Consider the following 46419-nt stretch of genomic DNA (forward strand, 5'->3'; position numbering starts at 1 on the left):
CGCTCAGAGATGTGTATAAGAGACAGCCCGAGGAGTGGGGCACTCGGGGAATCAGGCTCGTCGACGAGCCCGTTCGCTCGATCGTCTCGAGGAAGTGGTTACCGACCTCCTGCTCTAAGACGTTCCAGACCAGTTGCAGGGAGTCGAACTCCTCCTCGATGGCGAGGTCGCCTTCGGCGAGCCAGCCGATCGACGGCCCGAGCGCGAGCCCGCGGGCGCGGATCAGCCCCTCCTCTTCGAGTTCGTCGAGGAGTTCGAGGACGTCGGGCGTGATCTCGTCGACGTTGGCGTTGTGAAGCTGGAGGACGTCGATCTGGTCGACGTCGAGGCGCTCGAGACTCTTCTCGACGGCCTCGCGGAGGTAGTCGGGGTCCATCTCCTTTGGCAGTTCGCCGTGGCCGGCCTGCGGATTGTTGTAGAAGTCGTAGCCGACTTTCGTCGCGAGCGTGACCTCGTCGCGGACGTCGTCGATGGCCTCGCCGATCAGCTCCTCGCTGCGGCCGTGGCCGTAGACGTCGCCGGTGTCGATGTACGTCACTCCCTGGTCGATGGCGTAGCGGACCATCTCGAGGGCGTCGTCTTCGGAGCGGTCGCCCCACCAGTCGGTGCCGACGACCCACGCGCCGAAGCCGACTTCGCTGACCTCGACGCCGGAGTCGCCGAGCGGTTGGTACTGCATACGCGTCCGTTCGTATCGAGGGGACTTATGGGATGCGGAACATCGCTTCGCACAACCCGAAGTATGATGGGGTTCGCCGGAACGTCCGCGTCCCGATCCGGAATCGCCGACGCCCGTTTCCGATCCATCGCGGGCCACGCCGAATCCGGAACGAACCGGAGTCGAACGATTCATGCGAGTCGACTGACAACCCCGCGTATGGCAGACCAGGACGGACGGCGCCTCGAGTACGCCGTCCTCTTGTTAACGGCGCTGGTTATCCTGGCCGCGGCGCTGATCGTCCTCGAGGTGACCACGATCGAAGCGTTCGACGTCGGGTCCGTCCCTCGCTGGACGGCAGTCGCGGGGGCGGTGCTCGCGGCGCTGGCGATCGGCCTCCCTGCGTACCTGCTCTCGAAGTGGCAGGGTGCACAGAACGAAGCGCGAGACGAAACCGAGACGCGCCGACGCCGGCGACGGAAACCCTAACTGCTGTTCTCGTCGTCCGTCTCGTCGGGTTCGTCGTCCGCGCTCGCTTCCTCGTCGCCGTCTTCGTTTTCGGCGTCGTCTCCCGCACTCTCGCTGTCTTCGCCCGGCTCGACTTTCATCTCCGAGGCGTCTTCCTCGGGCGTCGCTTCGGGTTCGGTCGCGTCCGTCTGGGTCGGCTCGGCCTGTTCCGGATCCGGTCCGGTCGCCTCCGCGGTCTCCTCGGCCATCGCCGTATCGGAGACGTCGACCTCGACGGTTTCGTCGCCGTCCTCGGTGTCGCGTCGCGGATCTTCTTCCTCACTCTCGTGTTCGGGTTTGGTCCGGGTCGCGTCCTGTTCAGACTCGTCGTCGACGAACTCGACCTCGGACCCCGTCTCGCCTTCCTCGCCTAGCTGTGCGGACTCCTCGACGTCGCCGCTGGCGTCGATCTCCGCCTCGTGTCCGGCGTCCTCGCGCACGGCGGCTTCGTGTGCTTCGTCGGAGACGTCCTTTTCGTCGGTCTCACCCTCGACGTGGCTCAGTTCGGGCTCGAACGTCTCCGCTTCCGACTCGGAGCCGCTCGAGCCCCGCCGTCGGAGGCCGTACCCGAGCAGTCCGGCGGCGGCCGCGCCCTTCGGCACCGCTCGGAGCTGTCCCTTTCGGAGGGACTTGAGCGCCGATAGTAATAGCACGCCGCCGCCCACTATCGATGCCAGCGACCGCGTCTCGCTCGACGCGACGGCCGTCGCCGCGTCGGCGGGATCCTGCGGTGTGAGCGTTTCGACGCGATCCATCGTCTCCGCCGTCAGATCGTGATCGGATTCCTCGGACATGGGACGTTCAGCGAACGTACACGCTCCGGACGGTTGAACCTTCGACCGGCAGGTGAATAGTCGAGGCGGGCGGATTTGATCGCTCCGTGACCGTCTGCACCGCTTGCCCGCCTCGGAGCGCGGTCAGCAGCGCCAGTCGAAACGGTCGGGTTCGCGGGCCGCGAGCGCCGTTCTGACCGCGGCGACGTTTTCGGGGACGTCGTGAACCCGGACAATGTCGGCGCCGCGTTCGGCGGCGACCGCGCTCGCCGCGACCGTCGCCGCGGCGCGCTCGCCGGCCGCCCGGCCGACGCGGGCGAACATCGACTTGTGGGAGTGTCCAATCAGGACGGGACAGCCAAGCGCGTGAAACTCGTCGGTGCGGCCGAGCATCTCGAAGCTCTCGCGGGCGGACTTCCCGAAGCCGATCCCCGGATCGACGACGATATCCTCGCGGTCGATTCCGGCCTTCTCGGCCAGCAGGATGCGCTCTGCGAGCTGGTCAATCACGTCCTCGACGACGTCGTCGTACTCGACCTCGCGCCCGGGAACGACCGGCGCGTCGATGCTGTGCATCACGACGAGGACGGCGTCGTGCTCCGCGACGACGAAGCGCATCTCGGGATCCTCGAGTCCCGAGACGTCGTTGATGATGTCCGCGCCGGCCTCGAGGGCGGCCTCGGCGACGGCGGCTTTGCGCGTGTCGATCGAGATGTGAACGTCGAGGTCCGCGATTCGCTCGACGACGGGTACGACGCGATCGATCTCCGCCTCGACGGGGACGGGATCGGCACCCGGTCGGGTCGACTCGCCGCCGACGTCGATCACGTCGACGCCGGCGTCGATCATCGCTTCCGCCTGGGCGACGGCGTCCTCGAGGGCGTCGTACTGGCCGCCGTCGTGGAAGCTGTCGGGCGTGACGTTCAGGATCCCCATGACGGCGGTACGGTCGTCCCAGGGGTAGCCGTCGCCGGGATCGTCGTCGGCGCTGGTAGCTCCATCGTCGTCGTCACCGCCGTTCGCTTCGGCGCCGCCGACGCCTTCGTTCGACTCGAGCGTTCGTCGAAGATCGCGGGCGACGTCGCCGAGGCCGCCGGTATCGACGGCTCCGTCTTCGCTATCCGCTCCCTCGAGTCGCTCGAGCAGTCGTTCGAACTGCGTGACGGTGCCCATCAGGACGGCGTCGACGGTCTCGTCGTCGCGCCGGAGTCCGGAGAGGGCGCACTCGCCGCCCACGCGGAGCAGTTCTCGCTCGAGGGCGATCGCCCGCTCGTAGCCGAGCGAGTACCTGACGACTCGGTGGACCGCATCGCCCTGGAGGGCCGCGTCGTCCGCGGACGGAACGTTCGCCCGTTCGAGGGCGTCGCGGGCGTCAGATCGGTCGCTGATCCGCTTTGGCACCCCCGCGCCGGTCCAGTGTGCGCGCGCTTCGGCGACGGCGAACAGCGACCCCGTCACGAGCACGCAGTCGTCCTCGCCGGCGTCTGCGAGCGCCGTCTCGAGCGCGTCCTGGACGGTTCCGACGGTCCGGACGTCGTCGACGCCGGCGTCAGCAAAGACGCGGGCGAGGACGTCGGCGTCCTCGGCGCGCTCGAGGCTCGGTTCGGTCGCGAGCACCGAGTCGGGCGTCGGTAGCGTCGCGGCCATCTCCCGGTGATCTTTCTCGTGCATCGCGCCGAAGACGAGGTGGAGACGGTCGTAGTCGTACGTCGAAAGCGTGTCGGCGAGTTGCTCGCAGGCGCCGGGGTTGTGCGCCCCGTCGAGGACGGTCAGCGGCTCGGTGTCGATCACCTCGAACCGACCGGGCCAGTGGGCGCTTCGCAGTCCCCGTCCGAGGTCGTCGTCCGAGACGTCCGCGACCTGGCGGGCCAGAACCGCGGCGATCCCCGCGTTCTCGGCCTGGTGCGTGCCGAGCAGCGGAATCCGGGTCTCGAGGCGCCAGTCGCGGTCGTCGCGTTCGATAGCGATCGACGCCTCGGTGTGGTTCGCCCGGCCGCGGTGTTCGACATGGACGTCCGGGTCGTCGTCGCGGTCCGTTTGCGCCGCTCCGATGGTCACCACGTCCGAGGTGACCTCCTGGACGCCGGCGAGCGCCTCGCCCGTCGCACCGGTGACGAGGGGCGCGTCGTCGGGCGCGACGTGGGCCTTGTCGCGGGCGATTTCCCCGACGGTGTCGCCGAGGATACCCGTGTGCTCGAGGGTGACGCTCGTCACCGCGCTCGCGACCGGATCGACGACGCTCGTCGCGTCGTACTTGCCGCCGATGCCGACCTCGAGGACGGCGACGTCGACGTCCTCGCGGCCGAAGTGCCAGACGGCCAGTGCGGTCATCGCCTCGAAGAACGTCGGCGAGTCGCCGTCGGCCCCGCGTTCCGTGATATACTCGCGGGCCTCGGCGACGAACTCACAGACCGCCGCTCGCGGGATCTTTCGCCCGTCGACGCGGACGCGCTCGCGGACGTCCTCGAGGTGGGGCGAGGTGTAGAGCCCGACGGAGAGGCCGGCTTCCCGGAGGCTTCGCTCGAGCATGCGCGCCGTGCTTCCCTTGCCGTTGGAGCCGGCGATCTGGACGAAGTCGACGCCGTCGTGGGGATCCTCGAGGTGGGCGAGCAGCCGCGCCGTCGATTCCGTCCCGGGCTTCGGGCGGAATCGCCGCAGATCGAATAAGAAGTCCGCCGCCTCGTGATACTCCATATCCGAACCAACGGGTCCCCGCGCTTAGGGGTGTCGGAGTCGTCGTCCGCCGGCCGCGCGGGGGCATCGAACGGGGTCGATCGGTCGGCCGCGCGAGTCAGCCGAACTGTCGGACCGGCGGCCGCCCGAATCCGACGTTTCGTCCTCCGTTCGCCAGGGGGACGACGAACGCGAGCTAGCGCGCGTCGAAAAATCCGAGCAGGCCGTTTCCGGTACCGTAGCGGAGTGCTGTTCGGTCCACGCGGCGGTCGGGAACTCGCCGGGACCCGGACCAACTCGAGGGTGGCCGGACGATCGCTACTCCGCCGGCGGTTCCGCCGACTGTCCCGCATCCCCGCCGTGTTTCTGGGTCACCTCGAGGAACGCGTCCTCGAGACTTCGCGACTCGCCCGTCTCGGCGCGAGATTTCAGCGTCTCGGGCTCGCCCTGGGCGACCAGCTTGCCGTCGTGAAGGACGCCGATCTCGTCGGCCAGTTCGTCGACGACGGGGAGGATGTGCGTCGAGAGGAAGATGGTCATCTCCTGGTCGGCGAGATCGGCGATCGTGTTGCGCATCGTCCGGGCGGCCCGCGGATCGAGACCGCTGGTGGGCTCGTCGAGGAAGGCGACGTCGGGCTCGTGGAGGACGGCCTGGATAACGCCGACCTTCTGGCGCATCCCCTTCGAGTAGCCCTCGATGCGTCGGTCGGCGTCGGCGCGGAGGTCGAAGCGCTCGAGCAGCGACTCGATGCGCTCGGTCGACTCCGCTTCGGGCAGATCGCGCAGCCCGGCGGCGTACTCGAGTTGCTCGCGCCCGGTGAGTTCGTCGTAGATCGGCGGCTCCTCGGGCAGGTAGCCGATGTGGGGCGTGACGGACTCGCGGTCGGTGATCGGCTGGCCGGCGACGCGGGCCGTCCCCGACGTCGGCTTCGTCAGCGTCGTCAGCATCCGCATCGTCGTCGTCTTCCCCGCGCCGTTCGGGCCGAGAAAGCCGTAGATCGTCCCCCGATCGACGGTCACCGTCAGTCCGGCGACGGCGGTCGTCTCGCCGTAGCGCTTGGTCAGCCCGTCGGTCTCGATCGCGGGTGCGTCGGGAGGGCTCATCGTCCGCCGATTTCGGCTCCGTCATCATAAATGTGTAACACGTTCGACGGCGGCCGACGAATGACAGAATCCGAACTATTTACTGACTGCGCGCCTCGCTCTCGAGTATGGTCCCCTGTACGTTCCACGGACGACGGGTCGACGCCGGTGATCGCCGGTGACCCGGATTCCGCTGCTGGTCGCTCGAACGGAGTTCCGCCGCACGATTCGGTCGGTCTCCGACGAGCGGACGAAGCTGCTCATGATGGCGCTGCTGGCGCTGTTTATGGGGGGTTCGATCATGCTGGCCGGCGGTTATCTGCTGCCGACGCTTGGCTCGGAGGTAGCAGCGGGCGTGACGCCGGACGAGGCGACGCTGGCGACGGAGTTCGTCACCGGCGGCGTTGCCCTCGGCTGGGTCTTTCTGACCTTCATGGCCGCGATCCGGACGTTCTCCGCGGCGGCCGACCCCGATAAACCGGCGTTCCTGCTCACCTCGACGAAACTCCGAAACGTCGTCGTCGGCGTCGTCGCCGCCGAAATAGCGATGTTTGCGGTCTGGGTCCTCCCGCCGGCGATCGTCCTCGCGGGCGCGTTCGCCTACGGTGCCGGAACGGCCGTCCCGCTGGCCGTGGCGCCGCTGGTCGTCGGCCTCGTTCTCGTGACGGCCGTTCCCGTCGGGTTCGTACTCGGCACCTGGGTTCGCCACCTCGTGACCGTCTACGAACCGATCGCTCGCTACCGCTACGTCATCTTCGCGGGCTTCTGGCTCGCCTACTTCGGGGCGATCGGGACGGGTCACTTCAACCTGCTTACCAGCGGCCTCTTCACGACGCTGCAGGACAGTCCGCTGGGGTGGCTGGGACACCTCGTGCTCGCCGGCGTGCCGAACGTCGCCGCGTCGACGCTCCCGCTCGTCGGCGCGTTCGTCGGCGCCGCAGTCCTCACCACCGCCGCCTTCGCCGCCGGCGTCGTCTCCGCGCGAGTCCACTGGTTCGCCGATCCGGCGCGGTTCGACGAGTCCGAGTCGAGTCAGACGGATCGATCGAACCGTCTCGGAACCGCCCTCTCGTACGGTCTTTCGCGACCGATTCAGACGGTGACGCTGACCGCGATCCGACGAACGAAGCGGGCGCCGATCCGACTCGTCTACGTCGCGTACCCGCTGCTCGGGTCGATCTTCTTCCTCCAGGAGATCGTCCAGACGGGGACCGTCCCGTCGTACGTCGCCGTTGCGCTCTCGCTGTACGTCGTCTGGGGCGCCGGCGCGCTGTTTACGCTCAATCCGCTCGGCGACCTCGGTCGAGCGCTCCCCGCCGTCGTCGCCTCGCCGCTGACCGGCCGACAGGCCATCGCGGGGCTCGTGATCGCCGGCAGCGTCGTCGCCGCGCCGATCGCGCTCGTCGCCTCGCTCGCGTTGGGACTCGCCAGCCCGCTGTCGGTAGAACAGACCGCCGCGCTGGTCGCGGCGACCACCGTCGGCGCCGTAGTCACGCCCGCGCTGGCGACCGGAGTCGGAACCGCAGCGCCCCGCTTCGGAAGCGTCAGCATCTCGAGCAACCGCGAGGCGATCATGCCGAGCAAGACCGCTTTCATCGTCTACTCGATCGGGATCATCTTCCCGGCGATCGCCGCGCTGGTCCTCTACACCGACTCGCCCGACCTGCTCGCCGACCTGTTCGCGGCGGTCGCGGCGTGGCTCCCCGGCCCCGAGACGGCACCGTCGGCCCGCGAGATCACGATCGCGGCGTGGACCGTCCTCGTCGTCGGCCTGATCGCCCCCGTCGTGTCGTACCTGTACGCGGTCGAACGGTTCGACTGGTACACACGCGACTGAGCCGCTAGACGAACGCTCTCACGTCGGGCGCCGAAAATCGCGTCCAGCCTCCGTCCCGCTACGGCCCCGCCTCGAGGAGTTCCGCTTCGCCGTGAGTTCCGTCGACGGACGTGACGCGGACCGTCGCCTCGATCGCCGCGATATCGGCCTCGAGAAAGAGGACGAAGCCGCCCTCGGTTTTGCAGACGAGCGTGCCGTCGGCTTTCTCGTCGACGATATCGACGGTCACTTCGTCTCCCGGGTCGGGTCTGCCACCGAGCGGTTCCCCGCATCGCCAGCAGTCGGAATCGTACTCCGGAGTGCCCTCGGGGGCGTTGCTCGCTCCGCATCGAGGCGTCTCACAGGCGATGAACGTGTCGTGTCGGCCCGGCTGGTAGCGTCCCACGATGCTACCGACACGACTGCGCCGGAAAAGCGTGCCGCCCGCCGACCCGACGCGTCTATCGGCTCGAGGACGAAGACGAAAAAGAACACGAAGCCGGCGAAAACGGGCGCCAGACCGATCAGCCGTCGGTTCGGGATCGACTCAACTCGTTCGAGCGGCGATCAGTCCGAACGGCCCCACTCCGCGGTCTGCTTCGGACGGTCGCTGACGGCCTGGACGTCGATCGGTTCGTCTTTGGCCTCGAGGGCCTCGAGCGCGGCCTTCGCGCTCGCGGGCGTCGAGAAGTAGGTGATCTCCTCCTCGACGGCGACCTCGAGGAGGTCGCGGTCGCGGGAGACGATGAGGTCGACCTTCCCCTCGCGGACGGCCTGCGCGAGGTCGACCTCCTCACAGAGGTCGAAGTACTCGGTGAAGCCGTCGACCAGCGCGTCGCCGTCCTCGGTATCCGGGTCGGGGAACTTGTCGGCCGAGAGGTCGATGATCGCCGTCCCGGAGTCGGGGATCGGCTTGCCCGTCGCGTCCTGGGCCTTGTCGTAGGCCTTGCCGAAGGAGTCGGCGCTGCCCATGACCTCGCCCGTCGATTTCATCTCCGGACCGAGACGCGGGTCCGAGCCCGGCAGGCGGTCGAACGGCAGGACGACCTCCTTGATCGAGGTCTGCTCGGGAATCTGCTCCTCGATTTCGAGCTCCTCGAGCGTGTTGCCGGCCATGACCTTCGCGGCGATCTTGGCGATCGGGACGTCCGTGGCCTTCGAGATGAACGGAACGGTACGGGACGAACGCGGGTTCGCCTCGAGGACGTACACTTCTCCGTCGCGCACCGCGAGCTGGACGTTCAGCAGGCCGACCGTCTCGAGGGCCTCCGCGATGTCTTCGGTGACCTCGCGGACGCGAGCCAGCGTCTCGTCGTCGAGCGAGCGCGGCGGGATCATACAGGCGGAGTCGCCGGAGTGAACCCCGGCCGTCTCGACGTGTTCCATCACGCCGCCGATGAGGACGTCCTCGCCGTCGGAAACGGCGTCAACGTCGAGTTCGATGGCGTCGGCGAGGAAGTCGTCGACGAGGATCGGCTTGTCCGGGCTGACGCGGACGGCCTCCTCGATGTAGCGCTCGAGTTCCTCGTCGTCGTAGACGACCTCCATCGCGCGGCCGCCGAGCACGTAGGAGGGGCGGACGAGCACGGGGTAGCCGATCTCGTGGGCCAACTGCATGGCTTCCTCCTTGCTGTGGGCGGCGCCGCCTTCGGGCTGGGCGATGCCGAGGTCGTCCATCAGGGCGTTGAAGCGGTCGCGGTCCTCCGCTAGGTCCATCGCTTCGACGGACGTGCCCATGACCTCACACTTGAGGCCGCGGCGGTCGATCTCGTCCTGGAGCGGTTCGCCGATGTTCACGGAGGTCTGGCCGCCGAACTGGACCATCACGCCGTCGGCGCCGGTCGCCTCGGCGACGTCGGCGACCTCTTCCGCAGTAATGGGCTCGAAGAACAGTCCGTCGGACGTGTCGTAGTCCGTCGAGACCGTCTCGGGGTTGTTGTTGACGACGTGGGCGTCGATACCCATGTCGCGAAGCGCCTGGACCGCGTGGACCGAACAGTAGTCGAACTCGACACCCTGGCCGATACGGATCGGGCCACCGCCGACGACGATTACGCTCTCGAGATCGCGATCGACCTCGAGTTCGCCCGAGGCGGCGTCGCCGACGAGCGGGCCGGACTCGAACTCGTTTTTCCGCGAGGAGTAGTAGTACGGCGTCTCGGCCTCGAACTCGCCGGCGCAGGTGTCGACCTGCTTGTAGGTGCGACCGGGCACTTCCTGCTCGACGGCGTCGACGTCGGCTCCCGCGGTGGCGGCGATCGTGGCGTTGGTGTGGCCGGCGATCGCGGCCTCGGTGAAGTCGCCTTCCTGTGCGGCCCGCGTCGACTCCGCGATGCGCTTGAAGCGCTCGGTGTACCACTCGAAGATGCCCGTCAGTTCGACGACTTCGTCGACGGTGTAGCCGCGCTCGAACGCCTCGAAGAGGGCGTAGGGACGGTCCGGCGAGGGGCGCTCGAGGTAAGTCTCCTCGAGTTCGTCGTCGCTGACGTCGGCCCAGTCGACGCTGGGTTCGTACTCCGACGATCGGAGGGCCTTGAGCATGGATTCCTCGAAGGTGCGGCCGATGGCCATCGCCTCGCCGGTCGACTTCATCGCCGTCGTGAGTTCGAAGTCGACGTCCTCGAACTTGTCTTTGGGCCAGCGCGGCACTTTGGTAACCACGTAGTCGATCGCCGGCTCGAAGGCGGCCGTGGTCTCGCCCGTAATTTCGTTCTCGATCTCGTGGAGGCGCTTGCCGAGTGCGACCTTCGCGGTCACGCGGGCGATCGGGTAACCGGTCGCCTTGGAAGCCAGCGCGGAAGAACGGGAGACGCGGGGGTTGACCTCGACGACGCGGTACTCGCCGCCGGGGGTGCCGTCGTCGCGCCAGGCGAACTGGATGTTACAGCCGCCCTGAATCCCGAGTTCGCGGATGACGTCGAGCGCTGCGGTGCGCATCTCCTGGTGGCCCTCGTCGGGGACGATCTGGGAAGGCGTGACGACCGTCGACTCCCCGGTGTGGATGCCCATCGGGTCGATGTTCTCCATGTTGCAGATGATGATACAGGAGTCGTCGGCGTCGCGCATCACTTCGTACTCGTACTCGACCCAGCCCGAGATGGACTCGGTGATGAGGACCTCGCTGTTACGCGAGAGGCGCAGACCCTTGCGGACCCGGGCGAGCAACTCGTCGAACTCGTGGACGACGCCCGAACCGGAGCCGCCCAGCGTGTAGGTCGTGCGGGCGATTACGGGGAGCCCACCGACCTCGTCGACGGCCGCCTGGACGCGCTCCTCGAGGTCGTCTTCGGTCAGTTCCGAGACCGACTCGTCTTCCTCGAGCGAGATGGTCGTCGACGCGGGGACTGGCTGGCCGATCTTCTCCATGCGCTGACGGAAGAGGTCGCGGTCTTCCGTCGCGTAGATGGTGTCCAGCGGCGTCCCCATGATCTCGACGCCGTACTGCTCGAGGACGCCCTCCTCGGCGAGTTCGGCCGTGACGTTCAGGCCGGTCTGACCGCCGAGCCCGGCGATGACGCCGTCGGGGCGTTCCTTGCGAATGATCTCGGCGATGGCCTCCGTGGTGATCGGCTCGATGTAGACCTCGTCGGCCATCTCCGGATCGGTCATGATCGTCGCCGGGTTTGAGTTGACGAGGACGACTCGAGCGCCCTCCTCCTGGAGCGCTCGACAGGCCTGTGCGCCCGAGTAGTCGAACTCGGCCGCCTGTCCGATCTGGATCGGGCCGCTTCCGATCAACAGGATCGTACGTCCGTCCCCCGTCTCGCCCGTAGACTGCTGGTCCGTACTCATTTTGCTTGTTCGTCCGAAGTTCGCACATCGTAATAAGCCCCACGATACAGTACGAATCTCGAAACGGCTTTTCGAAATTCGAATCGTCGTCCCCAGATCTCCCGCTCGGTCGACTGCAGTTGTGTTTCGCCGCAAACTGGCGTCGATCGGCGACCGTCTGCGAACCGCGCCCCGACTTCGGCTGCGCGAATCTCGTATTCGGCCGACGACCGGTCCGACGCGAGCGGTCGCGTGTGTTCTGGTGTCACAACCCACCACGTTGGCCAAACAGTTTATAGTGACACACTCTCTGTTCGAATTCAACGAGATGGTTGCCGCCGGAGGATCAGGTTCGAGGCCGCCACCGTCCGTTCTGTACCTCGACCCGAACGCGACAGTTCGACGACGTACCGCCGACTCGCTCGAGTCGGCCGTCGACGACCTTACCGTCGAGGCGGTCGGGACGCCGACCGATCTGCGTCGCGCACTGTCGGATCCCCACTCTGCGTACGCGTGTCTCATCACGGAGTATCGACTCTCCGAGACCGACGCCCTGTCACTGTACACGTCCCTTCGAAGCGACGATATCGCGGACGTTCCCGCCGTGTTGTACACGGCGGATGGCGACGAACTACTCGCGAGCAATGCCCTTACGGCTGGCTTTTCGGGCTACGTCCCGAAAGGGCGGGACGATTCGCTCGAGCGACTTCGTGCGCAGTTGCGGACCGTCGTCGAAACTGAGAGCCGGGCCGACCGCCTCGAGCGCTACCGGACGCTGGTCGAGACGGTCGGCGACTCGATGTACATCCTCGACGACGACGGCCGGATCGAGATGGCAAACGAGGCGATGGCACGGGCCGTCGGGGTTCCGCAGTCGGAACTGGTCGGCAAGTCGATCACCGAGTTCGTCCTCCCAGCGGATACGAACCGCGTTCTGCAGACGCTTCGTGAGATTCACGCGACGGACGGGCGAGCGTGGGAGACGGTCGAAGTAACCGCGACGCTGGGCGAGGGACCCCTGTGTTCCGTGGAGGTAAACGTCGCGCCGCTGGTCGACGAGGGGACGGTAACCGGCAGCGTCGGCGTCGTTCGTGACATCTCCTCGCACGCCGAGCAAGAGCGCCGAATCCGCCGTCTCCACGACGGAACTCGACGGTTGATGGGTGCGACGGAAGCCGAGACGATCGCTCGGATCGTCACGGACATCGCCGCCGACGCCCTCGACCTTGAACTCACCGCCGTTCACCTCTATCGGGACGACATCGTGACCCGATCCGCGACGGCCAGTGAGCCGCCCCCGTCGGAGTCCGGATCGTCGGCCGAATCGCGGGAGCCGTCGACGCGCGGGCTCGTCCCGGCGGCGATGAGCACTGCCTGCATCGACCTGTTCGACGGCGTCGCACCGCGTATCGAACCGGGCGGCAGCATCGCGTGGGACGCGTACGAAACCGGAGAGACCGTCGTCCACGACGACGTTCGAGCGGCACCGAACGTCCGCAATCCCGAGACGCCGATCCGAAGCGAGGCCGTCATCCCGCTCGGTGAACATGGCATCTTCATCGTCCGTTCGCTCGAGCCGGACGATCTCGATCAAGAAACGGTGACGCTCGCACAGATTCTCGCCGCCAACGCGGAAGCATCCCTCGATCGAGCCCAGCGCGAGGCGGAACTGGCCGAACGCCGCCAGGAACTCGAGCGCCAGAACGAGCGGCTCGACTCCTTTGCGAGTACGGTTTCACACGATCTTCGGAACCCGTTGACGCTCGCGATGGGACGGGCGGAGATGCTCGACCACCAACTCGGCGACGACGGCGCTGCGAGCGCCCATCTCGAGGAGATCGACTGGGCGCACGATCGGATGGACGAACTCATCGAGAACGTGTTGACGCTCGCCCGATCCGGGAAACAGCTGACCGAGACGGAGACGGTCGATCTCGCGGCTAGCGTCGACCGAGCCCATCGAACGGTCGACTCCACGCTTACCGTCGAGACGGCGACCTCGCTGCCGGCGGTAGACGCCGACCCGGAACGGCTACGCGTGCTCTTCGAGAACGTCCTCCGGAACGCGCGCGAACACGCTGGCGACGGAGTGACGGTCACCGTCGAACCGACGCCCGGCGGGTTCGCGATCAGCGACGACGGCCCCGGCATCCCCGCTCACGCTCGAGACGCCGCGCTCGAGTGGGGGTATAGTACGAACGCCGACGGAACGGGGTTCGGACTCGCGATCGTCGCCGAGATCGTCGAGGCCCACGGCTGGTCGCTGTCGCTCGAGGAAAGCGCCGACGGCGGGCTCCGGCTGGTCGTCTCGGTGGTGTGATCGCCGTCCGTCGCGCTCACAGCGCTCGATCGTGTTCGCTCTCGAACTCCCGCTGGCGGCGATACTGCTCGACGAACTCGCTTACGTCGAACTCGAGCATCTGGGCCTCGAACTCGGTGACGGCGCCGTCGTCTTCGGCGTGGCTGATCGCGTGTTCCATGAGTTCGACGACGAGTTCGACGATAATCTCGTGGAGCCGTCGCGAATCGAAGTCGGTCACCCACAGCATGGCGTAGCCGACGCCGCCGTCGTCGCTCGCGTCGTAGGTGACGACCTTCTCGGGAAACTCCTCCATGACGACGCCCATCAGGTGGGGGGTGCCGAACTCGTCGAACTCGTCGGCCGGTTCGATCGTCTCCTGGAGGATCGCGACGAGGGACTCGGGGAAGAACCGAGAGGGCGGGTGAACGTCGGTGACGACCGCGTGGGCCTCGCCGCAGGGACACCCGTACTCGCGCATTCCCAGATCGATCTCGTGGGGGTCGAGGGTCGTCCCGCAGGGTAACTCGAGCGTCCGATCACCGCCGGATCCCGGGACGCGGGGCTCTGTCATTAGCTCCCGTTCGGCCGGACGAAGCAAAAGGGCGACGACTCGGGGGCTCGCGGCGACCGCCTCAGAGGTCGGAGCCTGCAAACCGGTAGTAGCCGATCGCCAGCGGGACGACCAGCCAGAACGCGAGGACGACGATCCCGACTTCGGGACTTGTGAAGAACCCCTCGAACCCTGTGTCTGTGCCACCAGCCTCGACGCCCACGCCCGTCTGGGCCGGCTCGGCACCGACCGTGTCTGCGAGGTCGGGCAACAGGGCGACGATCGTCGAGAAGTACGCCGAGGACGGGGCCAGTTGCATCACGGGGAAGATCCAGTCGGGCATCGTCGTCGGGAACGAGAACCCTTCAACGACGTAGAGGATCCCCATCGGGACGACGTCCCAGAGGAGTTCGAAGACGACGAAGAAGCCAAGCGAGAGCGTCGTCGCTCGCGAAGTCGACCCCGTCGTCGCGGAGATGCTGACGATAATCGTGGCGTAGATCGCGCCGAACGCGAGCGTGACGAGGACGAACGTCAGGGCCGCGACCGCATCGAACGTCCCGAGCAGCAGGGATCCGAACCCGAGTCCGACGACGAGGCCGACACCGAGCCCGAACGCGAGCACGGCCGCCCGACCCGCGACCTTGCCGGCCAGGACCTGTCCACGGGTGGTCGGCAGCGAGAGCAGCAGTTTGATGCTCCCGAGTTCACGCTCGCCGGCCAGCGATTTGTAGCAGACGACGATCGCCGCCAGCGGAACGAACAGGCCGGTGAGTCCGACGGTAAAGAAGAGCAACCCGCCGAAGGTCGCCCCCGCCGGCGAGCCGAACATCTCCGGAACCTCGACGTAGGCGTACGTCGACAGCAGCGAGACCAGGACGAAGACGCCGACGAGCGCCCACAGCGCACGCGACTGGACCGCGTCCCGGAAGTCCTTCTTGGCGACGGTGAGCCAGGTCACGCCTCCACCTCCACTGGCTCGTTCGTGTAGCGGACGAACAAGTCCTCGAGCGAGGATTCGACCACCGAGAAGTCCTGGACGCCGGCGACCTCGTCGATCGCATGCAGGACGGCGAACTTCGAGACGTCGCCGACGCGCACTCGCAGTCGACCGTCGTCGATCGACGCCGCGGCGACGCCCTCGAGTCCGCGCACGCGCTCGAGGACGGTCTCGTCGAGTTCGTCGGCGACGTAAACGTACAGCGTCTCGCCGGTCTCCGTCGCGTTTCGGAGGCCGTCGATCGTATCGACGGCGACGAGTTGCCCCCGGTCGATAATCGCCACCCGATCGCAGATGGCTTCGACCTGTTCCATGATGTGACTCGAGAAGAAGACCGTCGTCCCGCGGTCGTTCTCCGCGCGGATGATCTCGCGCATCTCGCGGGCGCCATTGGGGTCGAGTCCGGTCGAGGGCTCGTCGAGTACGAGCAGGTCGGGATCGCCGACGAGTGCCATCGCAAGCGCCAGCCGCTGGCGCATCCCCTTCGAGTAGCCGCCGGCTTTTCGATCCGCGGCGTCGGCGATTCGGACGCGCTCGAGCAGTGCCTCGGGATCGTCGTTGACTCCTTTCATCTCGACGGCGAACTCGACGTGCTGGCGGCCGGTGAGGCGGTCGTAGACGTGGTAGGCGTCGGGAAGGACGCCGGTTCGGGACCGAACGGCCAGCCCCTCGGACTGTGCGTCGTGGCCCAGCACGGTCGCGGTACCGTCCGTCGGTCGGATGAAGTCGAGCAGGATGTCGATCGTCGTGGACTTCCCGGCGCCGTTCGGTCCGAGAAAGCCGAAGATTTCACCCTCTTGAATGGTCAGGTCGAGGTCGTCGACGGCGACGACGTCGCCGAATCGTTTGGTCAGCCCCTCGAGTTCGATCGCCGTCACGGCCGACCGACCACGTGACTAGTTCGCCCACTGACGGCGAACAATGGCTCAGACAACGACACTGCAACGGTAGACATAAGCTCTGATTCGCACGGCGAAGAATAAGTGTTGGTGGTGTTTCTCGCCGCTGTGAGAGTTTCCGTTAGTGATCGACGTCGACCCGTCCTCACCTAATTCAGGGCCAGTCGTCACGGACCGGTTCGGCGTCGTCGTCACCGACGTCGGCGTCGTCGGCGACGATCCAGTCGGCGGCGTCGGCCGCGTCCGTGACGGCCAGATACTCCCAGCCGACCTCCTCGGCCAGCTGTTCGTCCTCCTCGCTCGAGCCGATGAAGACGTACCGATCGGTGTTGAACTGGTCTTTGACGCCCTCCAGACTCTCGGCTTTACCCCGCGGCCCCGAGAAGAAATCCTGCCGGATGCGGTTCTTGCGCGTGAAGTTCGTCACCACGTAGGTGGGCTTCTCGGAGACGACGCCGATGTACTCGGTCCACCCTCTGGCGTCTTCGAAGACGCTCTCGGGCGAGGCGAGCTCTTTCAGCGCCTCGAGTTCGAACGCCAGGGTCATGTCGCTACCGCCGTTCATACGCTATCGAAAGCGCGCGCGTGGGAAAACGGCTTCGATACTTCTATACTAGCCACTGGGAGTCATTGCACACCTGATCGCCAGAGGGCGTTGCGATCAGTGTGTACATCGTTTCAGTGGTTACTAGCGGGCAGCGAGAGCGGTGCAGGTTGGGGTCCGATCACCGTCTCCCCGCTCCGTTCATCTCGTCTCGAGTCACGCCCGCTCGACGCGGACGTACCCGTTGAAGACGATGATCTCGCCGACCTCGAGATTCGTCGCGCCGTCTGCCGGAAGTGCGCGGCCGTTCTCGACGGCGTCGTAGAAATAGTCCAGTGTCTCCGTATCGAGTTGGTCGACGTGACGGACGGTCGCGGTCGGCGGAACCGACTCGACTGGCTCGAGTCGCCGCTGCCGGCTGCGGAGTTCACTGGATGCCATGTTCATTGATACCAAACACCACGACAACACTTAACGTTTGTGCCGACAGCGTCGTGGATCGGCGGGGACAACGAGCGAAATCGGGAACGGAACGGTCGATCGAGGGGTAAAAGGTGTGTGCGATCCGTCGGGCCGACTACTCGAGGTCGTCGAGGTCGACCTGCTTGTTCAGGAGCACCTCGGCCTGATCGGCGACCTCGCGCTGTTCGCGCATGAGCTGTTTGAACTTGCTCTGCGGGGAGAGGTCGCCGATGAGGACGCCGCCGACGATCTTGCCGTCCTTGAAGGCGACGCGGCGCCACTCGGTGTCGCTGTACTTGCGTTCGGCGTGCTCGTCGCCGAGCGTCGGATGGCCAAACGAGAGGAAGGGGAAGTCGAAGTGAGTGATCGAGTACGAAGAGACCCACTCGAACTCCTCGGCTTCGTCGTCGGCGGCCATGTTGACCGCGGCGATTCGACCCTGTTCCTTGGCCGAGCCCCACGAACCGTTCTGTGCCTGTTCACCGAGCAGGACGTCGTAGAAGCGCGTGATGTCGCCGGCTGCGTAGACGTCGTCGACGTTCGTCTGCATGTACTCGTCGACGACGAGTCCGTTATCTTCCTCGAGGCCGGCCCCCCGGAGGAATTCGGTGTTAAACGAGAGTCCGATGGCGACGCCGGCGAAGTCGCAGTCGTAGCGTTCGCCGTTGGGGTCGACGGCGCCGACGACGTGACCGTCGTCGTCGACCTCGAACCGATCGACGCCGCTGTCGAAGACGGGCTCGACGCCGACTTCGCGCATCCCCTCGTGCATGATTTCGGCACCCTCGTTCGAGAGTGCGTAGCGCCACCAGCGGTCGCCGCGCATTAGGTAGTCGGCCTCGATACCCTGGGCGCCACAGACCGCCGCGAAGTCGATACCGAGGAGGCCGGCGCCGACGATGACGCCGCGGTCGGACTGTTCGGCGTGTTCCTTGATCCCGCGGGCGTCCTGAAACGTCCAGAAGTGGTGGATGCCGTCGGCGTCGCTGTTCTCGACGGGCAGCTGCGTCGGCGTCCCGCCGGTCGCGACGAGCAGTTTGTCGTACTCGAGGTCGTCGCGTTCGTGGGTGTGGACGATCCGCTCGTCGGTGTCGATACTCGTCACGTGCGTGTTCAGCGAGAGTTCGATATCGCGTTCCTCGTACCACCCTTCGTCGTGAATCGAGATCGGCGCCTCGGGGAGCTTTCCTTTCGCGTGCTCCTTGATGAGAATCCGATTATACAGTGGCTCCCCCTCATCGGTGATGACGGTAATGTTCGCTTCCGGGTCTTCCTCCCGGAGCGTCTCGGCAGCGGAGCTGCCCGAGATACCGTCCCCGATAATCACGTAGTGGGTCATATTCGGACCGTTCGTAATGCGGGTTAAAGTGGATTGCTATCTCGTCTATTTTACCTAACCAGCGGCCGAGAGACAACATTGTACACTATTATACGGGTTGAATTCGAGATCGGTAGGAACTCCCATCTCGTTCCATTCCGTTTCTCGAGAGTGTAAACCAACCGTCCGTCGCGGACAGGTTCGACCGACCCGAAGTGAGATCGATCGAGCCTAACAGTGTTGTCCGAACCGTTCTTTAGGCCGTGCTTCCTACCCGATGTCATGAAGCTCCGTCAAAACGCCCGTCACTTCGCGTCCCGGAAGGCACTCGAGACGCCGGTCGTTCGCTCGGTCGCCTCGTCGGGACTGGTTCGACTCCACACCAAAATCTTCCTCGGCAAGGCCGACCCCGACCACGCCGACGAGCGGAAGGCCCACCTCGACGCGCTCTTCGACGCGACGGTCGACACCTACCTTCGCGCGCTTCAGGAGGACTTCTCCGAGGCCGAAGCCCGCGAAATCACCCACATTCAGGCCAACTTCGACTTCTACAACCACGGCTGGACCGAGATGATGGAGATTCCGACGGACGAACTCGAGGCCCACTACGAGCGGTACGGCGACTTCTTCGAGCGCTGGGGAATCTCGATCGACGACCCCCTCGGTCAGTTCGCGCCGCCCGAGGGACTACCGGACGCGCCGTCGACGCCGGAGCGACTCGAAGAGCCGGAACACCCCCACGCAGAGGGCGGGTTCGCCGACGACGTCTACGTCGAGACCGAAGCTGGCGAACTCGTCGTCGGTGGACGGGACGAACCCGCCGACGCGGACGTCTCGAAGGCGGTCGGCGTCGGTGACGAGGACCTCGAGGTCGAAGACGACGACTGAACGGAGCTACGACCGTAATACCGTTCGATCGCCGTTTCGAATTAGCGTCACTTTCGCTGACTTTCTCTCTGTAACACGCTCTTTACTCCCGATCAAGAGACAGTAATTCTCTCATAACAATATTGGTAGCTGATTTCTTCGGCGATAATGAAACGCCGAGCATACCTCACTCTGGCCGCGTCGACGTCGCTGTGTCTGGCCGGCTGTGCCGAACTCCGATCGGGCGATTCGAACGGTGACAACGGTGACGATGATGGAGCGCCGGGCTCGACGTCCAGTTCGGACAGCGCCGGCGATCATCCCGATATCGCCGGTACCGACGACGATTTCGAGGACCTCGACGTCTGGAACGTCTCCGGCGGCGACCTCTCGGCCGATCCGGATCGGTCGGTCGTCGGGTCCCAGAGCGCACGCCTCGAGATTCCAAGCGGGGAAGGATCGGCCGTGCTGACGAAGGCGTTCGACGAACCGCGCGATCTCTCGGCCGTCGCACCCGGCGTCGCGGCTGCGTCCGACGAGCTGATCGTTCCGTGGATCAGGTTGCTCGACGTCGACGGAAATTCCATCGCCTACCGGCGCGGGATCTCCGGCGACTTGCCGCTGATGCGGTACAACTTCGGGGTCGATTCGACCAGTTCGGCGTTTGACGTTGGCGCGGTCACGGACGTCCAGTTGCAGGTGTGGACCGCCGAGAACGAGAGCCGAACGGTCTGGTTCGACGACTTCCACTTTACGCCGCGACCGGAGACGGGGAAGGTGATGATCCAGTTCGACGACACGCACGTCACCGACTACACGAAAGCGCTCCCGATCCTGGAGGAGTACGGTTATCCCGCGGTGACGTTCATCAACTCGGATTACGTCGGTCGGGACGCCGGCGGCGTTCCGCGAATGTCGACCGAGCAACTCCACGAACTGCACGACGCCGGCTGGTGTATCGCCAATCACACCGACACCCATCCACACCTCTCCCAGCTCAGTCGGGAGGAACAGGAAGCCGAGATTCTCGACGGGAAAGAGTGGCTCATCGACCAGGGGTTCGAGGAGGACGCGGAGTACTTCGCTTACCCCTTCGGCGATTACAATGCGACGACGATCGAACTCGTCGAGAAACACCACACGCTCGGCTTCGCCGGCGGTCGACCGGTCCAGGGCTACACGACGAATACGGAACTCGTCTCGAGAATCGGCGAACCCGATGTCGAGCGCGTTGAGCGCGAACTCGAGCGCACCGTCGAGATGGGCGGGATCACGAAGATGTTCTACCACCGCCTCGAGGACGAGCACCTCGAGGCGTTCGAGACGCTGGTCGAAACCGTCCACAAGTACGAATCTCAGGGAGATCTCGAGGTGATCCTTCCGCAGGATCTGGAAGAACGGTACCTGTTCTGAGACGAATCGTCGTCGGTTCGCTTTCGTTCCGTCTCGTCCCGTTTCGCTCCGTTTTCCCCCTGCCTCGAGGCGAGTTCGCCGCTCGGATCCAAGACGGTAAGTGCCCCGGGCGCAGGGATACGAACTGAACGATACGGATGGCGCTGAACGACAACGATCGGTCGATCGCCGGCTTCACGATGGCGGGCCACGCGCTGGTCCACTGGTTCGAGACGTCGATTCCGATCTTTCTGGTGGTCTGGCTCGCCGAGTTCGACGTCGGCGTCGCACTGTTCGGCCTGATCGTTGCACTCGGGTACGCGCCGTTCGGACTCGGCGCGCTCCCCGGCGGCATCCTCGCGGACCGCTACGGAACGAAGCGACTCATTCTCTGCTGTCTCGCGGGGATGAGCGCGGCGTTTCTCGTCCTCTCGCTCGCGACATCGATCTACGCGATCGCAGTCGGTCTCGTCCTCTGGGGCGTCGCCGCCAGCATCTACCACCCCGCCGGACTCGCGCTGATCAGCACCGGCGTCGACGAGCGCGGGACCGTCTTCGCCTGGCACGGGATCGCCGGCAACGCCGGCATCGCGCTCGGTCCGTTCGTCGCCGCGACGCTCCTGATCTTCCTCGAGTGGCAACTCGTCGCGGCGCTACTTGCCGTTCCGGGCTTCCTCGCGGTCGTCTACGGCCTCACCGCGTCGTTCGACCCAACCGCCGCCGTCGAGGACGGTGTCGACGCCGGTCCCGACGAGGCCCTGTCGCTGTCGGAACTGGTCTCGAACTCGCGGGCGCTGTTCGCCAGCGCGTTCGCAATCATCTTCGTCATCGTCACCTTTGAAGGCCTGTACTACCGCGGAATGCTCACCTACCTGCCGGAGATCCTCCACGACCTCGAGGCGGTCGCGGGACTCGCGATTCCCGAGGGACTCGAAGGGATCGATCCGGGCCACTACATCTACGTCGGACTGTTGGTCGTCGGGATGGCCGGTCAGTACGCCGGCGGGAAGCTGACCGACCGCGTCGAGCCGGCGCGGGGGATGACGGTCATCTTCGCGGTACTCGCGGTGCTCGCCCTCGCGTTCGTTCCCGTGACCGGGATGGGTCTCCTGGCTATCACCGTGCTCTGTGGCGTATTCGGCTTTTTCCTGTTCGCGATACAGCCGTTCTACCAGAACGCGGTCGCAGTCTACACGCCCGCCGACAGTCGCGGCCTCTCCTACGGCTACACCTACCTCGGCGAATTCGGCCTCGGTTCCGCGAGTATCGCCATCGGTGGCTTCGTCCTCGGCGGGTTCTCGCTCGCGGCGTTTTTCGCGTTGATCGCGGGCTTCGGCCTCGCCGGCATGGTCCTGTCGGCGGCGCTGCTTGCCGGCCTCGATCGGTTCGTCGACAGCGATCGACCTGTCGATGCGGACGCGAACGCGGACGATTGATCGGTTACTTCGCCGTCAATCGCATCACTCGAGCCACGGGGGCGTGACATACTCGGATGTCGCGTATTCGTCGGGCCAGATGACTTCTCTGACGCCAACGCCCTCGTCGTTTTCCTGCCACTGGAAGTAGACGCCAACCGTCGTCGGATCGTCCGGATCGTAAACCCGGTCGTGGGCGTACGTATCGTCGGGATCGTAGAATCGTACGTTTCCGGTCGCACCTGTGTACGAAATGTCCTCGATGACGGGAACGAGGTCCGCTGAATCGAGCGACTCTTCGCTCTCGGCGACCTCGGCGAAGAGGTTGATCGCGTCGTAGGTGTAGTAGCCCATGTCCTGTGGGTACGTTCCGAACGTCTCTTCGTATTTGTCTACAAACTGTGGGGTCTTTTCGGTGATTTCACTCTGTTCCGTCGCCGCCGAGTAGCTCACCCCGTATCGACACGCACCGTTGGTCTGTTCGTAGTAGGTCGGGAGTTGCATCGGAACGTGGATGCCGCCGAACGCGAACGGCTGTGGCTGTGGCGGCTCCGCGGGCCGATTCGGATAACTCCAGTCGAACAACGCGTCGTTTCCTGTGTGTGCCGTCATGATGAACGCCGCATCGGCGCCCGCGTCGGCGATCTCGTCGTAGAGATCGGTAAAGTCGTTCTTCGACGGCGCGTACCGGCGGCTCAACACGTTCTCGACGGGTGTATCGTCGATTCGGTCCTGGACGGTTTCCCAGGGGACGTCGGCCCACGGATAGTCCTCGGCCAGCACCGCGATCGACTCCCAGCCGATATCGCCGGCCACGTCGTTCATGAAGCCGATCTGTGCGCGCCCGAGGTCGGTGTCGTTCGTCGGTCCGACGCGGAAGTGATACTTGTACCGTTCGTACTCCTCTCGGACGAGTTGGCTCACCTCCTGTGTCGCGGCCCCGCTGGTGAGATGGAGCGTCTCCTGTTCGGCGATCTCGTCCATGATGTTCACGAGGGCCTCGCTGGCGAAGGTACCGACCGTTACGTCGACGTTCTCTTCGAGGACGAGTCGCTGATACTCGCGTTTGGCCTCGAGTGGACTGCCGTTCGTGTCACCGACGACCAGTTCGACCGCTCGGTCGTCGATTCCGTCGTGATCATCGTTGCGTTCGTCGACGGCGACCTGCGCCGATTGCACCATCGAGCGGCCGATGAAATCGCTCTGTGGGTTCGGCGCTAGCACGCCGACCCTGACCGGTTCCGGACCGCTGGAGTCGCCCACGACCGCGTCGTACGTTCCAAGACACCCGGCGAGGGGGACGACGGATCCGGCTCCAACACCCTTGAGCACCGTACGCCGATCGAGTCGCCCCGTTCCCACGTCAGACGCCGTCGCGGCTCCCATCCTGTCGCCGCGACGATCACGTTTAGACATATTGAACGGTCTTTTATCCTTATATCTATTAATAGTTGCGGGGTTGTACCACGGACCACGTTGTCACTGGTTCTGCGCGTGTTCACAGGCGGTACGAGGCGGATGCCACGGGGCTTGACCCCGAGGCGGTTGACCGTTCGAGCGTCGCCACTGTCGGCGTGGCCGAATCGCTGGGAGGTGCAGTAGAATCGATCGACTCCGCTCGATGAAACGCTGAAACTGACCCGAAACGCGGCCGAAACGATGTCAGAGCCACTCGGGGGTGACGTACTCGCCGTGGGCGTTGGTAGTCGCGTGTTCCTCGGGCCAGATGATCTCCTGGACGCCCTCGCCGTCGTCGGTTTCCTGCCACTGGAAGAAGAGCGTCTCCTCCTCGACGTAGACGAGGTCGTGTGGATACGGGTTGGTTTCGTCGTAGAACTCCACGGTTCCGATGACACCGTCGAACGTCACCGCCTCGAGCGCCGAAATCAACTCGTCGGTTTCGAGGGTCTCCCGGTCTGCGACGACGTCGGCGAAGACGGTGACAGCGTCGTAGGTGTGATAGCCCGTGTAAACGGGAGTTGCGCCGTCGTGTTTCTTCTGGTAGGCGTCGACGAACGCCCCCGTTCCGCCCGGGAACTCGCTGTCGGCCGTCGCGCTGATGACGCCGATTGCGTACTCGCAAGCGCCGTCGGTCTGGTCGTAGTAGCCCGGCATCTGGAGGGGGACGTGGATGCCGCCGAACGCGAACGGCTGAGGTTGTGGTGGCACCTCCGGTTTGTTCGGGTAACTCCAGTCCAACAACGCGTCGTTACCCGTGTGTGCCGCCGCGATCAGCGCCATGTCCGCGCCCGCGTCGGCGACCGACTCGTAGATCTCCGAGAAGTCGTTAGTCGCCGGCGGATACCGCTCGTCCATCGCGATGTCGACGCCCGTTTCCTCGAGGGTCTCGGTGATGACGTCCCACGGTTCCCGACTCCACTCGTAGTCTTCCGCGAGCAACGCGACCGACTCCCAGCCGACGTCGTCGGCGACGGCGTCCACGAAGTCGACCTGCGCCTGGCCGAGGTGGCGGTCGTTGGTCGGCCCCACGCGGAAGTGATACTTGTACCGCTCGTAGTCCTCGGCGACCAGTTGACTCGCCGCGGTCGTCGCCGCGCCGGAGGTGAGGTGGATCGTCTCCTGTTCGGCGATATCGTCCATAATATTTCTGAGCGCCAGACTGTCGAAGACGCCCGTCGTTACGTCGGCGTTCTCTTCGAGGACGAGCCGCTGATACTCGCGTTTGGCCTCGAGGGGGCTACCGTTCGTATCGCCGACGACGAGTTCGACATCGCGACCGAGGAGTCCGCCGTCTTCGTTCAGTTCGTCGACCGCGAGTGCGGCCGCGCGCTCCATCGAGCGGCCGACGTAGTCGCTTTTCGGCTGGGGTGCTAACACGCCGATCGTAATCGGCTCCTCGTCGTCGCTGGACCCGATCGTCTCGTACGAACTGAGACAGCCCGCAAGCGAGAGGCTCGTCGCGCCGGCGGTCGTCGCGAGAACGCGACGTCGGTTGAGCCGAGAACCGGACTCGGATGCGGTCTCCGACGACGAAGAGAGCTGTTGGGATGCTGATCTTCTACTCATGATAACAACGGTTCCCACGTGGGTTGTTTAACCGTTGCGGAATGATTTACGCTCGTGAATTATCGAACGCCTTTCCTTTGCTACGATGTAGCAACTCACTCTTTTACTGCATGGTTATTGGGCGTTCATTAACAATATTCTCTGATTGTAAATCCTGAATGCGAGACTCGCCGACCGCCACTGTCTCTACGTCGAATTCGCTCGTCTCTGGCGCTGTGAACGTTGCCAGTCGTCAGTCGCTCGGCCAGTCGCTGTTCCCGTCCCCTACCCGTGTTCGACGGATGACCATCCGCCTCGAGCGATCGCTGTGACTCGTGTCGCGAGGTGATACGTACGAATACTGACCACCGATCGACTTTGACAGATATTTTCAACAACTATTCGGAAACTTGGGACGAACACCGAACGGTCTTTTACCTCACATTCGATACTTTACTGAACGTTGGAGATTATCAGCTTCGATAACGGTGGATCATAATTTATGTAGGGACACTCAGACCCGTATTGTATCTATGGACGTCTTTCGACGATTGGTACCATCAGCTATCCGCCGCAGATACGCGGTCAAGTTCGGGATCGTACTGTTGATTCTCGGACTGGGTGTGGGAACGGTCGGACTCCTCGCGACCGCCGGAATTACCGGCGAGGTCGAGGATCGTGTGGAGAACGACCACACGTCGTTCGCCAGCCAGGAAGCACAGAACCTCCAGATGTGGAACGAACAGAACGAACATACAATCGGGGTGATCGCCTGGTCCGACGTCGTCGAGAACGGTGAACCCGACGAGATCGAGAGTCGGTTCCTGGACTGGGAAGAACACCTCGACGCCGACGTTCACTCGATCAGTTACGTCGATACCGACGACGAGTCCGTCCTCGCGAGCACCGATCTCGACGTCGATCACGCTACTGGCGAGTATCCACAGGCCGACGAAATCGAAGACGTCCCTGCCGAAGCCTACGAGGAAGCCCACGAGTTGGAGGGCGTACCGTGGGTCTCCGAACCCTACACGGTCGAACGCGAACTCGGCGACGAAGAAGTCGCCGTGATCACCTACGTGCTCTCGGTCCCCGGCGAGGACGACGAAGCGATCGTCTACACCGCCGAAATTGAGGCCTACGCTAACGGACTCGACGACGAGGAAGGTATCACCACCCTCGTCGTCGACGGCGATAACAACGTGATGGCGGACAACGCGGGCTACGGCGAGGATCACGAGACCCTCGGCGCGGCCTACGCCACCGACGAGATTCAGGACGCAGTGATCGAGCCCGCACGCACCGAGGGCGCTGGAACGCATCAGGTCGACGGCGCCTCGCTCGGTGCGAACGAAATCGACGCCTACGACGTCGACGACGACGAGTACGTCGTCAGCTCCGCTCGCGTCTTCGGGACCGATTGGGTCGTCGTGACCCACGAACCGGAGAGCCAGGCCTACGGCTTCGTCAGTACGGTCAACGACTGGGGGACCTACGCAACCCTCGCGGGCGTGCTCATGATCGGACTGATCGGCGCTGCCCTCGGTCGCAACACGGCCGTCTCCATCGACCGCCTGACCGACAAGGCGAGCAAGATGGAGCAGGGCAACCTCGACGTCGACCTGGAGACCAAACGCGTCGACAACATCGGTCGCCTCTATCAGGGCTTCGACTCGATGCGCGACGCCCTCCGCGAGCAGATCGACGAGGCCGAAGCCGCCCGCGAAGAAGCCGAACGCGAACGCAAGCGCATCGAACAGATCAACGACCAGCTCGAGGCGAAAGCAGACGAGTACAGCGACGTGATGGAGGCCGCCGCCGACGGCGACCTCACCGCGCGGATGGACGCCGACAGCGAGAACGAGGCGATGGAAGAGATCGCCGAGGAGTTCAACCAGATGCTCGCGGAGATCGAAGAGACCGTCGCCGAACTCAACCGGTTCGCGACCGACGTTGCGACCGCCTCCGAGCAGGTGACGGCCTCGAGCGAGGAGGTCCGCTCGGCCTCCCAGCAGGTGACGGAGTCGATCCAGGAGATCTCCGACGGTGCCGAACAGCAAAACCAGTCGCTGCAGTCGGTCAACCAGGAGATGAGTTCGCTCTCGACGACCACCGAGGAGATCGCCGCCTCTTCGAACGAGGTCGCCGACATCGCCGAGCGCACGGTCAACACCGGCCAGGACGGCCAGGAGGCCGCCCAGGAAGCGATCCACGCGATGGAAGAGATCGAGGACGAGGCGGCCGACGCGGTCGACGAGATCCGCCGCCTCGAAGCGGAGGTCCAGCAGATCGACGAGCTGATCAACACGATCTCCGAAATCGCCCGCCAGACCAACATGCTGGCGCTGAACGCCAACATCGAGGCCTCCCGCTCCGCCGGCGGCCAGGACGACGAAGGCTTCTCGGTCGTCGCCAAGGAGGTCAAGGCCCTCTCCGAGGACGTCGCTTCGGCCGCCGATGAGGCCGAAGACCGCCTCGAGGCGATCCGCGAGCGCACCGAGCAGTCGGCAGACGAGGTCGAAGGGACCAGCGACAACATCGAAGACGCCGGCGAACAGGTCGCCGAGGCCGTCGACGCCCTGGAAGAGATCGCCCAGCTCGCCCAGGAGACGAACGTGGGCGTCCAGGAAATCTCCGCCGCGACCGAAGAACAGGCCGCCTCGACCCAGGAGGTCGTCGCGATGGTCGACGACGCGGCGACGATTTCCGAGGAGACGACCGCGGAAGCCGAGAACGTCGCCGCCGCGGCCGAAGAGCAGACCACGGCCCTGACAGAAGTGACGCAGTCGGCCTCCGACCTCTCCGGTCAGGCCGCCGAACTCTCCGAGGCGCTCGATCGCTTCGACACCGACGTCGACGCCGAGGCGATCGAGGTCGACTTCGATCCCGACGACGACGGGCCCGGCCCGTCATCGAGCGACCTCGAGTTCGACGCCGACGCCGGTGTCGATTCCGACGCAGAATCGAGCGACGGGCAGGGGATCACGCTCTCGCGGGAGGAGACCGACCTGACCGAACCGGACGGCGAGTCGACCGCGGCTGACGCCGACGGCGCGTCGTCGTCGATCGCCGACGAACCGCTGGGCGCATCGACAGCGAACGCCGACCTCGAGTCCGAGCCGACGACCGAACCCGAGCCAGCGGTCGACGCGTCGGATGCTGCAGCGTCGACGGCCGACGAACCGGCTGGCGAAGAACTCGGTGCCGAAGAAATTCTCGGTATCGAAGACGAGGGTGAGACTGCGGTTGCAAACGAGGCCGACGACGGAAACGAATCGGCGAACGCTACCGCCGACCCGCTCTCGGACGCAGCGTCGGATTCGGAGTCGGAAATCGAATCGGAATCCGAATCGGCACCGGAGTCAACCGCCGCGGACGACGCTGACACCGAATCCGAAGACGACGACGTGTTCACGTTCGGAAACGCCGACGACGAGCAGTAGCGACTGCGGACACTCGTTCGATTTTTCTTGTGCGTTCGATTCGTGCCGCGCTGCTGTGTCGACACTCAGCGCGGAGGCCGGTGGCTCGAGCGGAGTACTCGCGATCCGTCAGCGGCGACGCCGACACCGACGGCCAGCGTCGATCTCAATGCGTGACCGAGTTTACCCGTTTCGAGGCCGAGGCGGCGTCTCGTCCCGTCTCGAGCGCGATTGCACAGCGGCGTCCGGCCTCGAGTGCGCCGCCGGCGCTGCGCTCGGGAAACTGGCGCTGTCTCACGGCGCTGACGTCGTAGACGCCGTCGGTGATGGCCGCCGGCGAGCCGGCCGGTACCAGCGGGTCGCGGTCGCCGTCCTCAGCGTCGTCGACGGGGGTGGTTTCGGCCGCCGGTCTGGCGACGGGGACCGGCTGTCGAATCCGTACGCAGTCGACGCCGGTGAGGTCGTTCCGATCGAACGCGGCGAATCGGTCGGCGAGCGCCTCGAGCCAGCGCCGCTCGACCGTTCGCTCGTCGTGGCCGGCGTCGGCCGCCTCGCCGCCGTCGAGGAGGTAGCACTGGCGACTGGCGTGTCCTCCTCTATCGCCGACGTCCGTGACTGGCGGGGTGACGAGTTCGCCGAAGGGGGCGTCGTCGACCATCGTGACTCGCGCCGCGTTGGTCAGCGGCTCCGTGGCCGTCGTCGAGACGCGGAGGCACGTCCGGGTTCGAACTGGAACCGATGACCGGTCGGTTCCGACGGTCTCGAGTACGCCGTCGTCGTCCGTCGCCAGTACGACCCCGTCGACGGACAGCCGTTCTCGACTCCCCTCGCGCTCGAGCGTGATCGCCTCGAGCGCGCCGGAGCCGGACTTACGCTCGAGGTCGACGACGCGGACGCCGGTCTCGATCCGCTCGCGACCGATCGCTTCGCAGAGGGCGTCGACGAGCGTCGACGAGCCGCCGGGGAGGAACCCGCGCAGTTCGCGGCCGAACCGCGTTCGCTCGCGCTCGCCGCGGCAGTGTTCGAGGACCCACGCGGCGCTGACTCTGGGGGCGAGGTCACCGAATCGCGCCTCGAGTAGCGGACCGTAGAACCGGTCGTAAACGGCGTCGCCCGCGTGCCGGCGAACGAACTGCTCGGCGGGAACCGCCGCGTACGCGTCGGGGTCGTACGCGTCGAAGCGAGGTCGACGGCGCGGGAATCCGCGGACGTCGATCCCGCTTCGGAGCGTCGAGAGCCGCGTCGTATCGCCGAGCGAGAGCGGCGGGTAGGCCAGAAATTCCCACGGCGCGTCGACGGGGTGGACGGCGCCGTCGGCGTACATCGCGGTTCGAATCGGCACCCACTCGAGTCGCTCGGCCAGCCCGAGGGCCGCGAGCGTCTCGAGGGCGGGTTCGTCTCGCGGCCGCGAAACCGAGAGCGGACGCGCCGCGTGCGGATCGCCCAGTTCCGGCTCGTCACTCGGTTCGAAGACCCGAACCTCGTAGCCGTCTCGCACTAACTGGGCGGCCGCCGCGAGTCCCGACAGCGTTCCACCGACGACGCCGATCATGTACGGTACACAGGGCGAGCGATTCTTTGCAATTGCGGTCGGACTCGACCGTGACCCCGTCGGGGTATCGGTTCGTTCCACACCGGCGCCGCCCATCGATTCCTCACTGGCGGCCGTCGCGGTCCGCTACCTTTTTGGCTGCACTCTTGGAAGGATTCGCCATGCTCACCGTGCGGGCACCTGCGACGAGTGCGAACCTCGGGAGTGGCTTCGACGTCTTCGGTGTCGCCCTCGGGACGCCCGCCGACGTGGTTCGGGTCAAACGCGCGCCGGAAACGACGATCACGATCACCGGCGCCGGCAGCCAGTACATTCCGGAGGATCCGGAACAGAACACCGTCGGGGCGGTCGCCGACGCCCTCGACGCGCCGGCGCACATCAAGATCGACAAGGGCGTGCGACCCTCTTCGGGGCTCGGCTCGTCGGCCGCGAGCGCCGCGGCCGCCGCCGTCGCACTCAACGCCCTCTACGACCGCGGTCTCTCGCGGGAGGAACTCGTTCCCGTCGCCGCCGAAGGCGAGGCGCTCGTCTCCGGCGAAGCCCACGCAGACAACGTCGCCCCCTCGCTGCTTGGCGGGTTCACCGTCGTCACCGACGACGGCGTCAGCCAGGTCGACGCGCGTATTCCCGTCGTCGCCTGTCTCCCCGAAACGACCGTCTCCACGCGCGACGCACGCGGGGTCGTCCCCGACACCGCGTCGCTCGAGGACGTCGTCGACACCGTCGGCAACGCCGCGACGCTCACCGTCGGCATGACGCGCGACGACCCCGAACTCGTCGGCCGCGGAATGGAAGACGCCATCGTCACTCCCGAACGAACCGCCCTGATCGACGGCTACGACCAGGTTCGCGACGCCGCCCTCGAGGCCGGCGCCACCGGCGTCACCGTAAGCGGCGCGGGTCCGGGCGTGCTGGCGGTCTGTCACCGATCCGACCAGCGCGCTATCGCCGGCGCGATGGTCGACGCCTTCGATTCCGCCGGGATCGAGAGTCGGGCCTATCAGACCCACATCGGCGAGGGCGCGCGACTGTACCGGGACTGAGCGCCGACGTCGCCCTCGAGTCGCGACCGCGATCCGCTTTGCGTTTCCGCTCGCCTACCGATGGGATCCACACTCGACGCCGCGCTCGCCGTCCTCGTTCTCGTCGCCGTTATCGCCGCGTTCGCGCTCGTCGACGCCGCGCTGTCGCCGCTCGCCGTCGTCGCCGGCGCCCTCGGAACGATCGCCTTCGAACTCCTGGCCGCTCGAGCCTACGAGACGGTTCGGGCCTACTGGGAACGGCCGCTCGTACAGGCCGGAAGCGTCGGGCTCGCGCTGCTCGGCATCGTCGTCGGCGCGCGGTTCGCGCCGTCGATCGTGTTCTCGTTCGCGCTCGGCGCGCTCGTGACGTACCTGGCGTATCTTGGCTTCTGGCGGATCGGTATCGTCGGCCGATGACGCTTCGTTGCTGGACACTCTTTCGGGGCTGACTTCGCCATCGTCGTGACCCGGCGACCGGGGGCGACGAATACTGGGTTCCGTCGCGTCGCCCGCCTATCGACCGGGACGGTCATCCGGCTCGCCGGATGGTTCTCGAGCAAAGCGTACTCCTTCTTTGTGCGGCCGTTCGAACGCTCGACGTTACGTCAACCGTCGCTACTGGTGGCCCGGGTAGTCGCGCTCGAACCGATCCTCGAGCTCGCGCTCGTCGAACCGGACGACGACGGGCCGGCCGTGCGGACAGGCGTAGGGGTTCTCGCAGTCGTCCAGGGCCTCGAGCAGGTCGACCACCGACCCCTCAGTCAGCGACGTGTTGCCGGTAATCGAGGGGTAACAGGCCAGATCACCCAGGAACTCGTCGGCCAGCGCGTCGACGGTTTCCGCGCCGGCCTCGCGGTCCCCCTCGACGAACGAGACCAGCACGTCCCGCAGGCGCTCGGGCTCGAGGGTTTCCTCGAGGACCGCCGGCACGGTCGTCACGGCGATCGTTCGGTCGTCGATCCGATCGGCGTAGAAGCCGAGCCGCGAGAGCGCGTCGCGGTAGTGTTCGAACGCCTCCGCCTCCGCGGCGGTCAGTTCGAGTTCGACGGGCTCGGCCAGCGCCTGCGCCGTGGGATCGTCGTCGAACGCCCGCTGCAGTCGCTCGTAGTTGACCCGCTCGTCGGCCGCGTGCTGGTCGATCAGGACGAGGCCGTCGTCGGTCTCGCAGACGAGGTAGGTGTCGTGGAGCTGTCCGAGCACGCGGAGGGCGGGCAGCGAGTCGAACGTCGTCTCGTCGCCGGTCGCGGTCTCGCCGGACAGCGTCCGCTGTTCGGTCGCCGCGTCGAACTTTCGATCGGGATCGGCACTGGTATTCGCCGCGCCCGTCGTGTCCGCTGTATCTGCCGCCGTCGGTGCGTCTCTCGAGTTCCTCGAGTCCGAACCGGCGGCGGTCCCGTGCTCGCCGAGTTCGTCGCGGCCGGCTTCGTTGGCTCCGCCAGTACCGTCTGCACCGCTAGCACCGCCGGCCTCGTTGGTGACGGACGACCGACTCGAGTCTACGGTGCCGGATACGTCGCTCGATGGATCTGCTGGCGCGGACGGGCCGCCGTCCGCGCTGTCCGCTGTCGAGTTCGTGGCGGCCGTCGGTTCGTCGTCTGTCATCGCCGTCGGCGCCGCAGACTCGACGCTCTCGGCAGGGCCATCCCGCACCGACGATTCAGGCGGCGACGCCGAACGTTCGTTCGGCGGATCCGCCGCTGTCGAGCCGTCGTTCGCTCCCGTCTCGTCGTCCGCCGACGGGTTCTCTCTCCCCGTCGTGCCCTCGTCCGCTTCGGCGTCGAACGACGCAACGTCCGCGTTCGCGGTCGGATTCGAGCCGCGATCGCCCGGATCGACGCGCGCCTCGCCGGGGGCCGACCGGCCGCGAGGCGCGCGCGAGCGAAGCAGGCCGTGCTCGAGCAGCGCCGCCTCGACGGCGGCGTCGACCTGTCGGCGGACGGAATCGTCGTCGTCGAAGCGAACCTCGCGCTTTCGCGGGTGGACGTTGACGTCGACCGTCTCGCCGGGAGCCTCGAGAAAGAGCACGACGAACGGGTAGCGATCGCCGCCCAGTTGCGTGCCGTAGGCGCCCATGATTCCCTCGCGGATCGGGTCGGCCGTCACCGCGCGGTCGTTGACGTACGTCGAGAGGTACTCGCGACTCGAGCGGTTGGTCTCGGGATGCGAGACGAGTCCGGTCACCGACTCGAGTGGACCCGGCGGGAGTTCGTCGCCGTCGGCGTCGACGGGGATCATCGCCGAGGCGACGTCGCGGCCGTACACCGCGAGGACGGCGGCCTGCAGGTCGCCCTGCCCGGTCGTCGCGAACACCTCGCGGCCGTCGTGGGTCAGGGAAACGGCCACGTCCGGGTTCGCGAGCGCGTAGCGCGTGACGATGCGGTTGACGTGGGCGAACTCCGTCGCCGTCGTCTTGAGGAACTTGCGGCGGGCGGGCGTGTTGTAGAAGAGGTCCTCGACCTCGACGATCGTCCCCGCAGGACAGCCCGTCGGCTCGACGCTCGTCACCTCGCCGCCCTCGTAGACGAGTTCCGTTCCGGCGCCGCCGGCTTCGGCCCCGTCCTGTGGCCGGGATCGGATCGTTAGTCGCGAGACCGAGCCGATGGTGTGCAGGGCCTCGCCGCGAAAGCCGAGGGTGGTGACGCCCGACTCCAGGTCCTCGAGTCCCTCGATCTTGCTCGTCGTGTGCTCGCGGACGGCCGCGCGAACGTCGGTTTCGTTCATCCCGCGGCCGTCGTCGGCGACGCGGATCAGTTCGGTGCCGCCCTCTTCGACGGTGACGTCGACGCTGTCTGCGCCCGCGTCGACGCTGTTCTCGACGAGTTCCTTCACCGCACTCGCGGGCCGTTCGACGACCTCGCCGGCGGCGATCCGGGCGACCGTGTGCTCGTCTAACTGGCGAATATCGGTGTCCTGTGGTGTCTCGGTCATAGCTCGAGGTGCGAGCGAGCGGCGGAATCAGTGGTCGAACCGTGACGGCCGATCGCGACCGATCGGTTCGATTCCGCGCTCGGGGTATGACTCCCGCTCTCGCTCGAGCGAGGTTAATCTGTGGTTTGGCGGCCGTCGGGGTCGGCGTTCGGTGGTCCGCACTCGACGGCTCGACTCGAGTCGATTCGCAGCCGCGTCGCCGTACGGCTCCCAGTACTCGACTCGCATCAGGCTCGAGTCGACGCGGCGGCTCGTGGTCCCGAAACGGGACCGTCTTGCCAGTCTCGAGGTTCGCCAGCGATCCGTCAGCGTCAGTCACCGACGTTGCCCAATACCCAGCGCTACTCGCGCCCCGACTCGAGGAGTTCGTCGACGCCCGTCTCGATCGCCGCTTGTCCGTCGTCCGGAACCGACACGAGCGGCGGCCGAACCGCGTCCGAAGGAATCACGCCGCGGTACTCGAGAGCCGTCTTCGTCGCCGGCGCGAATCCGTGGGTCGCACAGGCGTCGAACAGCGGTTCGATGGCGTCCTGTCGTTCGCGACCGCGGTCGCCGTCGACTGTCTCGTACAGGTCGACGTACTGCGCGGGTGCGACGTTCGATCCCGCGTTCAGTCCCCCGTCGGCGCCCATCCGCAGCGCGGGGACGAGCAGGGCGTCGTATCCCTGCAACAGGAGGAAGTCCTCGGGCGTTCGGCGCAGCGCCGACAGGAAGTACTCGAGGTCGCCGCTCGAGTCCTTGAGTCCGAGGACGTTCTCGTGGTCGGCGAGCGCCGCGATCGTCTCGAGGGCGATCGATCCGCCCGTACACGGCGGAATGTTGTAGAGCAGAATCGGGAGCGGAGAGCGGTCGGAGACCGCTTCGAAGAAGCGCTGATTCCCGGCGGGAGCGTTCGGCCCGTGGAAGTACGGCTCCGTGACGACCGCGGCGTCGGCGCCGATCTCGGCGGCGTGCTCGGCGTACTCGACCGCCTCGTCGACGCTCGTGGCGGCCGCGCCCGCGAGGACGGGCACCTCGCCGTCGACCGTCTCGACCGCGAGTTCGTGGACGCGGCGGCGCTCCTCGGGAGTGAGGCTGGCGAACTCGCCCGTCGTTCCGCAGGGGAAGACGCCGTCGACGTCGTTCTCGAGGAGGAACTCGAGCAGGTCCGTGAACGCGGTTTCGTCGATCTCGCTCGAGTCCGCTTCGAAAGGGGTGACGACCGGACAGGTGATTCCGGAGAGTTCCTCTCGCAGGTCCATACGCAGGTGTCTTCCGGGAGCCGCAAAAACGTACGCTCTCCCTGTCCCGGTGGACGTCGACGCGTGTGTCGACGCATCCGATTTTCGTTCGACAAAAAGGTCGTCCAGACCGCGCTCTCCGCGGAGGGGTACGGGGGGTTTCGATCGATTGCGCACCGAGGAGGAAAGACCCCGCCCCCAGAGAGGCGCTCAGAGGGCGGCGACGGAGCTATTCTCGTGTCTGACGGCCATTTCGAAACGCTCGGACTGACTGTCGGTCCCCGACGACCGAACGCCGGTCCCTTACTCGAGTCCGAGATCCTGCGACATCGAGTTTCCGGGGCGCGGAACGCCCTTGACCGTCACCGTCTCGCCGTTCATGAAGGAGGCGGCGGGACTCGAGAGGAACTGGACGACGTCGGCGATCTCATCGCCGTGGCCGATCCGTCGGTCGGTCTTCTCGCGGGGCGGCATGTCCTCGCTGTCGATGCCCAGCGTCTCGGCGACGCCGGGGGTCTGGATGAGGCCGGGGGCGACGCAGTTGACGCGGATGCCGTCGTCGGCCCACTCGACGGCGAGCGTTTCGGTCAGGCGGATGATCGCGGCCTTCGAGGCGCCGTAGTGGCTCTCGCCCGGCGCGGCGTGCTGGCCGTTGACCGAGGAGAGGTTGATGATCGTCCCGCCGTCGCCCTCGCGCATGACCTCGCCGGCGAGTTGCGTACAGTGGACGGTGCTGTTGAGATTGAGGTCGACGATGGTCTGCCAGCCGTTTGCGGAGATGTCCTCGAAGGGCGCGACGAACTCCCCGCCGGCGTTGTTGACGAGGATATCGATATCGCCGAACTCGTCGACGGTCTCGTCGACCAGATTCTGGACCTGGTCGCGCTCGCGGACGTTACACTCGACGGCCAGCGCGTCGCCGGCGTCCTCGGCGTCGTTGATCTCGTCGGCGACCGGGCCGACGCGGTCCATCGACCGCGAGCAGATCGCGACGTTCGCGCCGCTCGCGGCGAGCGTCTTGGCAATTGCTTCTCCGATTCCCTGACTGGCACCCGTAACGATCGCGGTCTGGCCCGCGACGCCGTAGTCCGGCTCGTGCATGGTGTTAACTCGTCACCTACCGGACTATAGATGTACCGATCCACGCGCCGTCGGGCGATTCGAGATCAGACGCCGTCGTACACCTCGAGAAACTCGCGAAGCGCCGCTCGGTCGGCGGTTTCGGCCCGTTCGACGTAGCGGGACGCACAGCAGTTTCCGAGCGCGAGCGGCGGCGCCCACTCCCAGTCGCGGGCGCGGCCGACCGCGAGCGCGCCGCTGCAGCGGTCGTGGCTCTCGAGGCGGTCGAGAAGCGCGTCGGAGCCCATAGTGGGCACCCGACGGCGGGTCGAAAAAATCGTCGCGCTGCGACGGGTCGGGGTCCGACCTCGGCTACTCGGCGTCCTCGAGTCGCTCCTGTAGCTGCTGGATCTCCGAGACGAGTTCGATCGGCGGCGTCGTGTTGACGTCGATCGACTCGAACTCCTCGAGGACGGCCTTCGTTTCGGGATCGATCGTCTCCCCTGCTTTCTCGTCCCCGTCTCGCTCCGGTTCACCGCCGTCTGCGCTCGCCGAGCCGCGGAACTCGCCGCTGCTCAGATCGAAGACGGTCTGGACGGGCTCGCTCGAGGAGCCGCCTTTCGCCTCGATGGCCTTCTCCTCGCGCAGCCGCTTCAGGACGTCTCGCGACCGCTCGACGACGGGGTCGGGGACGCCGGCGAGGTCGGCGACGTGGATCCCGTAGGAGCGATCCGTCGGACCGTCCCGGACCGTCCGGAGGAAGGTGACGTCGCCGTCGGGTTCGTCCGCCGAGCGGGACGCCGTCGACTCGGGGTCGCCGGCGACGGCGACGTGGACGTTCGCGACGCGCGGGAGCCGCTCCGCGAGGCCGGTCAGCTCGTGGTAGTGGGTCGCGAACAGGGTCTTCGCCCTGACTTCGTTGTGGAGGTACTCCGTCGCGGCCCAGGCGATCGAGATGCCGTCGTAGGTCGCCGTTCCCCGGCCCACTTCGTCCAGGATCACCAGCGAGTCCTCGGTCGCGGTGTGGAGGATATTCGAGAGTTCGCTCATCTCGACCATGAACGTCGAGCGACCCTGCGCGAGTTCGTCGAGCGCGCCGACGCGAGTGAAGATGCCGTCGACGAGGCCGATATCGGCCCGCTCGGCGGGCACGAAGCTGCCGATCTGGGCCAGCAGGACGATGCCGGCGACCTGTCGCATGTATGTCGACTTGCCGGACATGTTGGGTCCCGTCACGACGAGGAAGCCTCGATCCTCGTCCAGACGAACGTCGTTGGGCACGAACTCCGTCGTCTGCTCGACGACCGGGTGGCGTCCCTGCTCGATCTCGAGGCGATCGTCCCGGTGTAGTTCGGGCTGCACCCATCGATTCGCCGCCGCGTGGCTTGCCAGGCTCGCGAGCGCGTCGACGGTCGCCAGCGTCCGGCCGACGTTCTGGAGCAACGCCGCGCAGTCGGCGACCTCCTCGCGAAGCTCTTCGAAGAGTTCGTACTCGAGGTCGCCGCGTCGCTCCTCGAGTCGAAGCACCTCGCGTTCTTTCTCCTCGAGTTCGTCGGTCGTAAAGCGCTTCGAGTTCTTGAGCGTCTTGATCTGCTCGTAGTGGTCGGGTACGCCGTCGGCAGCGGACTTGCCGACCTGGATGTAGTAGCCGTCGGTCTTGTTCCGGTCGACGGTGACGTGGCTCAGGCCGTATTCGCGTTTCTCGCGGTCGGCGAGGGTGTCGAGCCACGATTTGACGTCGTCGTGGCGCTCGATGAGCTCGTCCAGTTCGTCGTCGTACCCCGTCCGGAAGAGTTCGCCCTGGGTCACCGTCGACGGCGGCTCGTCGGCGATGGCCGCCTCGAGCGTCTCCCGGAGTTCGGCGGCGGCCTCTCGGTCCGGCCGGTCGACGATCTCGGAGAGCGGCGAGTCGGCCAGCTCCGGGTTCGATCGGATCGTCTCCGCGATCGCCGGCAGGACGGCGAGCGTCTCCCTGGCGGCGACGAGGTCCCGCGCGTCCGCGCTGCCGTGGCTCGCCTTCGAGGCCAGCCGCGCCAGATCATAGGCGTTGCCGAGCGTCTCCTGGAGTTCGTCCCGGGCCAGCGCCGCCGAGGACAGCGCCGCGACGCTCTCCTGGCGGCGCTCGAGGACCTCGAGCGAACGCCGAGGTCGCTGGAGCCACTCCTTGAGCAGGCGGCCGCCGGCGCTGGTTTCGGTGTGGTCGATCGTCGCGAACAGCGACCCCTCGCGCTCGCCTTGCATGGTTTCGGTGAGCTCGAGGTTGCGCTGCGTGGTCGCGTCCAGCGTGACGTGGTCGTCGCCGTGGTGGGACTGAATGCGCGTCATCGAGGCGAGCACGCCGGTGCCGGTCTCCTCGACGTAGGCGAGGATCGCGCCCGCCGCTGCGAGCGTTGCGTCGCCGACTGCGAGCCGGTCGACGGTCTCCGAGCCGAACTGGTCGCGGACCGCGTGCGCCGCTCGTTTCGGGGCGAACGCCTCCGTCTCGTGGAGCGTCAGCGCGGCGTCGACGCGCTCGCGAACCAGGTTCAGCAGGTCGTCGTCGGCCCGCGCCTCGGGGCCGGGTAACACTTCGACGGGGTCGAACCGGTAGAGCTCCGTCATCGCGTCGTCGGCGTCCTCGGCGTCGGCGACGAGGAATCGGCCGGTCGTCACGTCGGCGAACGCGAGCCCGTAGGCGGCGTCGTCGCTCGAGGCGCTTCCGGTTCCGTCGACCACCGCCGCGAGGTACTGCGCGTCGGTGTCGCTCGTCTCGAGTAACGTGCCGGGCGTGACGACGCGGACGACCTCGCGGGCGTGGCCGGAGTCGGTCTCGTACTGGTCGGCGACGGCGACCCGGTAGCCGCGCTCGACTAAGGCCTTGAGGTAGGGCGTGAGGTCGGCGAGTGGGACGCCGGCCATCGGATACGACGAGCCGTGCGAGGACTTCTGTGAAACCTTGAGATCGAGCTCCTCGCTGACGGTCTCGGCGTCCTCGCCGAAAAACTCGTAGAAGTCGCCACACTGCATCGCCAGCAGATCCGCGTCGGTGTCCTCCTTGAGCGAGAAGAACTCCCCGACGATACCCGTCGCCTCGGTCATGTGCGGTGACTGTGCGGCCACCGCTAAAATCCTGCGGGTTCGGCGGTGGCCGTGGGAGCCGACTGCATCGAGTTCTCGCAACCGATCCGCCGTTCCACATTTAACCGTCCTGAGAGCGTTTTCTCGGGTAATGGATCACGGCGACGATTCGGATCTACAGCGCGATCTCGGTTCGTTCGCAGTGTTTACCATCGCGTCCGGAACGATGATCGGTGCCGGGATCTTCGTCCTTCCGGGCCCGGCCGCCGAAGGGGCGGGCCCCGCCTCCGCGCTGTCGTTCGGAATCGCCGGGCTAATAGCGCTCGTGGCCACGATGTGTGCGGTCGAACTCGCGACGGCGATGCCGCGTGCCGGCGGTCCCTACTACTTTGCGAGCCGGGCGATGGGGCCGCTCGTCGGGACCATCGTCGGATTCGGCGCCTGGCTCGCGTTGATCTTCAAGGGCGCGTTCGCCCTCGTCGGACTCGGCTGGTACGTCACCGAGCTCTGGGCCGTTCCCGTCCTCGCGGTCGCGGTCGTCGGGGGGCTCCTGTTGACGCTGCTTAACTGGATCGGTGCGGAGGAAACCGGCCACCTCCAGAACCTCGTCGTGATCGGCCTCGTCGGCATTCTCGCCGTCTTCGCGGGTGGTGGGCTGCTCGCGGCCGACACCGACAACTGGGCGCCGTTCGTCACGACCGGCGTCGAAGGGGTGGTGACGACGACCGGACTCGTCTTCATCTCCTACCTTGGAATCGTCAAAGCGACCGCCGTCGCCGAGGAAGTTCGGGACCCCGGTCGGACGCTCCCGCGAGCGCTGTTTGCGGCCGTGATCTTCGTCACGCTCCTGTACGTCGGCGTCATGTTGATCGTCACGGGCGTGATGCCCGTCGCGGAGATCGCCGAGAGCACGGCTCCGGTGCCCGACGCCGGCCGGCTGTTTCTCGGCTCGCTCGGCGGAGCCGTTATCGCGCTCGCGGGCGTCTTTGCAACCGTTTCGACCGCCAACGCGGCCGTTCTCTCCTCCTCGCGGTTCCCCTTCGCGATGTCTCGAGACGGCCTCGTCACGTCCCGACTCAGCCGGCCGTCGCCCCGGTTTGGAACGCCGGCGCGATCCATCTGGCTGACCGGCGCACTCATGCTCGCACTCGCCGTGCTGTTCGACGTCGAAGGGCTGGCGAAACTCGGCGGCACCTTCGGCATTCTCGTGTTCGCGTTGCTTAACGTGACGGTCGTCCTGCTCAGGAGCGCCCGGCCCGAGTGGTACGATCCGGCGTACAGCGTTCCGCTGTCGCCAGTCCTGCCGCTTGCGGGCGCCGGAGCCGCGCTGTTGTTGATCCCGTTTATGGGGTTGCAGTCCCAGATCTCCGCTATTGCGTTCGTGGTGATCGGTATCGGTTGGTATTACCTCCAGACTCGAATCGGAGAGCCGGTCGAACCGGACCACGATCTCAGGGATCAACTGCTCGGGGCCCAGTATCGCCGATCGATCGAGGAAAAGCGGTCCCGGATCGGGACCCCGTCGGCGGCCGGTCCGCACGTGCTCGTCGAGACGGCCGACGGAGAGGCGAACCCACACCTGCTGACGGCGATGCGATCGTTCGCCGACCGGTTCGACGCCGATCTGGACGTGCTCACGATCACGACCGTTCCGCCACGGAGACCGCTCGCCGAGGCGACCCACGACGTCGACGACGACTGGCGAGAGCGACTCGAGCGAGAGCTCGCGCTGCGGGATCACGCCGTCGTCTTCGACCACGTTCGGACCCGCGACCGGACCGAAGCGGTGCTCGAGAGCGTCACCGAACGGACGGAACTGGTGCTGGTCGACTGGCGGGACCCGATCGAGAACGGTCACCTCCGTGAGAGCCACGTCGACGAACTCCTTCAGTCGGCGTTTCCGGTACGGTTGGCCGTGTTGAAACCCCGAGGAACGGCCGAGATCGACGATATCGTGGTCGCGACCGAGACCGGGCCGTACGATCGGGCGGAGGTCGAACTGGCGGACGCGATCGCGACCGTAACGGGCGCGAGCCTCACGCTGGTAAAAGCTGTTCCGGACGACGCCTCCGAGGAGGCTGTCGCGTCCGCTCGAGGCTACCTCGACGAGTTGACCGCCGTCCTCTCGAGTCCCGCCGAAACGGAACTGCTCCGAACGGCCGACGTCGACGCCGCGCTCGTCGATCGGGCCGATCGGACGGATCTGCTGGTCATGGGTGCCCCGACCCATCCCGATCGCGTGTCCGCGTTCTTCGGCCGGACGACGGACGCCGTCGTCGCCGAGACGGAGACGTCCGTCCTCGTCGTCAAGGAACCCGGCGTCCGGATCCCGTTTACCCGGCGGCTGTGGCGGCGGCTCCGTCGATTCGGCGTTCGCCCTTCGTAAATGACTGCGCGTGATCTCCCTCGATAAACAGGTCACGAGGGCGTTCGAGCCGCCGTCAGCGCGACCGATTCGGTCGTCTCCGATGACAGTCGTCAACGGAGCGCAGACGTACTATTACGGTCGCCGTCGTACGGTCTCCCGACACGATCATGGCTGCGCCCTGCGACCACCGCGTGCTCGTCCCGGTCGACGTCCTCGGCGGGGAAAGCGTCCCTCGAACGGTCATCGACGCGTTCGCGTCGGTTCCGGTTGTCCTGCTCGGCTACCGCGAGATCCCGGACCAGACCGCACCCGAACAGGCCCGCGAGCAGTACGGCGAGCGGGCGCGCGCCGACCTCGAGGAGCTCCGATCGGTGTTCGAGGACGCCGGCTGCGACGTCACGTCGCGGCTCGCGTTCACGCACGACCGACTGAAGACGTTCGAACGCGTCGTCGTGACCGACTCGTGTGATGCGGTTTTGCTGCTCAATCCCGCGCCGATTCTCGAGTCCGTGCTGGTCGCGATTCGGGGCGATGTCAACGTCGACTACATCGCTCGCCTCCTGGGGACGGTTCTCGACGGGACCGACCTCGAGGTGACGCTGCTTCACGTCGCGTCCGACGAATCGCGTCGAGACGACGGAACGGAACTGCTCGAAACCGCCCGCGACGCGTTAGTCGATGCGGACGTCGACGCCGACCGGATCGATCGCAGACTCGTCGTCGACGGGTCGCCGACGGACGCCATTCTCGAGGCCGCCGCCGACCACGACCTGCTGGTCGTCGGCGAGAGCCGTCCGTCGGTCCGGCGCTACGTCTTCCGGGATCGGGCCGAACGACTGGCCAGAGAGACGGTCGATCCGGTGCTCGTGATCCGCGGCGACTACCTCGAGGTCGACGAGGCGGCGGACGACGACGGTGCCGACGCGAGACCGGTCGACGACGGCGCGGTCGTGGTGTCGCCGACCGATATCGCAGACGAGGGAACCGACGGGACCGATGAGCGGTCCTGATACTGCCGGACAGAACTATTCACCGTCGGTCGTACTACTGCGGCCGTCTCCGACGGTGACGGCCGAGAATTCGCGACCGACGGTTCACTGACTGCTGTCCGGCAGTATGAGCCGGACGCCTGTCCGTCAGCGCTGGTCCGACGACGTTTCGTCGACGTTCCGAACGACGAGAACCGGTGCGACCGATTCTACGGCGATCCGTTCGCTCGGCTCCCCGAAGACGAGCGAACGGAGCGACGGGGCCTGTTCGCCCACCACGACGGCGTCGTGGTCGGTCGCCGTCTCGAGGAGCGACTCGAAGGGGGCCGCGTCGTCGACGAGTCTCGTCCGGACGTCGATCTCGCGTGCGGCGATACTCTCCGCGGCCGTCTCGAGCAGCGCTCGACCGGCGTCGGCGTCGTCGGTCGCGAGAAAGAGGGTGACGTCGATCTCCCGGGGACCGATCAGTTCGCCGACGAACGAACAGATTCGGTCGACGGCAACGTCTCCCGTCAGAACCACGAGCAGCCGATCGATCTGCCCGCTCGCGCCCGGAATCGCGTAGGCGTCGGCCGCCGTCTCCGCGGCGATTCGATCGATCGTCTGCTCACGATCGTGGGTGAACACGAGCCGGTGGTCGGCGGGGCCGCCGCCGACACGGAACGTCGCGGTGAGGTCATCGAGCGCGTCGGTTGCGCGGTCCTCGTACTGTAATCGCGCCTGGTCGGGCGGCGTCTGTTCGGGCAGGACGTGATAGCCGAGTACGGTCACGGCGACCGGCTCGAGCAGCGCCGTCAGTCCGGGCGAAACCGACTCGCCCTCGAGGATCGCCAGCGGAACGAGGACTCGTGTCGCCGTCATAGTTCACCTTTCAGTGTCACGTCGCGAGCGTAATAGGCGTACCAGCCGGCGGTGGCGAGCATGATTCCGAGCCCCACGATCTGCGACGCGGGCTGCATGAAGCCGATCAGGGCGAAACTGCAGAGCGCACCGAGGATCGGTACGGCTGGATAGCCGGGCACGCGAAAGTCGGGATCGTACCACGCGGGTTCGTTTCGACGCAGCGCGAGTAGCGCGACGCAGATCAGTCCGTACATGACGAGGTGGAGAAACGAGGCGACTTCGGCCAGCAGTTCGACGCGGCCGGTCGCGGTCAGCACGAGGATCGGACCGCCGGCCAGCCCCAGCGCGACGTGTGGCGTGCCGTACCGGAGGTTGATCCGGCTCGCGCCGCTGGGTAGCAGCGCGTCCCTCGAGACGGCGTAGATGGCCCGCGACGTGCTGAGGATCGACGCGTTGGCGCTCGACATCGTCGCGAGCAGGCCGCCGAAAACGATCGCGACCGCGCCGGCGGTGCCGAGATAGTGGCGACCGACCTCGACCATCGCCGTCTCGCCGAGTTCGGCGAGGCGTTCGCTGCCGAAGGCGCTCGTCGCGACGAAAATCGTCACCACATAGAGGACGCCGACGACGAGCACGGAACCGACCATCGCCAGCGGTAGGTTCCGACCCGGATTCCGCATCTCGCCGGCGACGGTCGCTACCTGCGCGAAGCCGAGGTACGAAGTGAACACGAGCGCCGCGGTCGTCAGAATCGGCGTCGCGCCGAAGGGCGCAAACTGCTCGGGTGCGGCGGGCGCACCGACCAGCCCGACTGCATCGAGACTGCCGTAGGTGAGGAATACGGCGAGGATCGACAGTAACAAGGCCACGATCCCGTTCTGGAGCTTCGCCGCGTTCTCGGTTCCCGTGACGTTCAAAACGGTACAGGCGGCGCCGAACAGCACGGCGATCGGAATAACGAGTCCACCGCCGGCCGCGATCCCGAGTTCGGCGAGCGTGTCGACGGCGTAGTAGCCGAAGCCGACCAGATAGAACGCCGTCGCGAACACCAGCCCGAACCACAGCGACAGGCCGACGACGGCGCCCGCGAGCGCCCCCAGTCCGCGCGAGATGAAGTAGTAGCCGCCGCCGCTCTTTGGCATCGCCGTCGCCAGCTCGGAGGCCGGAAGCGCGACCAGCAGGGCGACGGCCGCCCCGATCGCGAACGAGCCCGCTGCGGCGGGACCGGCCTGACCGGCAGCCAGTCCCGGAAAGACGAATATTCCCGCGCCGATCATCGTCCCGATACCGATCGCGAGACCGCCGGAGAGCCCGAGCGTCCGCTCGAGTTCGGAGTCGTCGGTGATCGTCGCTTCGTCGGTCTCGACCGCGGACTCGATTCGAGGCGCCTCGCCCTCGACGTTCGTTCCCCTGGCCGACGGCGGATCCACTCCCATATCGGGCGTACAATCGCCCATCGTATACTCCTACTGTTCCGCGTCGTGACTGCCGATTCGATCGATCGCCGCTCCAGTCAAAACAGGAGGCCACCGAGCGGGACGTCGCTCTCGGGTTCGACGAGCACCGGATACTCCTCCTCGCCGGGGACGCAGACCGTCAATACTTCAGATTTGAAGCCGGCGATCCGCACCGAGCCGAGGGTCGTCGCACAGAGTACCTGCCGCCCCTCGAGTTCGGCGGGTTCGTAGTGGTGGTCCAACTGCGCGGCCGACTGCACCTCGCCGTACTCGCCGAGGTCGATCCACAGTTTCGTCATCTTCGACTTCTCGGCTTCGGGAAATGCGTCCGCCTCGAGCACGTTGCCGACGCGAATCTCGACGTCGAAGGGGTTCTCGACCATGCTCCGCGCTAACGAGCGTCTACCGAATGAGTGTTCGGGTTTCGGTCGACGAGGGAGCTTAGCCGTCGACGGCGTCGAGCGAGTCCGCCTCGAAGGCGTCGGCGTACTTCGCCAGCGTCTCCTCGTAGCCGGCCACCGCGCGGTCGTAGGTCGCCTGCAGGTCCTCGAGGGGCGTCTCGCTCGCGTCGACGCGCAGGTCGTTGTACGGCGGCTCCCAGTCGTGGTCTTCGGTCGTCTCGACGACGACGGCGGCGCTCTGGATCGTGAGTTCCTCGCGCTTGTCGCCGCCGACGACGTCGCCCGCGGCGAGGGCGTCGATCAGCCGCTGTGCGAGGGGGTCGGTCTCGACGTCGTCTCGGACCGCGCCGGGACCGCTCGAGGGATCCGTCGTCTCGTGGACGGCCGTCTCGGCGTACCGGTCGGCCGTGGCCTCGAGAACGCCGCCGTCGGTCAGCATGTTCCCGGCGACGGTGAAGTGGTCGCGCTCTTCGTGGCCGAACCAGCCGACGCAGTCGTCGCCGGAGAAGGCGAACGTCCGCTCGCGGTCGACGCCGTGGACCTGCCGCTGGGCCGCCCCGTCGTCGGCGTTGAGCAGCGCCTCCAGGGCGTCGTCGACGGCGAGTCCGTCCTCGACGTACGCGAGGCCGCGCTCGCCGAGGTCGACGTTGACGAGGCTCTGGGTCGCGACGGCGCCGTCGTCGCTCACGAACGGACAGAGCGCACCGACGCCTGGCAGCCGCGTCGTGACGGCGACGCCGAACCGGTCGTGGGTCTCGCCGTCGTCGGTCTCGTACGTCTCGCGAACGCAGATACTGAACGTCATCACCTGATACACTCCGCTCGAAGGGAAAAGTGGTCGGTCGGACACGGACCGATCGACGACGTCGGCCGCCTCGTCGGTCGCAAACGGGCACCCAACGATAGGTTCGTATGGGGGTTGACCTCCTCCACGCCCTGAAGGACGTGGAATCCGACCATCGGATTTCCGCCGGGTGTGGCGTTCGAGGTTCCAACCCGCACTCAAGGGGAACCGGTAGCATCTCGGAAGACACAGTCTTCCGACGGTCCGCGAGAGCCAAGCTC

The 46419-nt window shown here is 66.4% G+C and carries 35 protein-coding genes; 11 read left to right on the forward strand and 24 right to left on the reverse strand.

What is annotated here, in order from left to right; genetic code table 11:
- The coding region (locus C493_RS14925; RefSeq protein ID WP_007260297.1) for an aldo/keto reductase at nt 1–679 on the reverse strand (679 nt) is incomplete at its 3' end.
- A 198-nt stretch (nt 680–877) separates the two neighbouring features.
- On the opposite strand from C493_RS14925, the gene C493_RS14930 reads away from it, so the two are divergent.
- Nucleotides 878–1147 carry a hypothetical protein gene (locus tag C493_RS14930; protein WP_049889398.1) on the forward strand — a complete coding sequence of 90 codons (270 nt, stop codon included), beginning with the start codon at nt 878–880 and terminating at the stop codon, nt 1145–1147.
- Here the strand turns inward: C493_RS14930 and C493_RS14935 are convergent.
- From C493_RS14935 to C493_RS14945, 3 genes are all read right to left on the reverse strand, one after another.
- Entirely contained in the window at nt 1144–1959 is an 816-nt protein-coding gene (locus C493_RS14935; RefSeq protein WP_007260299.1) for a hypothetical protein, read from the reverse strand. The genes C493_RS14930 and C493_RS14935 overlap by 4 nt on opposite strands.
- 123 nt (nt 1960–2082) lie before the next feature.
- The gene (gene folP / locus C493_RS14940) at nt 2083–4632 is read right to left on the reverse strand and encodes a dihydropteroate synthase (RefSeq protein WP_007260300.1); all 2550 of its coding nucleotides are present in this window, start codon (nt 4630–4632) and stop codon (nt 2083–2085) included.
- Nucleotides 4633–4929: 297 nt separating this feature from the next.
- Nucleotides 4930–5715, reverse strand: a complete 786-nt coding sequence (locus C493_RS14945) for an ABC transporter ATP-binding protein (protein ID WP_007260301.1) — start codon at nt 5713–5715, stop codon at nt 4930–4932.
- Nucleotides 5716–5872: 157 nt separating this feature from the next.
- Here C493_RS14945 and C493_RS14950 point away from each other — a divergent pair, with 157 nt between their 5' ends.
- Nucleotides 5873–7531 (forward strand): hypothetical protein, encoded by a 1659-nt coding sequence (locus C493_RS14950; protein WP_007260302.1) that lies wholly within the window; start codon nt 5873–5875, stop codon nt 7529–7531.
- Between the two features lie 58 nt (nt 7532–7589).
- Here the strand turns inward: C493_RS14950 and C493_RS14955 are convergent, their stop codons facing one another.
- Both C493_RS14955 and carB read right to left on the reverse strand, forming a co-directional pair.
- On the reverse strand, nt 7590–7916 hold the full coding sequence (locus C493_RS14955; protein ID WP_007260303.1) for a hypothetical protein: 327 nt from the start codon (nt 7914–7916) through the stop codon (nt 7590–7592).
- Between the two features lie 161 nt (nt 7917–8077).
- Nucleotides 8078–11302 (reverse strand): carbamoyl-phosphate synthase large subunit, encoded by a 3225-nt coding sequence (gene carB, locus C493_RS14960; RefSeq protein ID WP_007260304.1) that lies wholly within the window; start codon nt 11300–11302, stop codon nt 8078–8080.
- A gap of 307 nt (nt 11303–11609) precedes the next feature.
- Between carB and C493_RS14965 the strand changes: the two genes are divergently transcribed.
- Complete coding sequence (locus tag C493_RS14965) at nt 11610–13601, forward strand: PAS domain S-box protein (protein WP_083912425.1); 1992 nt, start codon at nt 11610–11612, stop codon at nt 13599–13601.
- A gap of 16 nt (nt 13602–13617) precedes the next feature.
- Here the strand turns inward: C493_RS14965 and C493_RS14970 are convergent, their stop codons facing one another.
- The 6 genes from C493_RS14970 to C493_RS14995 all read right to left on the reverse strand — a co-directional run bounded on the left by C493_RS14970 (nt 13618) and on the right by C493_RS14995 (nt 18377).
- Nucleotides 13618–14154, reverse strand: a complete 537-nt coding sequence (locus tag C493_RS14970; RefSeq protein WP_007260306.1) for a DUF5815 family protein — start codon at nt 14152–14154, stop codon at nt 13618–13620.
- Between the two features lie 61 nt (nt 14155–14215).
- Complete coding sequence (locus C493_RS14975; RefSeq protein WP_007260307.1) at nt 14216–15094, reverse strand: ABC transporter permease subunit; 879 nt, start codon at nt 15092–15094, stop codon at nt 14216–14218.
- Entirely contained in the window at nt 15091–16011 is a 921-nt protein-coding gene (locus C493_RS14980) for an ABC transporter ATP-binding protein (protein WP_007260308.1), read from the reverse strand. The genes C493_RS14975 and C493_RS14980 overlap by 4 nt, the downstream gene beginning before the upstream one ends.
- Nucleotides 16012–16186: 175 nt before the next feature.
- Nucleotides 16187–16597: a DUF7124 domain-containing protein gene (locus C493_RS14985; protein WP_007260309.1), complete on the reverse strand. Its 411-nt coding sequence runs from the start codon at nt 16595–16597 to the stop codon at nt 16187–16189.
- Nucleotides 16598–16792: 195 nt separating this feature from the next.
- Nucleotides 16793–17023, reverse strand: a complete 231-nt coding sequence (locus C493_RS14990; protein WP_049889396.1) for a hypothetical protein — start codon at nt 17021–17023, stop codon at nt 16793–16795.
- 130 nt (nt 17024–17153) lie between these two features.
- The gene (locus C493_RS14995) at nt 17154–18377 is read right to left on the reverse strand and encodes an NAD(P)/FAD-dependent oxidoreductase (protein WP_007260311.1); all 1224 of its coding nucleotides are present in this window, start codon (nt 18375–18377) and stop codon (nt 17154–17156) included.
- A 261-nt stretch (nt 18378–18638) separates the two neighbouring features.
- Between C493_RS14995 and C493_RS15000 the strand changes: the two genes are divergently transcribed.
- From C493_RS15000 to C493_RS15010, 3 genes are all read left to right on the forward strand, one after another.
- Complete coding sequence (locus C493_RS15000; protein WP_007260312.1) at nt 18639–19244, forward strand: DUF6149 family protein; 606 nt, start codon at nt 18639–18641, stop codon at nt 19242–19244.
- Between the two features lie 147 nt (nt 19245–19391).
- Nucleotides 19392–20636 carry a polysaccharide deacetylase family protein gene (locus C493_RS15005; protein ID WP_007260313.1) on the forward strand — a complete coding sequence of 415 codons (1245 nt, stop codon included), beginning with the start codon at nt 19392–19394 and terminating at the stop codon, nt 20634–20636.
- A 137-nt stretch (nt 20637–20773) separates the two neighbouring features.
- Nucleotides 20774–22051, forward strand: a complete 1278-nt coding sequence (locus C493_RS15010; RefSeq protein ID WP_007260314.1) for an MFS transporter — start codon at nt 20774–20776, stop codon at nt 22049–22051.
- Between the two features lie 24 nt (nt 22052–22075).
- Here the strand turns inward: C493_RS15010 and C493_RS15015 are convergent, their stop codons facing one another.
- Both C493_RS15015 and C493_RS15020 read right to left on the reverse strand, forming a co-directional pair.
- Nucleotides 22076–23446, reverse strand: coding sequence for an ABC transporter substrate-binding protein (locus C493_RS15015; protein WP_049889397.1), 1371 nt, complete (start codon nt 23444–23446; stop codon nt 22076–22078).
- A 246-nt stretch (nt 23447–23692) separates the two neighbouring features.
- On the reverse strand, nt 23693–25057 hold the full coding sequence (locus tag C493_RS15020; protein ID WP_007260316.1) for an ABC transporter substrate-binding protein: 1365 nt from the start codon (nt 25055–25057) through the stop codon (nt 23693–23695).
- Nucleotides 25058–25569: 512 nt separating this feature from the next.
- Here C493_RS15020 and C493_RS15025 point away from each other — a divergent pair.
- On the forward strand, nt 25570–28479 hold the full coding sequence (locus C493_RS15025) for a methyl-accepting chemotaxis protein (RefSeq protein ID WP_083912423.1): 2910 nt from the start codon (nt 25570–25572) through the stop codon (nt 28477–28479).
- 145 nt (nt 28480–28624) lie between these two features.
- Here C493_RS15025 and C493_RS15030 read toward each other — a convergent pair whose 3' ends face one another.
- Entirely contained in the window at nt 28625–30010 is a 1386-nt protein-coding gene (locus tag C493_RS15030; RefSeq protein WP_007260318.1) for an FAD-dependent oxidoreductase, read from the reverse strand.
- A gap of 161 nt (nt 30011–30171) precedes the next feature.
- Between C493_RS15030 and C493_RS15035 the strand changes: the two genes are divergently transcribed.
- On the forward strand, nt 30172–31053 hold the full coding sequence (locus tag C493_RS15035; RefSeq protein WP_007260319.1) for a homoserine kinase: 882 nt from the start codon (nt 30172–30174) through the stop codon (nt 31051–31053).
- A gap of 60 nt (nt 31054–31113) precedes the next feature.
- Nucleotides 31114–31449 carry a hypothetical protein gene (locus tag C493_RS15040; RefSeq protein WP_007260320.1) on the forward strand — a complete coding sequence of 112 codons (336 nt, stop codon included), beginning with the start codon at nt 31114–31116 and terminating at the stop codon, nt 31447–31449.
- A 198-nt stretch (nt 31450–31647) separates the two neighbouring features.
- Here the strand turns inward: C493_RS15040 and mutL are convergent, their stop codons facing one another.
- The 5 genes from mutL to mutS all read right to left on the reverse strand — a co-directional run bounded on the left by mutL (nt 31648) and on the right by mutS (nt 39317).
- Nucleotides 31648–33960 carry a DNA mismatch repair endonuclease MutL gene (gene mutL, locus C493_RS15045; RefSeq protein WP_007260321.1) on the reverse strand — a complete coding sequence of 771 codons (2313 nt, stop codon included), beginning with the start codon at nt 33958–33960 and terminating at the stop codon, nt 31648–31650.
- A gap of 341 nt (nt 33961–34301) precedes the next feature.
- Nucleotides 34302–35201 (reverse strand): dihydrodipicolinate synthase family protein, encoded by a 900-nt coding sequence (locus C493_RS15055; RefSeq protein WP_007260323.1) that lies wholly within the window; start codon nt 35199–35201, stop codon nt 34302–34304.
- A gap of 282 nt (nt 35202–35483) precedes the next feature.
- Complete coding sequence (locus tag C493_RS15060; protein WP_007260324.1) at nt 35484–36281, reverse strand: SDR family NAD(P)-dependent oxidoreductase; 798 nt, start codon at nt 36279–36281, stop codon at nt 35484–35486.
- Between the two features lie 65 nt (nt 36282–36346).
- The gene (locus C493_RS15065) at nt 36347–36547 is read right to left on the reverse strand and encodes a hypothetical protein (protein ID WP_007260325.1); all 201 of its coding nucleotides are present in this window, start codon (nt 36545–36547) and stop codon (nt 36347–36349) included.
- A 64-nt stretch (nt 36548–36611) separates the two neighbouring features.
- On the reverse strand, nt 36612–39317 hold the full coding sequence (gene mutS, locus C493_RS15070) for a DNA mismatch repair protein MutS (protein ID WP_007260326.1): 2706 nt from the start codon (nt 39315–39317) through the stop codon (nt 36612–36614).
- A 130-nt stretch (nt 39318–39447) separates the two neighbouring features.
- Between mutS and C493_RS15075 the strand changes: the two genes are divergently transcribed.
- On the forward strand, nt 39448–41682 hold the full coding sequence (locus C493_RS15075) for an amino acid transporter (protein WP_007260327.1): 2235 nt from the start codon (nt 39448–39450) through the stop codon (nt 41680–41682).
- A gap of 149 nt (nt 41683–41831) precedes the next feature.
- Nucleotides 41832–42674 (forward strand): universal stress protein, encoded by an 843-nt coding sequence (locus tag C493_RS15080; RefSeq protein WP_007260328.1) that lies wholly within the window; start codon nt 41832–41834, stop codon nt 42672–42674.
- Between the two features lie 126 nt (nt 42675–42800).
- On the opposite strand, the gene C493_RS15085 is transcribed toward C493_RS15080, so the two are convergent.
- The 4 genes from C493_RS15085 to C493_RS15100 all read right to left on the reverse strand — a co-directional run bounded on the left by C493_RS15085 (nt 42801) and on the right by C493_RS15100 (nt 46159).
- Nucleotides 42801–43514 carry a universal stress protein gene (locus C493_RS15085; RefSeq protein ID WP_007260329.1) on the reverse strand — a complete coding sequence of 238 codons (714 nt, stop codon included), beginning with the start codon at nt 43512–43514 and terminating at the stop codon, nt 42801–42803.
- Nucleotides 43511–44932 carry an APC family permease gene (locus C493_RS15090; RefSeq protein ID WP_007260330.1) on the reverse strand — a complete coding sequence of 474 codons (1422 nt, stop codon included), beginning with the start codon at nt 44930–44932 and terminating at the stop codon, nt 43511–43513. Before C493_RS15090 ends, C493_RS15085 begins: the two co-directional genes overlap by 4 nt.
- A 77-nt stretch (nt 44933–45009) precedes the next feature.
- Nucleotides 45010–45336 (reverse strand): tRNA-binding protein, encoded by a 327-nt coding sequence (locus C493_RS15095; RefSeq protein WP_007260331.1) that lies wholly within the window; start codon nt 45334–45336, stop codon nt 45010–45012.
- Between the two features lie 58 nt (nt 45337–45394).
- Nucleotides 45395–46159, reverse strand: a complete 765-nt coding sequence (locus C493_RS15100; protein WP_007260332.1) for a DUF1028 domain-containing protein — start codon at nt 46157–46159, stop codon at nt 45395–45397.
- Nucleotides 46160–46419 lie beyond the last annotated feature (260 nt).

It is taken from the genome of Natronolimnohabitans innermongolicus JCM 12255, from assembly GCF_000337215.1.
Taxonomy (GTDB): Archaea; Halobacteriota; Halobacteria; order Halobacteriales; family Natrialbaceae; genus Natronolimnohabitans; species Natronolimnohabitans innermongolicus.

Bases quoted from the DNA above. Each gene is read 5' to 3' on its own strand.
- C493_RS15095 (WP_007260331.1), bottom strand. From the start codon at position 45,336: ATGGTCGAGAACCCCTTCGACGTCGAGATTCGCGTCGGCAACGTGCTC.
- mutS (WP_007260326.1), bottom strand. From the start codon at position 39,317: ATGACCGAGGCGACGGGTATCGTCGGGGAGTTCTTCTCGCTCAAGGAG.
- C493_RS15000 (WP_007260312.1), top strand. From the start codon at position 18,639: ATGAAGCTCCGTCAAAACGCCCGTCACTTCGCGTCCCGGAAGGCACTC.
- C493_RS14995 (WP_007260311.1), bottom strand. From the start codon at position 18,377: ATGACCCACTACGTGATTATCGGGGACGGTATCTCGGGCAGCTCCGCT.
- mutL (WP_007260321.1), bottom strand. From the start codon at position 33,960: ATGACCGAGACACCACAGGACACCGATATTCGCCAGTTAGACGAGCAC.
- carB (WP_007260304.1), bottom strand. From the start codon at position 11,302: ATGAGTACGGACCAGCAGTCTACGGGCGAGACGGGGGACGGACGTACG.
- C493_RS14965 (WP_083912425.1), top strand. From the start codon at position 11,610: ATGGTTGCCGCCGGAGGATCAGGTTCGAGGCCGCCACCGTCCGTTCTG.
- C493_RS14935 (WP_007260299.1), bottom strand. From the start codon at position 1,959: ATGTCCGAGGAATCCGATCACGATCTGACGGCGGAGACGATGGATCGC.
- C493_RS14945 (WP_007260301.1), bottom strand. From the start codon at position 5,715: ATGAGCCCTCCCGACGCACCCGCGATCGAGACCGACGGGCTGACCAAG.
- C493_RS15055 (WP_007260323.1), bottom strand. From the start codon at position 35,201: ATGGACCTGCGAGAGGAACTCTCCGGAATCACCTGTCCGGTCGTCACC.
- C493_RS15030 (WP_007260318.1), bottom strand. From the start codon at position 30,010: ATGATCGGCGTCGTCGGTGGAACGCTGTCGGGACTCGCGGCGGCCGCC.
- C493_RS14930 (WP_049889398.1), top strand. From the start codon at position 878: ATGGCAGACCAGGACGGACGGCGCCTCGAGTACGCCGTCCTCTTGTTA.
- C493_RS14990 (WP_049889396.1), bottom strand. From the start codon at position 17,023: ATGAACATGGCATCCAGTGAACTCCGCAGCCGGCAGCGGCGACTCGAG.
- C493_RS15020 (WP_007260316.1), bottom strand. From the start codon at position 25,057: ATGAGTAGAAGATCAGCATCCCAACAGCTCTCTTCGTCGTCGGAGACC.
- C493_RS15015 (WP_049889397.1), bottom strand. From the start codon at position 23,446: ATGTCTAAACGTGATCGTCGCGGCGACAGGATGGGAGCCGCGACGGCG.
- C493_RS15090 (WP_007260330.1), bottom strand. From the start codon at position 44,932: ATGGGAGTGGATCCGCCGTCGGCCAGGGGAACGAACGTCGAGGGCGAG.
- C493_RS15035 (WP_007260319.1), top strand. From the start codon at position 30,172: ATGCTCACCGTGCGGGCACCTGCGACGAGTGCGAACCTCGGGAGTGGC.
- folP (WP_007260300.1), bottom strand. From the start codon at position 4,632: ATGGAGTATCACGAGGCGGCGGACTTCTTATTCGATCTGCGGCGATTC.
- C493_RS15065 (WP_007260325.1), bottom strand. From the start codon at position 36,547: ATGGGCTCCGACGCGCTTCTCGACCGCCTCGAGAGCCACGACCGCTGC.
- C493_RS15060 (WP_007260324.1), bottom strand. From the start codon at position 36,281: ATGCACGAGCCGGACTACGGCGTCGCGGGCCAGACCGCGATCGTTACG.
- C493_RS15025 (WP_083912423.1), top strand. From the start codon at position 25,570: ATGGACGTCTTTCGACGATTGGTACCATCAGCTATCCGCCGCAGATAC.
- C493_RS15085 (WP_007260329.1), bottom strand. From the start codon at position 43,514: ATGACGGCGACACGAGTCCTCGTTCCGCTGGCGATCCTCGAGGGCGAG.
- C493_RS15075 (WP_007260327.1), top strand. From the start codon at position 39,448: ATGGATCACGGCGACGATTCGGATCTACAGCGCGATCTCGGTTCGTTC.
- C493_RS15005 (WP_007260313.1), top strand. From the start codon at position 19,392: ATGAAACGCCGAGCATACCTCACTCTGGCCGCGTCGACGTCGCTGTGT.
- C493_RS14985 (WP_007260309.1), bottom strand. From the start codon at position 16,597: ATGAACGGCGGTAGCGACATGACCCTGGCGTTCGAACTCGAGGCGCTG.
- C493_RS15040 (WP_007260320.1), top strand. From the start codon at position 31,114: ATGGGATCCACACTCGACGCCGCGCTCGCCGTCCTCGTTCTCGTCGCC.
- C493_RS15010 (WP_007260314.1), top strand. From the start codon at position 20,774: ATGGCGCTGAACGACAACGATCGGTCGATCGCCGGCTTCACGATGGCG.
- C493_RS15100 (WP_007260332.1), bottom strand. From the start codon at position 46,159: ATGACGTTCAGTATCTGCGTTCGCGAGACGTACGAGACCGACGACGGC.
- C493_RS15080 (WP_007260328.1), top strand. From the start codon at position 41,832: ATGGCTGCGCCCTGCGACCACCGCGTGCTCGTCCCGGTCGACGTCCTC.
- C493_RS14970 (WP_007260306.1), bottom strand. From the start codon at position 14,154: ATGACAGAGCCCCGCGTCCCGGGATCCGGCGGTGATCGGACGCTCGAG.